Origin of the sequence: Duganella sp. CT11-25, assembly GCF_047302815.1 — a bacterium.
GTDB lineage: Bacteria > Pseudomonadota > Gammaproteobacteria > Burkholderiales > Burkholderiaceae_D > Rugamonas.
In genome coordinates this window covers 2,799,616-2,857,286 of the sequence record NZ_JBKBFD010000001.1, presented here as the reverse complement: position 1 = coordinate 2,857,286, position 57,671 = coordinate 2,799,616, and the positions used below count along the sequence as shown (strand labels likewise).

Sequence of the window (57,671 nt, the reverse complement as noted above, 5' to 3'; positions counted from 1 at the left end):
CAGACCGCGTTCGTCGCCATGTCCGGCGACATCGACAAGCATGACGAGTCGGTGAAATATCTGCTGACCACGGTGCGCAAGGAACAGACCGCCTATCTGAACGCGCTGACCGAGCTGGTCAAATATCAAAACGCCGCCATCGAAGACGCCAGCGTCGTCGCCGGGCAATCCTATTCCAGCTCGCGCAACACGATGATCCTGCTGACGGTGGTCGCGGCCGGCCTGGCCGCCTGGGTGCTGCTGTGGATTACGCGCAGCATCACGCGGCCGCTGAACCGTGCGGTCGGCATGGCGCAGGCGGTGGCCGGCGGCGACCTCACCATGCGCATGGAGTGCGACACCACCGATGAAACCGGCCTGCTGCTGCGCGCGCTGATCGACATGAACGACAGCCTGGCGCGCACGGTCGGCCAGGTGCGCTCGGGCACCGACACCATCGCCACCGCGTCCAATCAAATCGCCAGCGGCAACCTGGACCTGTCCAGCCGCACGGAGCAGCAGGCATCCAGCCTGGAAGAGACGGCATCGTCGATGGAGGAGCTGACCTCCACCGTGACGCAGAACGCCGAGAACGCGCGCCAGGCCACCAAGCTGGTGGTGTCGGCCTCCGATTTCGCCACCAAGGGCGGCCGGGTGGTCGGGCAGGTGGTGACGACGATGGGCGCGATCAAGGAAAGCTCCAGCAAGATCGTCGACATCATCAGCGTGATCGACGGCATCGCCTTCCAGACCAATATCCTGGCGCTGAACGCGGCGGTGGAGGCGGCGCGTGCGGGCGAGCAGGGCCGGGGCTTTGCGGTGGTGGCGTCCGAGGTGCGCAACCTGGCGCAGCGCTCGGCCAGCGCGGCCAAGGAAATCAAGGAATTGATCGGGCGCTCGGTGGAGACGGTCGATGCCGGCGCGGCGCTGGTCGATGAGGCGGGCGCGACTATGGATGGCATCGTCAAGGCGGTCAAGCAGGTGGCCGACATCATGACCGAGATCAGCGCCGCCAGCAGCGAACAGAGCAGCGGCATCGAGCAGGTCAACCAGGCCATCGTCTCGATCGACGATGCGACGCAGCAGAACGCCGCGTTGGTGGAGGAAGCCGCCGCCGCCGCGCAAAGCATGCGCGACCAGGCGGACTTGCTGGCGCAGGCGGTCAGCGTGTTCAAGCTGGCCGGCGCGCCGGCTTATGCGGCGCCGCCGCGCCGGCCGCAGCCCCGGCAACTGACCGCGGCCTAGGCCCTACCAGCTGTAGCCGGCCTTGGCGTAGTAGTAGCGGCCGTTGAAGCCGTTCGGTGCGAAGCCGCTGTACGGATTGATGCCGTTGTTGTTGAGGTTGCCCGCCGACGTGACCTGGTCCGGATAGCGGTCGGTGACGTTGTCGATGCCCGCGCTCAGGCGCCAGTTCTTGCTCAGCTTCACGCTGGCCGACAGGTCCAGCACCCATTGCGGATCGTAGACCTGGTCCAGCGTCGCGTTATTCTGCGGCACGGTGAAGCTGCCGTAGCGCGTGACCACGCCGCGCGCGCCCCACGCGCCCAGCGACCAGTCGGTGGCCAGGCTGAACTTGTCCTTCGGCGAACCCACGGTCAGGCGGTTGATGGTCTGGCGGTCGATCAGCGTCAGGTTGTTGTCGGTCAGGACTGCTGGATTGGCGTTCACATGCTCCAGCGAGTTCTTGTTGTGGTTGTAGGCCGCGGTAAAGTCATAACGGCCCGCGCTCGCCGTATCCCAGCGATAGGTGCTCACCACGTCGACGCCGGTGGTGCGCGTGTCGATGGCGTTGGTGAAGTAGCGGCCCGCGCCGACCAGGATGCCCTGCTTGGCCAGCGTGGCTTGCAGCGTCGGCGACAGGGTCATATTGGCCGACAGCGCCACGCGGTCGTCGATATCGATACGGTAGGCGTCGATGCTCGCGGTCCAGTTGCGGGTGGGCTGCAACTGGAGGCCGAGGCTGTAGTTGCGGGCTTTCTCGGCTTTCAGCGGCGTCGCGCCCAGCGCGGCGGCGGCGGCGCTGCCCACCGCGAAGGTGCCGGTCTCGATCGCGGTATTGGAACCGTTGACGACCGAGAAATTGGTGGTCGTGATCGTATAGAACTGCTGCGCCAGCGACGGCGCGCGGAAACCGGACGACGCCGTGCCGCGCAGCGACACCGCATCGTTGAACGCGTAGCGTGCCGACCCCTTGGCCGAGGTGGTGTTGCCGAAATCGCTGTAGCGTTCGTGACGCAGCGCCGCCGACGCGGAAAACTGCTTGGTCACTTCCGCTTCCAGGTTGGCGTAGATCGATTCGTTGTGGCGGCTGTTGCTGCCCGCATTCACCGGGCGGAAACCGGAAAAGCCCTGCGCACCGGTGCCGCTGTAAGAGGCCTCGTCGCCGGCGCCGATCTGGTACTTCTCATGCCGTGCTTCCACGCCCAGCGCCACCGTCAGCGGACCGCTGAAGGCCGCCACCGGATAGTCTTTCGCCACGTCGAAGTTCAACAGCGCCTGCGAGTTTTTCAGCTTGCCCGCGTAGAAATGGGTCGGGCTGGCGGCGTTCAGGCTTTGGTTGACGGTATGGTCCAGATCCAGCTGGAATTCGTTGCTGCCGTAATTCAGGCTGGCGTCCCAACGCCAGCCGGACGCCTCGCCGCGCAGGCCGGTCACCAGCGACAGGTCGGTCGACTCGCTGTTTTCCAGCGGCAGGAAGCCGTTCGGATAAATCGGCGTGCGCTGCACGTACTCGGTGTGGGCCGGGACGGTCGGCGTGGGCGGCACGTTGACGGCCACCAGCGCGGTGCGCCAGGTCGCCGCGGCCGACGTGTCGCGCCGGCCGTAGTTGGCGAAGGCGTACCAGTCGATATCATCGTCGATGCGGTACTGGCTGTTGACGAACAGCGTGCGCGGCTTGGTCTCCGGATCGCCGAAGCGCTGCACCACCTGGCCGTACAGCGGCTCCAGCTTGTTGCGTGAATCCGGGCCGGCGCGGTTGGTGGGATCGCGGTCGGCCGCCTCGACGGCGATGCGCACCCAGCCGTCGTCGCCGAGGTTGAAGCCGGCCGAGCCGCGCAGGGTTTTCTGCTTGCCGTCGCGCTCCTGGTACTCGCCGAAGCCGACCTCGACCTCGCCGCCGCTGGCGCCTTTCTTCAGGATGATGTTGATCACGCCGGCGATCGCATCGGAACCGTACTGGGCCGCCGCGCCATCGCGCAGCACCTCGATGTGATCGATGGCCGACAGCGGGATCGCGTTCAAGTCCACCGGCGCCGAGCCGCGTCCCTGGGTGCCGTTGACGTTGACCACGGCAGACGTATGGCGGCGCTTGCCGTTCACCAGCACCAGGGTCTGGTCCGGCGACAGGCCGCGCAGCTGGGCCGGACGCACGGCATCGCTGGCGTCGGCGCCGGAAGGGCGCGGGAAATTCATCGACGGCAGCAAGCGGCCCAGCACGGTGGCCAGCTCGGTCGAGCCGCTGGCCTGCAGCTCGCGCGCGCCGATGACGTCGACCGGCGATTCGGAATCGATGGTGCGGCGGTTCTTGGCATAGGTGCCGGTGACAACGACGGACTGCAGTTCGCCGTCGACTGGCGCTTGTTGGGCAAAGGCGGGAATGACGACGGAAGCGATCAGGCTGGCGAGCAGAAGCGGCTTGGCGGTGTGGCGTGTGGTCATATGGGCTCTTGAACGTTTAGATGAGGAAAAGCTTACCAGAGGGCAAAGTCGCTGCCCACGAATGCTTACGTCTAATGATATTCAAGTTCCGGATATCGCGTTGCCCGTTTGTAAATCCGGGGTCAGGTCCAGAACACGGACACAAGCTCTGCTGTATAAGCGCCTACAGCAGAGCCCGTGTCCGTGTTCTGGACCTGACCCCGGAGTTTCGGGGTTACTGGCCGGGGTTGGTGATGCGGGCATGGATGGCGTCCACTTGGTCGATCAGCTCCTTCGGTAGCTGGATCTCGTAGGCGTCGATGTTTTCCTTCAGCTGCGCCAGCGTGGTGGCGCCGATGATGGTCGAGGCGACGAACCAGCGCGAGTAACACCAGGCCAGCGCCAGTTGCGTCGGCGTGAGGCCGTTGTCGCGCGCCAGCTTCGTGTATTGCGCGACCGCTTCCAGTACCGCCGGACGCAGGTAGCGCGGGCTCCAGGTCGGCGGGAAGATCGTCAGCCGGCCGTGCGCCTTGGGATCGTCATGGTATTTGGCCGTCAACTGGCCGAAGGCCAGCGGACTGTACGCCAGCAGGCTGACGTTCTCGCGGTAGCAGGTCTCGTCCAGCAGGCTGGTCTCGTAGTGGCGCGCCGTCAGGTTGTACAGGTTCTGGATGGTGGCGATGCGCGGCAGGCCTTTCATCTCGGCCTGCTTGATGAATTCGTTCACGCCCCAGCACGATTCATTCGAGACGCCGATGGCGCCGATCTTGCCTTCCTTGACCAGGTCGCCCAGCGCGGCCAGCGTTTCCTCGATCGCCACGCAGTTGCGCTCGTGCTGGGGATTGAAGACGTTGTTGCCGAAGATGGGCACGTTGCGGCTGGGCCAGTGCAATTGGTATAAATCGATATGCTCGGTCTGCAGCCGCTTCAGGCTGGTGTCGACCGCGGCGCGCAGGTTGGCGGCGTCGAAATTGCGCGCCTTGCCGCCGCGCACCCAGGTGATGCTGGCGTTCGGCCCGGCCGCCTTGGTGGCGAGGACCACCTTGTCGCGCAGGCCAGTCTTCTTCAGCCAGCTGCCGATGTGGCGCTCGGTCGCACCCTGCGTCTGCGCGCGCGGCTGGACCGGATACATTTCCGCCGTGTCGATGAAGTTGATGCCGCGCTCGAACGCGTAGTCGAGCTGGCTGTGCGCTTCGGCTTCCGTGTTCTGCTCGCCGAACGTCATGGTGCCCAGGCAGATCTTGCTGACCTGCAGATCGCTGGCGCCGAGTTGTATCTTCTGCATCTGTAGTCTCCTTAGCGGCCGCGCACGGCGTCCGCGCAATCGCGCACCAGCGCCGGGCCGGCGTAGATTAAACCGCTGTACAGCTGCACCAGCTGCGCGCCGCACTCCATCTTGACCTTGGCGTCCGCGCCGCGCATGATGCCGCCGACGCCGATGATCGGCAATGCATCGCCCAGCTCGGCCTTCAATAAACGGATCACGGTGTTGGAAAACTCGAACACCGGTGCGCCCGACAGGCCGCCCGCTTCGGCGCCATGCCGCATGCCGGTGACGGCGTCGCGGCTCAAGGTGGTGTTGGTGGCGATGACGCCGTCGATCTTGTGGCGCAGCAGCGCGTCGGCGATGTTCTTGACCTGGTCGCCGTCCATGTCCGGCGCGATCTTCAGGGCCAGCGGCACGTAGCGCTGGTGCTGGTCCGCCAGGCGCAGCTGGGCTTGCTTCAAGGTGCCCAGCAGGCCGTCCAGTTCCGAGCCGCCCTGCAGCTGGCGCAGGTTCTTGGTGTTCGGCGACGAGATGTTGACCGTCACATAGCTGGCGTACGGATAAACCTTTTCCAGGCAGTGCAGGTAGTCGTCGGTGGCGCGCTCGATCGGCGTGTCGGCGTTCTTGCCGATGTTCAGGCCCAGCACGCCGGCCTTGTCCTGGTAGAAGCGCGACGACTGCACGTTGGCGACAAAGGCGTCGACGCCGCCGTTGTTGAAGCCCATGCGGTTGATGATGGCGTGCGCTTCCGGCAGGCGGAACATGCGCGGCTTCGGATTGCCCGGCTGCGCGCGCGGCGTCACCGTGCCCACTTCGATCGAGCCGAAGCCCAGGTCGGCCAGCGCGTCGATATAGGCGCCATCCTTGTCCAGACCGGCGGCCAGGCCGACCGGATTCTTGAAGGTGATGCCCATCACGGTGCGCGGATCGGCCTTGGGCTGCTTGACCAGCCTGGTCAAGCCCAGTGCGGCGGCGCGCTTGAGTGCGGGAAGGGTGAAGTGGTGGGCGGCTTCGGCGTCCATCGAGAACAGCATCGGACGGGCCAGGGAGTACAGGAATTTTTCGGACATGGGGCGCTCAGGTTGGTGGTCGCCCGTATTTTATCAGGCGTCCAGCACGCTCCACATGCCTTTGATGCGCGCTTCCAATGGTTTGAAGTTGGTCTTGTAGGACATCTTCGGACTTTCCTTGATCCAGTAGCCCAGATACACATACGGCAGCTTCAGCTCGCGGGCTTGTGCAATTTGCCATAAAACGTTGAAGGTGCCGAACGAGGCGCCCTCGACATCGGGATCGAAGAAGGTGTACACCGACGACAGCCCGTCCGACAGCACGTCGATGATGCTGACCATGCGCAGCGTGCCGTCCGGCTCGCGGAACTCCACCAGCCGCGTGTTGACGCGGCTTTGCAGCAGGAACTGCGCGTACTGGTCGCGGCTGTCCTGGTCCATGCCGCCGCCGGCGTGGCGCTTGCTCTGGTAGCGCAGGTAGAGGTCGTAGTGTTCGTCGGAGAACGAGAGCGTGGCGACGCCGGCCACCAGGTGGCCGTGCCTGGCCCAGGCGCGCCGCTGGCCGCGGCTGGGCACGAACTGGTCGGCCACCACGCGCACCGGGATGCAGGCTTGGCAACCGTCGCAATATGGCCGATATGTAAAGATGCCGCTGCGGCGGAAGCCGTTCTTGACCAGTTCCGAGTAGACGTCCGCGTTGATCAGATGCGAGGGCGTAGCGACCTGCGAGCGCGCCTGGCGCGCGTCGAGGTAGCTGCATGGGTAGGGCGCCGTGGTGTAAAACTGCAGCGTCGCGAAAGGCAGATCGTTCAGGTGCGTCATGCACGTCCTATCGAGGGCGGTTGTTTAGTACCAATGATAGCGCGTAGTCCAGGACAGCGCTTTCACCTTTAGCTTAACTGTCCGGGGCCAGCGGTGCAATGGGTTCCCACGTGGTGATCTGAGGCAATTCAATAGTGTTGCGCAGATGCGCCAGGAATTGCGCGCGCGGGATGGGCGATGCGCCCAGCGAGGCCAGGTGGCCGGTCTCCTGTTGGCAATCGATCATCTCGACGCCGTGCGCGCGCAGGAAGCGCACCAGGTAGGCCAGCGCGATCTTGGAGCCGTCGGTGACGCGCGCGAACATCGATTCGCCGTAGAACATGCGGCCGATGCTGACGCCGTAGGCGCCGCCGACCAGTTCGCCGTCCAGCCACAGCTCGGCCGAGTGGGCGTAGCCGAGCGCGTGCAGGCCGGTGTAGCCGGCGATGATGTCGTCCGAGATCCAGGTGCCGGGGCCGTCGCGGCGCGGGGCGGCGCAGGCGCGCATCACCTGCTCGAAGGCGCCGTCGAAGCGCACCTGCCAGCGGCCGCCTTGGTCCATGCTGCGTTCGATCTTGCGCAGGGTTTTCTTCAGGCTGTCGGAGATGCGGAAGCGCGCGGTCATCAGCACCATGCGCGGATCGGTGCTCCACCACAGGATGGGCTGGCCTTCCGAAAACCACGGGAAGATGCCGTGCCGGTAGGCCATCAGCAGCCGTTGCGGCGACAGGTCGGCCCCGGCCGCCAGCAGTCCCGGCGCGTCGGTGGTCAACGCTTGGGAGACGTCGGGGAAGGGGCTATGGGTGTCGAGCCATGGAATCATGTCACAGCGTCACTTTGCTGCAATGTCCGGGCGCATGTTGTGGGTGATGTCCTGGGTGTGGAAGCCATAGCTGCCGCCCTCACGCATTTTGACGCGGTCGGCGAAGAACAGTTCCAGCGTGGTGCGGATGGTGGGGAAGGCCAGGTCGTCCCAGGGGATTTCCGATTCGCTGAACATTTGCACTTCCAGGCTTTCCTCGCCGGGGGCGAAGTCGAGGTCGACCAGCGTGGCCAGGTAGAACATATGCACCTGGTGCACGCGGGCGACGTTGAGCAGCGTGAACAGCTTGCCCAGCTCGATATTGGCGCCGGCTTCTTCCTGGGTTTCGCGGATCGCCGCTTCGGCCGTGGTCTCATTGTTTTCCATGAAGCCGGCCGGCAGCGTCCAATAGCCGTAGCGCGGTTCGATGGCGCGCTTGCACAGCAGGATCTTCAGTTCGCCGTCGCGCTCCCAGACCGGGATCGAGCCCAGCACCATTTTCGGGTTCTGGTAATGGATCGCGGCGCAGTTGGCGCAGACATAACGTGGGCGGTTGTCGCCAGCCGGAATCGACAGGCTGACGGGGGAGGCGCATTCGGAACAGAATTTCATAAGGGAGTAGCTCAAGTCGGTTTTATGGCTACTTTACACCGATTGCGCGCAGCGCGGCATGGCCTATGCCTATAAGTAACTGCATTTATTCGGACTATCGCGCTCGTTTTCAGGATTAAGATTGCCTAAATTGCCGATCTGCCCTATAATGATGACATCAGACGCGGGGTGGAGCAGTCTGGCAGCTCGTCGGGCTCATAACCCGAAGGTCACAGGTTCAAATCCTGTCCCCGCAACCAAATTCAAAAGCCGTTGATACCGTCAGGTATCAGCGGCTTTGTCGTTTACGCCCGGCCAATAGTCTTCGTCGAGGATTTGCTGGACGGTGAAGGGATTTTGTTTCGGGAAGGTTGACGGCGGCAGCCGTGTTTCCCTTATCGTCTCCCTCACGGCTTTCGGATAGCTTTTGGCGACGTAGCCTTCGACGCTGCGACGCAGGCTGGGCATATCCGACAGCGCCGATTCTATTTCACTGCGCTGTTCGTTGATGGTGCTGATCCAGCTGCTGGAAATGCGCTGCGGTTGATATTTGTACTTCAACAAATGCTTTTGCAGCACGCGCAACCGGCTGTCTACTTCGCGTTTTTCTTTTCTCATGTAGCCCTCGAGTTCCTCGATGAGGTTTTCCAGGTCCAACAGGTCGAACTGTTTGGCGCGCAGCAGTTCCACCTGCTTGCTGGTCCACAGGAGCAGGTCGGCGTCGTAGTCGGTGTCGAGGTGATCGTCCATGATGCCTCCGCGATCTCAGGGGATATAGTCAGGGTCGAGCAATTGCGCTTTGCTGAATGGCATAGTCGCGGGAAAGGCCGAGCGGGACATGCCTGTGTCGTCCGCTGCGAGCGCTGCCGCGCGAGTGTAAGAACGCTCCATATACGCATCGACCAAAGGCGTTAGACTTGGCATGGCCTCCAGCAAGTCCTGGATGCGGATTCGCTGCTCGCGGATCGTTCCCCGCCAGCTTCCCGAAATGTGCTCCGGTTGCAGTTTGCATTTCAGCAGATGCATGATGAGTTGTTCGAGGCGATGCTTGAGTTCATGCTTTTCTTTGCGCGCCATACCTTCGAGCTCCTCGACAAGGTTTTCCAGATCAAGCTGATCGAAATGCTTGGCGCGCAGGAGTTCGGCCTGGGTGTTGATCCAGGCGAGAAAGTCGGCTTCGTAGAGGTTGTTGATGTGATCGTCCATGGGGCACCTTCGCAATCTTAGGGCGCTGGGTGGACTTCTACTTTACGCTTGCTCAAGCCAGTGTGGCGTACGATTTCCTGATGAAATCGAGCATGGCCGGCGTAGCCCAGGTGCCGGTCAGCAGGCGCGGTTCCTGCTCGTGCGCGCGGCGGATCTTGGCCAGCGTGGCGGGGTTGTCGCCGATGCGGGCGCGGAATAATCTCATCCATTCCCGCGCCAGCGCTTGGGATGCGGGATCGTCCGGCGCGGCACCGGTTTCGATGTGCTGGTGGACTTGCGCAAGCAGCGCGATCCACTCCTGTCCATGCTGGCCGCCATGCACGCGCATATGGCGCAATTCATCCGCATCCAGGTACTGCGCGTACAGCGCAAGACGATGCTCGCCGAAGGCTTCGATGACATATTGCTTCAACTGCGGCGTGATCCCGGTGTGCAGCTGCGCGGACGGTTCCATATCCATCATCACCGTGATACGGCGCGCGAATTCGGGATTGGCGGCCGTGTCGCGTTCGAGCATCCGCATCCAGCGCTCGGCCAGTTCGCGCGTCCGCGCGTCGCCGGCCGGCACGCCTTGCTGCATCAAGGCCTGTATCTGCCTGACCAGCGCCGACCAGCCGCTGTTGCGGCGCGCGTCCTGCTGCCAGAACGGCAGCTTGCGCAGTTCATCCTTCGTAAAATACTTGTCGTAGAGGTTCATCAACTCCAGTGCGGACAGCCAGTCCGTCAGTTCCGGTTCGGCGCCGCCGGCCATCTGCCGGTGCAGTTGCGATAGCTGCTCGCGCAGCGCTGTCGCTTGCGCGATCTGCTGGCCCAGCGCTTCGATCTGCTGCGCGACGACGTCGGCGAATGGCGCGTCCGGGCTGGCGAGGAAGGTGCCGATGTCGGCCAGCGACATGCCGAAACGCCGCAGCGCCTGGATCTGGTGCAGGCGCGCGACGTCGGCGCGGTTGTACAGCCGGTAGCCGGAATCGGCGCGCGCCGATGGCGTCAGCAGGCCGATGCTGTCATAGTGGTGCAGCGCACGCACCGTCAGGCCGGAGCGGGCGGCCAGCTCGCCGATTTTCAACACGGTGCTGTCACGATGTTCTTTCATGCGCGATAGTGTACTTCAGGCCACCGCATCCTTCGGCAATTTGAGCAGCAATGCCAGCAGCGCCGCCAGCTCGGCGCGCATCTCGCGGCGATCGACGATCATGTCGATGGCGCCGCGCTCGAGCAGGAACTCGGGCCGCTGGTAGCCCTCCGGCAGTGTCACGCCCAGCGTGCTCTTGATGACGCGCGCGCCGGTGAAGGCGATCAGCGCCTTCGGTTCGGCGATCACCAGGTCGCCGAGAAAGCAGAACGAGGCCGAGATGCCACCCGACGTGGGATCGGTCAGCACCGAAACGAAGGGCAGCTTGCGCTCGGCCAGCCTGGCCAGCATGGCGGTGGTCTTCGCCATCTGCATCAGCGACATCAACCCTTCCTGCATGCGCGCGCCGCCGCTGGCGGTGATGCAGATGAACGGCACATGCTGGTCGATCGCCGCCTGCACGCCGCGCACGAAACGCTCGCCGACCACCGATCCCATCGAACCGCCCATGAAGTCGAATTCGAAGCAGGCCACCACCACCGGCACCGACAGGATGGCGCCGCCGATGACGATCATGGCGTCGGTTTCGCCGGTGGCTTCCGTCGCGGCCTGCAGGCGCTGAGGATAGCTTTTGCTGCCTTTGAATTTGAGCGTGTCGAGCGGCAGGACCTCGTGGCCGATCTCGTGCCGGCCGCCGCTATCGAGCAGGGCGTCGAGGCGCGCGCGGGCGCGGATGCGCATGTGATGGCTGCACTTGGGGCAGACGTGCAGGTTGGCTTCCAGGTCGGCGCGGTACAGCACCGCGTCGCAGGCCGGGCATTTGATCCACAGGCCTGCCGGCATCGACAGGCGCTGTCCGGCATCGCCGCGCTTGATGCGGGGCGGTAGAAGTTTTTCGATCCAGCTCATAGGTTCCCGCATGGTGAAGACATGCAGGGATCGTAAAGCCTGACGTAGCGTCAGGCTCAAGCACAATCTACTCGGCGGGATCGCGCGGGTGCAGGCTGGCCCACAGGTGGGCGGCGGCCATGGTGCGGTGCGGGCTGTATTTGGCGAGGATTTTTTCGGTGCGCGGCATGTCCGGCTTGGTGTCTTCGCCGAGCAGCGCTTGCAGCGCGGCGCGGATCGCGACGTCGCCGTGCAGCGAGCAATCGGCGTAGCCGTAGCCGCGCAGCAGGCCGTAGTTGACGGTCCACGGGCCGATGCCTTTGACGGCCAGCAGCGCGGCCGAGATCTGCTCGATGCCGTTGGCCGCGGAGACGTCGAGATCCAGTTCGCCGTCCGCGACCAGGCGCGCCAGCCGCAGCAAGGTTTCAGCCTTGGCGCGCGAGAATTTGCGGCTGGTGAGATCGTCGATCTCCAGCCTGGCGACATCGGCGGCGGCAGGGTAGCACCACAAGCCGCTGCTGTGCTGCCGGCCCGCCTGCAGGATGAAGGTGCGGCGCAGCGAGATCGCGAACGAGAGGTTGATCTGTTGACCGATGATGGCCCAGGTCAGTGCCTCGAACACGGTGGCCGATTGCACGATGCGCAGGCCGGGCTGGGAGCGTGTCAGCGGCCCGAACATCTTGTCCCTGGCGGCGAAGGCGCTGAACGGTTCGGGATCGATGCGCAGGCCGAGGATGCTCAGCGCCGCTTCGCGCACCTGCTCCTGCGCGGCCTTGGCCAGCTTGCCGTCCGCGTGCACGGTGCAGCTGGCGCTGGCGGGCGACAGGGCGATATCCAGCACCACCGGCACGCCGTCCAGCAGGATGCCCTTGCGCAGGCGTTCGGCACTGACTTCCTCGGCGACGCTTTCGGTATCGCGGCTATGGAAGGCGAGGACGTCGTGCAGGCGGTAGTTGGCCGGCAGCGGGAGGCTGAAGGGCTTCACGCTGCCTTGGCCTTGTTCAGGAAGCCCAGGCTGGGACGGAAGCCCGTCACCAGCGCGGTGCCGGTGATGACGATGGCGGCGCCGACAAAGGTGTACCAGCCGACCGTCTCGCCGAGGAACAGCATGCCCCACAGGATGCCGAACAAGGGACTGAGGAAGGTCACCGTCAGTGCCGACGACGGGCCGACATCCTGGATCAGGCGGAAGTAGATCAGGTAGGCCACGCCGCTGCACAACACGCCCAGCGCGATGACGGCGCCCATGATGCCGATGGTCGGCTCGGCCGGCGCCGGGAAGAACGGCACCACCGGCAGCACCAGCAACGCGGAGGCCCACATCGAGCCGTGCGCGTTGGCGAACGGTTCGACCGTCTTGGCCTGCTTGGCGTAGTTGCTGGCGATGCCGTAATTGAAGGAGGCGAACAGCACGGCCGCGATCGCGATGCCGGCGCCCGGCTTGGAGCTGACATGGTCGAAGCCGACCAGCAGCGCGACGCCGCAGGTGCCCAGAGCGAGGCCGAGCATGACCTTGGCGCTGACCATGTGGCGCGACCAGACGGCGGCGATCAGCGTGCCCCACAGCGGCGTGGTGGCGTTCAGCACCGCCAGCACGGAGGCCGACAGCGTGCGCGCGGCGAAGGCGAACATCAGGAACGGAATGGCGGAGTTGAACAGGCCGAGGATCAGGTAGTGCTTCCAGTGCGCGCGCAGGTCCAGTTTCTTTTTCAGGAAGACGCCGATCGCCGCCAGGAACAGCGCGGCGAACAGCACGCGGTATTCGATCAGCACGGCCGCGCCCAGCACCGGCGCGGCGATCCGCATGAACAGGAAGGAGCCGCCCCAGATGGCGGCCAGGAAGATCAGTCGGAGTAGGTTGGCGGTGCTCATGCGGATTCCGGTTGGATGCTAAATGACGATTGTCGCCGGTCACAGGGAATAGCGAAAGCCGATTCTTGCTTTTGAATTGTCTGCGCTTGCGCTCTTTTACACCGCGCCGGTATCGACCGCGCACACGGCTTCGCCCGGCGCCGTCGGCGAGGCGGCATGTGGTATCAGCATCCCGGTTGGCACGCCGTTCTTAATCGCCGTCATTTCGGCCAGGATGGAGATCGCGATCTCGGATGGCGTCTTGCTGCCGATGTACAGGCCGATCGGCCCGTGCAAACGCGCCAGCTGCTCCGGCGTCAGGTCGAATTCCAGCAGCCGCTCGCGGCGCTTGCTGTTGTTCAGCCGCGAGCCGATCGCGCCGACGTAGAACGCGTCCGATTTCAGGGCTTCCATCAGCGCCATGTCATCCAGCTTGGGATCGTGCGTCAGTGCCACCACCGCGCTGCGGCGGTCCAGCTGCATCGCCAGCACGGTATCGTCCGGCATGTCGTGCACCAGCTGCACGCCGTCGACATGCCAGCCGCTGCGGTATTCCTCGCGCGGGTCGCAGACGATCACGTGGTAATCCATCGCCGTGGCGATCTGCGCCAAAAAGCGCGACAGCTGCCCGGCGCCGATGATCAGCAGGCGCCAGCGCGGGCCGTGCAGCGTGACCATGACCTGCTCGCTGACCTGCATCTGCGCGCCCGGCGCGGCCTTGGACAGCGCCACCTCGCCGCTGCGCAGGTCGAGCCGGCGCTGCACCAGTTCGTGCTGTTCCAGCCGCTGCAGCAGTTCGGCGATGCGGCTGCGCCCGGACAGCGGCTCGATCGACAATTCAATGGTGCCGCCGCAGGGCAGGCCGAAGCGGTGCGCCTCGTCGGCGGTGATGCCGTAGCTGACGATTTCAGGGATGGTGCGGCTGATGCCGTGGTCGCGCACGCGGGCGATCAGGTCGTCCTCGATGCAGCCGCCCGAGACCGAGCCGATCACCGTGCCGTCTTCGCAGATGGCCAGCGTGGCGCCGATCGGGCGCGGGCTGGAGCCCCAGGTCTTGATGACGGTGATGAGTTCGCAGCGGCGCCCTGCGGCGATCCAGGCGGCGCTGGTTTTTAATACTTCGAGATCGATAGAGTCCATGATTGGAATATACTACGGCTCTCTAAAGCTTGCAGGGACTGCCATGAACGACCCCAAGGAAGATGACGGCTCGCCTAAATTCGGCCGCCTGCTGATCGTGCTGATACTGGCAGTGCTGTTTTGCGCCGGGCTGACCTGGCTGATGGGAACCGTCTTCCCCCACTTTCCGAACTAAAGCTTGCAGACCGCAGCCAGCGCGTTGTCGAACGGGCTGTCCGGCACGATGTCTTCCGGGCTGAATTTCTCGTATTTGTAGTTTTCCACCGGCTCGCCCTTGCCCATGGCCTCGGGATAGAACACCTGCGACAGCAGGGTGGTGGTGCGCTCGTCGCAGGAGTACAGGTGCAGCGCCTTGAGCGAGCGGTAAGGCTTGCCTTCGGGCGTCGTTTGCGTCCTGGCATAGCTGTGCATGGACCAGACCTTGCGCGTCTTGTCCATCTTGATGACGCTGGCCTTGTCGATGTAGAAGGCGTTGCCGCTGCCGCCGCCCACGCGCGCCCATTGCGCGGCCTGGGCCCAGCCGGCCGCCAGCATCAGGATGATTGCGATCAGGCCGGGTTTTTTCATAGCGTTCTCTTAAGGGATTACGGCAGCAACGGTTTTTTGGCCGCCTGCTTGCCCTTGATCTCGGCGACGGTCTTGTCGATCACCCCCAGGCGGTAGGAAACGGCGGGATGGGTGGCAGTATAACCGTTCAGCACGGTGGCGGGATATTGGGTGGCCAGGCGCTGCCAGAAGGCGCGCGCGTTGTCGACGTTATAACCGGCGCGCGCCACCATGTACAGCGACAGGTTGTCGGCCGCCGCATCGAGATCCTGCGGCACCGGCTTGACGCCGGCGGTGCCGATCAGCATCGACAAGTCCGGCCGCACGGCGACCAGGTTGTCGATGATGCTGCCGATGGTGTAGGCCTGCTTGGTGGTGGCCGCGTGGCCCAGCACATTGTGGGCGATGTCCTTGGCCAGCACGTAGGCGATGGCTTCGTCGCTCTGGGCGAAGTTGACCATGCCGCGCGTGATCATCACGCGCTGGCCGTCGGCGTAGGAGTTGATGTTGTCCGAATTGCCGATGTCGATCTTGAAGGCGCAGGCGCGGGTGACCGGCACCTTCAGCGCCTGGTTGGCGCCGTTGCGGGACACGGTCATGTTCAAGACCTTGCTGCTGCCGGCCAGCGGGCCAAGCACGCCGGCGGCCTGGGTCTCGGCGTTGGCGCCGGTCGGCAGGGTCTTGCCCTCCGCCGCCACCAGGCCGTCGCCCTTGCGCAGGCCGACGCGCGCGGCGCCGCTGCCGGTCAGCACGCTGGCCACTTCCAGGCGGTCGCCGTAGTTCAGCACCGCTTGCGCGGCGTCGACGAATTCGCCGGTGTAGGAGTATTTGTTCTTGGCGGTGAAGCCGAGCAGGTTGCGCGCCTGCGCGCGGCACAGGTCGGCGTTGTTGATCAACAGCGGGCCGGCGATGCGATACAGGCGGTCCTGCAGCGCCACCATCTGGCTAAGCTGCGCGCGCGCGGCCGCCATCTTGGCGGTGACCACCGGCGGGCCTTCGGTGACGTTCTTGACCACCGCCGGCGGCGGCTCGGGCGTCGCCGGCTTGGATTGGAAAGCGGAGCAGGCCGTCAGCAGCGACGCTGCGGCAAGCAGGGATAAAGTGGCGTATCGATTGACTTGGTTCTGCTGGACCATCCCTGTGCTCCGTTATTTTTAGTGTTTTCCGGTGCTGCCAAAACCGCCGGCACCGCGTTCGCTGGTGTCGAATTCTTCAACGATATTGAAACCGACCTGCAGCACCGGCACGATGATCAACTGCGCCAGGCGTTCCATCGGGTTCAGCGTGAAGCTGCTGTGGCCGCGGTTCCAGGTCGAAATCATCAACTGGCCCTGATAGTCCGAGTCGATCAAGCCTACCAGATTCCCCAGCACGATGCCGTTCTTGTGGCCCATGCCGCTGCGCGGCAGGATCATCGCGGCGTAGCCCGGGTCGGCGACATGGATCGCCAGGCCGGTAGGGATCAGCACGGTCTGGCCGGCTTCGATCACCATCGGCGCGTCGATGCAGGCGCGCAGGTCGAGACCGGCCGAACCCGGGGTGGCGTAGGCCGGCAGCTGGTCTTTCATGCGCGGGTCGAGGATTTTGACGTCGATGTTTTTCATTTATTTGGCAAATAAGGAGTGCTGGGAGATCCGTTTGGAGATCTCCGAAATCAGTTGGCGCGCCAGCGTCAGCTTGTCGGCGCGCGGCAAAATGGTGTGGCCGTTTTCATCGAACAGGATGATGGTGTTGTCGTCCTGGCCGAAGGTGTGGTGGCCGATATTCCCTACTAGCAGGGGGATGCCTTTCTTTTCGCGCTTGTCGGCGCCGAACTGGATCAGGTTTTCCGATTCGGCGGCAAAGCCCACGCAGTAAGGATGGCCGGCCAGCGAGGTGCGGGCGGCGACGGTGGCCAGGATGTCCGGGTTCTGCTCGAACTTCAGGTCGGGTACCGAGCCGTCCGGGTTTTTCTTCAGCTTCTGGTCGCTGGCGTTGGCGATGCGCCAGTCGGCGACCGCCGCCACGGCGATGAAGATGTGCTGGTGGTCGACATTGGCCATCACCGCGTCGTGCATCTGCAGCGCGCTCTGGACGTTGATGCGGGTGACGCCGAACGGCGCCGGCAGCGCGGTCGGGCCGGATACCAGCACCACTTCGGCGCCGGCTTCGCGCGCGGCGCGGGCCACGGCGTATCCCATCTTGCCCGAGGACAGATTGGTGATGCCGCGCACCGGGTCGATCGGCTCGAAGGTCGGGCCGGCGGTGATCAGGATGCGCTTGCCCGCCAGGACCTTCTGCTGGAACGAGGCGATCAGCTCTTCGAGCAGCTGCGACGGTTCCAGCATGCGGCCCATGCCCACCTCGCCGCAGGCCTGGTCGCCGGCGGCGGGGCCGAAGATGACGATGCCGTCGTCGCGCAGCTGCTGCGCGTTGCGCTGGGTGGCGGGGTTCTGCCACATCTCGACGTTCATGGCCGGCGCCACCAGCAGCGGCACCAGGCGCGGACGCGCCAGGCACATGGTCGACAGCAGGTCGTCGCAGACGCCGTGCGCCAGCTTGACCATGAAGTCGGCCGAGCAGGGCGCGATGATGATGGCGTCGGCGTCGCGGGTGACGTCGATGTGGGCCATGTTGTTGTCCACGCGCGGGTCCCACTGGCTGCTGAACACCTTGTTGCCGGACAGCGCCTGCATGGTGACGGCGGTGATGAAGTGGGCCGCGGCCTCGGTCATCACGACCTGCACCGAGGCGCCGGCCTTGGTCAGCGCGCGGCACAGTTCCGCCGCCTTGTAGCAGGCCACGCCGCCGGACAGGCCGAGGACGATTTTCTTACCGGTGAGTTCCATCATGATGCAGCTCCCTATTTAACGGTTCACCCGGCGCAGTTCGTCCAGGATGAACAGGGCGGCGCCGACGCAGATCGCCGAATCGGCGAGGTTGAACGCCGGGAAGTGGCCGATGCCGCTCCAGTGGAAGTCCAGGAAGTCGATCACGTGGCCGTACAGCAGGCGGTCGACGACGTTGCCGATGGCGCCGCCCAGGATCAGCGCCAGCGCCCACGAGAACATGCGCTGGCCGCCGTGCTTCTTCAGCAGGATGATGATGTAGATCGCCGCGCCGATGCCGATCGCGGTGAAGAAGTAGCGCTGCCAGCCGCCGCTGTTGTGCAGGAAGCTGAAGGCCGCGCCCTTGTTATAGGCCAGCACCAGGTTGAAGAAGGACGTGACGAATTTTTCCTCGCCCAGCTGGAAGGTCTTGGCGATGGTGATCTTGGACAGCTGGTCGAACAGGATGACGATGGCGGCAATGCACAGCCACGGCGTGAGACTCGACGAGGATTTGGTCGGGAAGATTTTTTTAGTGGCCATGAGTTATCAATATGTACCCAGCGGTTTCGCCGTCATTCCCGCGTGGGCGGGAATCCATGCTGAGCATCCGCGTCAGGCTCGGCATGGGTTCCCGCCTGCGCGGGAACGACGGGCTGTATATTAAGCGAACTTGCGTTTTTCGCCCGCACCAAACAGATTGCTATGGCAGCGGCCGCACAGGGTAGGGTGGTCCGCATGCGCGCCGACGTCGGCGCGGTAGTGCCAGCAGCGTTCGCACTTGGCGGCGGCCGATGCGGCCACTTCCACCGTTTCGTCGGCTTCGCTACCCACTTCGACGGCCTTGGCCAGCGAGGTGATGAAGACGAACTTCAGGTCCTCTTCCAGGCTGGCCAGCAGCTGGTACTTGTCGCCGGCGGCCTTGATGGTCAGTTCCGCCTGCAGCGAGGAACCGATCGCGCCCGAGGTGCGCAGGTCTTCCAGCTGCTTGGTGACGTCGGTGCGCACTTCGCGCAGCGCCGTGTACTTGGCCAGCAGCGCCGCGCCGTCGGCCAGTTCCGGCAACTGCCACCAGGTCTGCGTGAAGATGGTCTCGTCGCTGGCGTTGAAGGCTTCCGGGCCGGCGAAGATGGCCCAGGCTTCTTCGGCCGTGAACGACAGCGCCGGCGCCATCAGGCGCAGCAGGCTTTGCGTGATATGCCACAGCGCGGTCTGCGCCGAACGGCGCGACTGCGAGCCGACGCCGGTGGTGTACAGGCGGTCCTTCAGGATGTCGAGGTAGAAGCCGCCCAGGTCCTCGGAGCAGAAGTTCTGCAGCTTGGAGTAGATCGGCTGGAACTCGTAGCGCAGGTAGTGCTGGGCGATTTCCGCCTGCAGCGCGGCCATGTTGGCGATCGCGTAGCGGTCGATTTCCAGCAGTTCGGCGACCGGCACGGCGTCCTTGGCGGCGTCGAAGTCCGACAGGTTGGCCAGCAGGAAGCGCAGTGTGTTGCGGATGCGGCGATAGGCTTCGGTCACGCGCTTGAGGATCTCGTCGGAGATCGACAGTTCGCCGGTGTAGTCGGTGGTGGCCACCCACAGGCGCAGCATGTCGGCGCCCAGCTTGTTCCACACGTCCTGCGGCGCGACCGTGTTGCCGATCGACTTGGACATCTTCTTGCCTTCGCCGTCGACCACGAAGCCGTGCGTCAGCAGCGCCTTGTACGGCGGCGCGCCGTTCAGCATCGAGGACGTCAGCAGCGAGGAATGGAACCAGCCGCGGTGCTGGTCCGAACCTTCCAGGTACAGGTCGGCGGGGAAGGCCGACTGCTGCTTGTGCGAACCGCGCAGCACGGTCTGGTGGGTGGAGCCGGAGTCGAACCAGACGTCCAGCGTGTCCTTGTTCTTGATGTACATCTCGGCTTCGGCGCCGATCAGGTCTTTCAGGTCGAGCGCCAGCCAGGCGTCGATGCCGCCTTTTTCGATCAGCTGGGCCACCTGCTCCAGCAGCTCCTGGGTGCGCGGGTGCAGCTCGCCGGTTTCCTTGTGGACCACGAAGGCCATCGGCACGCCCCATTGGCGCTGGCGCGACAGCGTCCAGTCGGGACGGTTGGCGATCATGCCGTGCAGGCGCGCCTTGCCCCAGTCGGGGAAGAATTCGGTCTGTTCGATGCCGGCCAGCGCCGACTGGCGCAGCGTGGCGCCGCCGTCCTTCGGATGCACGTCCATGCCGGCGAACCACTGCGAGGTGGCGCGGTAGATGATCGGCGACTTGTGGCGCCAGCAGTGCATATAGCTGTGGTCGAACATCTTCACTTCGAACAGTGCGCCGGCTTCCTTCAGGGCGCCGCAGATCGGCTTGGAGGCTTCCCAGATGGTCATGCCGCCGAACAGCGGCAGCGTCGACGCGTATTTGCCGTCGCCCATCACCGGGGTCAGGATCTGGTCGTCCTTCAGGCCGTGCGCCTTGCAGGATATAAAGTCGTCCAGGCCGTAGGCGGGCGCCGAGTGGACCACGCCGGTGCCGCTGTCGGCGGTCACGTAGTCGGCCAGGTACATCGGCGACAGGCGGTCGAAGAAGGCGTCCGACGCGTGCAGCGGGTGGCGGAAGCTGATGCCGCCCAGCGCGGCGCCGTCGCAGGTGGCGATGGTGACGCCGTCCAGCTTGTAGCGCGCGAGGCAGGCCTCCACCAGTTCCTGCGCCAGGATCAACAGCAAAGGCTGGCCGTCGCGCGCGGTTTCGACCAGCGCGTATTTCAGTTCGGGATGGACGTTCAGCGCCTGGTTGGACGGGATGGTCCAGGGCGTGGTGGTCCAGATGACGACGAAGCCGTTCTCGGTCGGCAGCCGGTCCAGGCCGAAGGCGGCGGCCAGCTTGCCGAATTCGGCGAACTTGAAGCCGACGTCGATGGCCGGATCGCGCTTGTCCTGGTATTCCACTTCCGCTTCCGCCAGCGCGGACTGGCAGTCGAAGCACCAGTTGACCGGCTTCAGGCCGCGGTAGACATAGCCTTTTTCCAGCATCTTGCCGAGGGCGCGCAGTTCGTCGGCCTCGTTCGAGTAGTTCATGGTCAGGTAAGGGTTCTGCCATTCGCCCAGCACGCCGAGGCGGATGAAGTCCTTGCGCTGGCGGTCGACCTGCTCCAGCGCGTAGGCGCGGGCCTTGGTCAGCACTTCGGCGGTCGGCAGGTTCTTGCCGTATTGTTTTTCGATCTGGATCTCGATCGGCATGCCGTGGCAATCCCAGCCCGGCACGTAGGGCGCGTCGTAGCCGGCCAGGGTGCGCGATTTGACGACCATGTCCTTGAGGATCTTGTTGACGGCGTGGCCGATGTGGATGTCGCCGTTGGCGTACGGCGGGCCGTCGTGCAGGATGAATTTCGGACGGCCGGCGGCGGCCTTGCGCACGCGCTCGTAGATCTTCTTGTCTTGCCATTCCTTGACCCAGTTCGGCTCGCGCTTGGCCATATCGCCGCGCATCGGGAACGGAGTTTCGGTCATGTTGACCGGGTATTTGCTTTCAGGCTTCTTTGCGGATTTGTTATCGGACATGGTCTTCTTCAGTGATTTTATTCGGGAGTTCGGTGTAGCCGGCGCGCGTAGCTAAATCGCGCGGTCAAATTCGGTCGGTCGCATTGGTCGCAAAGTACGCGCGGGCGATCCTGGCGTCCTCGTGGATGGCGGCGGTCAGCGTCGGCAGGTCGACGTATTTTTCCTCGTCGCGTATCTTGGCCAGGAACTCGACGCGCACCTGCCTGCCGTAGCAGTTCTGGGCGAAGTCGAACACATGCACTTCCAGCAGCACGCGGCCGCTGTCGTCGACGGTCGGGCGCACGCCCAGGCTGGCGACGGCCGGCAAGGGCTGGTCCGCCAGGCCGTGCACCTGGACGATGAAGATGCCCGCCAGCGCCGGGCGGTGCGGCACGCGCAGGTTCAGCGTCGGGAAGCCCAGGGTGCGGCCCAGCTTCTGGCCGTGGATCACGTGGCCGGAAATGGCGTAGGGATGGCCCAGCAGCGCCTCGGCATGCGGGAAATCGCCGGCGGCCAGCGCGGCGCGCACGGCGGAGGAGGAAATCCGGGTGCTGCCGTTCATCACGGTCGGCAGCGTCTCGACGTGGAAGCCGTACTGCCTGCCCGCCTCCAGCAGCATGGCGACGTTGCCGGCGCGGCGGGCGCCATAGCAGAAGTCGTCGCCGACCATCAGCCATTTGACGTGCAGGCCCTCGACCAGCACCTTTTCGGTGAATTCTTGCGGCGTCAGCGCCGCGAACGGGGCCGAGAAGTGCTCGACGATGACGCGGTCGATGCCGTTGTCGGACAGCGATTGCAGCTTGTCGCGCAGGTTGGCGATGCGCGGCGGCGCCTTGGACAGGTCGCCGGCCTTGTGCGCGAAGAATTCGCGCGGATGCGGTTCGAAGGTCATCACGGCCGCTTCCAGCCCCAGGCCGGTGGCGGCGGCGCGCACGCGGGCCAGCAATGCCTGGTGGCCGAGATGGACACCGTCGAAGTTGCCGATCGTGAGCGCGCAGGGCGCACGCGCCGCAGCATTGGGGAGACCTCGAAATACCTTCATGGGAATCTGGTAAGAATTATCGCGAAATAGAGGATTATACGGGGAATAGCTCAAAGCGAAAAAAAAGCGCTGCCGGCCGGGGCCGGACAGCGCTTGCGCGCAGAAAGCGGGGCTGCGGCAACCGCCGCCGGCCCCGCCGTCTGGATTACAGTGGACGGTTGATGTTCAGGGTCCAGTAGCGGGCCAGGTCGGCGGTGCCGTCCGTGCCTTTGACCGACTTCAGCGTCGACAGCGCGGCGGCTTTCTTGCCGGCCTGCGCCTGGGCGATACCCAGGTGCAGCTTGATCGCCTCGGGGTTCTTGCCGGTGCCCAGCTTCACGGCCTGGTCCAGCAGCGCCAGGCCCTTGTCGTTCTTGCCTTGGGAAACCAGGGCGTAGCCCAGGTTGGCCAGCGCGTCGGCGTCTTTGGCCTTGGTGGCTTCCGCTTCGGCGGTGGCCAGCTTGGCGTCGAAGTCGGTCTGGGTCTTGGCGGCCAGGTCTTTCAGGCGCTGGTGGCGGGCGGCGTCGGAACCGGTGCCCAGTGCGCCTTTCTTGTAGCCCTGGTCGATGATCTTGATCGCTTCGGCCGGGTTCTGCACTTGCAGCGCCAGCTGGCTCATTTCCATGTATTCGGCCGGCTTGGCCAGCAGGCCGTTGACCAGGCGCAGGCGCAGCACGTCCAGCGACAGCGACGAGGCGAAGCCAGGCTTGCCCGATACGCGGTTCAGCAGGTCGGCCCAGTAGCTCGACTTAGGATAGGAGCCGGCCAGTTTTTCCAGGGTCTGCACGTAGCCGGCCTTGTCGTTCTGCTTGAGCTGGATGTTGGCCAGCATGCCCAGCTGGTTTTCGCTCAGGTTTTTCGAGCTTTGCAGTTCCTTGGCGGCTTCGGCGTACTTGCCGGAGGTGTACAGGATTTGCACGATGTACTCGTGGGCCGAGGTGTTGCCCGGGTTGTCTTTCAGCACGCGCTGGAACCAGGTCACGGCTTTTGGATAATCCTTGGCGCGGTAGTAAATGCCGGCCAGGGCTTCCGAGAATTTGGCGGATTCGGCAGGCGACAGCTTGCCGGAGTTGATCACGGATTCGAAGGAGCGGGCGGCGGTGTCGTTGTCGCCGGCGGCGACCGCGGCCGAAGCGCGGGTGCGTTCGATCAGATAAGTTTCGTTGGCCGATTTGCCGCCAACTGCGTCAGTTTCTTTCAGTTTGGCAAGTGCTTCCTTGTTCTTGCCTGCCGCAGCCAGTTTCTGTGCTTCCTGCAATGGTTTGCCGATTTCTGCGCGCACCGTTTCTGCTGCATAGGCGACCGACGAGAAACCTGCGATGGGGGCTGCTGCAGTAAAACCAATAGCGGCCATTACCAGGCCGAGATGAGCGAGACGAAACTTGGTCATGGGTAATTTTCTTTCTTCAAAATGCGAAATAGGCAGGAATGGTCCTGCCTATCGTTGAACATAGAACTGATTATTGGAACTGTTCGTTGCCGACCAGGCCAATCTTGGTCACGCCGAGACGCTGGGCCGAAGCCATCACGCCCGCCACGACTTTGTACGACACCAGCTTGTTCGGACGCAGATGCACTTCCGGCTGGTCAGCTTGCGCTGCGACATCGGTCAGCTTGGCTTCCAGGGTGCCGCGGTCGGGAACGACCACGTTATCCCACAGAACCGTGCCGTCGAAGTCGACGTCAATCGTGATGACCACAGGTTCCTTCGTTGGCGGCGGCGGGGTGCCGACCGGCATGTTCAGGTTGACCGAGTGGTTGGCCTTAGGAATCGTAATGATCATCATGATAATCAGCACCAGCATCACGTCGATGAGGGGCGTCATATTCATTTCCATCATTGGTTCCGGGTCCGCGCCACTTGCAGCTGGGGAGCCGACATTCATACTCATGGATGTTTCCTTTTAAGAAGGGCAGGCCTGAACCGCAGGCCTGCACAATGCACTGTCGGGGATTAACCCTTATCAGGCGGTTCGGTGATGAAGCCGACCTTCTGAATACCAGCACGCTGGGTAGTGTAAATGACCTTGCCGATTGCTTCGTAGCGTGTTTCTTGGTCGCCACGTACATGGACTTCCGGCTGAGGCAACTTCACAGCTTCCACCTTCAGATTGTCGAACAACTCATTCGCGTCGCGCATCTTCCGCTGATTCCAGTAGATGTCGCCATCCTTGCTAACAACGATGTTGACATCTTCCGGCTTGGTCTGGATAACCTGGTTGGTTTCTTCCGGCAGCTGGATCTTGATCAGCTTCAGAACAACCGGGCTCGTGATCAGGAAGATAATCAGCAGAACCAACATGATGTCCACCAGGGGCGTCGTGTTGATTTCTGACATGACTTGATCTTCGTCTCCGCTATCGGAGCCTACGGACATCGACATGATTAATTATCCAATCTTTTTAGCGCCGGCTGCGCGGCCAGCTTCGCTGGTGGACATGGCGCCCGAGATCAGTACCGAGTGCACGTCGGCCGAGAACGAACGGACATCTTCCATGGCCGACTTGTTACGACGCACCAGCCAGTTGTAACCCAGCACCGCTGGCACCGCGACGAACAGACCGAAAGCGGTCATGATCAGTGCTTCACCCACCGGGCCTGCCACTTTGTCGATCGATGCGTTACCGGACATGCCGATGGCGATCAGTGCATTGTAAATACCCCAAACGGTACCGAACAGACCGATGAACGGCGAGGTCGAACCAACGGTTGCCAGGAACGACAGGCCGTCTTGCAGACGCGATTGCACTTTGTCGACAGCGCGCTGGATCGACATGGTCACCCAGGTCGACAGGTCGATTTGTTCCAGCAGGGCGCCGTCGTGGTGCACGGTGGCCTTGGTGCCGGTTTCAGCGATGAAGCGGAATGGCGAGCCTTCTTTCAGGGCAGCCGAACCAGCAGCGATCGACGATGCTTTCCAGAACTTGGCCGAGGTTTCTTTCGACTGCTTGAAGATCTTGGCCTGGTCGATCAGCTTGGTGACGATGATGTACCACGAACCCATCGACATCAGCGACAGGATGATCAGGGTGCCGCGCGATACGAAACCTGCGTCCCAGACAGCTTTGAAGCCGTATGGATTTTCCACTTCTTCTTTGGCGTGTGCTGCCGGTGCGTCTGCTGCTGGCGCTTCTGCTGCTGCAGGTGCTGCTGCCGCATCCGCTGCTGGAGCGGCTGCTGGTGCCGAAGCGGCTGCCGAGGCTGGCGCGTCAGCGAAAGCTGGTGCGCTTACCAGGGCGGTGGCTGCGGTCACGGAAAACAGCACAGCGGCCAGTACAGCGGACAAACGGGTATTCTTAAACATGCTTCCTCCAAATTGATAAAATAATCAGATCGCTGAATGACAACGAAAATTACTAAGTGAGACGGTCAAGCTGCCTCGGGTTTACTCCAGCGTCCAGACGTATTGCATCTGCTGCCAGCCTTCTTGTGGTACACCGTCAACGGTGGCCGGTTTGAAACGGCACTTACTGATACCGGCGACTGCGGCCTTGTCCAAGTCGCGGAATCCACTGGATTTCACCACTTTGGATTCGCCAACGCGGCCGTCGGCTGCAATCAAGAACGACAGCGTTACGGTGCCGGTTTCTTCATTACGCAGGGACGACTTCGGCCATTCCGGCTTGGCGCAGGTGCCAAAGTCCACCACTGCTGCGGTTCTCACGCCGGTCTTTGCCGGACCAGGTGGGGCTGCTGGCGGCGCCGGTGGCGCTTTCTGCAGTTCGTTCGTCGCAGGCTTCACGTTGGTCGCGTTAGCGATCGTGTTGTTCGGCGGCGGCGGTTGCTGCACATTCACCTCAACTGGCGGGATGAAAGGCGGCGGTGGCGCTTTCATCTCTGGCGGAGGTGGTGGCGGCGGGAGCTCTTTCGGCGGAGGAGGTTTGACTTCCTCGATAATCTTGGTCTCCACTGGTGCGATCATCTTGCTTACCAGTCGCGTTCCCAAGCCCGTCACGATCCCATAAGCGACCAGGACGTGCAACAAAACGACAATGGTAATGCCTGTAAAGTTCTTCCCGGTGCTTTTCTCGTTGTGCGTGAAATTCATGCCTGCTTTCTCCAATACCAACTCTTTTTGTTGCTACTAAACCCCAAAATGGCGACACAAAACAACAGCCGCATCCGGGACGTCGGCGAATTATACATACGAATTCTTGATTTTACATAGAATTTTCATCCCTAAAACCGGTTAAATTTCATAGGGTTTTCCTATATGATAGCGCTCCCTTTGCACTGTTCTGGATCAATATGCAAGACTCTGCGGCGCAAATTTGTGCGGGAACGCACCATGACGTTACTTAGTTTTCCCTTAAGGCCAAAAACGGAATTTTATGCGTGTAATTTTACTACGCGCAATTGATAATTTGGCCGTAAATGTTTCTTTGATGAAATTATTGCGGGGCGCGCTATACAAGTAGTTGAAGAAAAATATTGACTTCGCGCCCGCATCGTGCTGCTCTCAAAAAAACCGGGGTCAGAGCGCCGCCGCTGACCCCGGTTTAGTCCTTGCAAGAGCCGTGCCTGAAACGCGCGGCGCCTGACCAAAGCCTTATATATATGCCGCTCAGGATCCGCGCGCCCGTTTCTCGCGCTTGACCTCCATCGAGCTGACGACCTCGCCGTTCGGTCCCACCGTTTCCAGATGGACGTCGAAGCCCCATAAGCGGGCCACATGCTTGAGCACCTCGCCGGCCTGCTGGTTGAGCGGACGGCGCTGGAACTGCGTGTGGCGCAAGGTCAGCGCGCGGTCGTCCCGGGTATTGACGGACCACACCTGGATGTTGGGCTCACGGTTACCGAGGTTATATTGTTCCGCCAGTTGCTGGCGCACGTAACGGTAGCCCAGGTCGTCGTGGATGGCCGAGATCGCCAGCTTCTCGTTGTTGTCGTCGTCCAGCACGGCGAAGAAGTGGAACTCGCGTATCAGCTTGGGCGACAGGTACTGGGCGATGAAGCTCTCGTCCTTGAAGTTGCGCATGGCGAAGTCCAGCGTCTTGCGCCAGTCGCTGCCGGCGATGTCGGGGAACCACTCGCGGTCCTCGTCGGTCGGGTGCTCGCAGATGCGGCGGATGTCGGTCATCATCGCGAAGCCCAGCGCGTACGGGTTGATGCCGCTGTAGTAGGGGCTGTTGACCGGCGGCTGGTAGACCACGTTGGTATGGCTCTTCAGGAACTCCATCATGAAGCCGTCGCCCACCACGCCCTCGTCGTACAACTGGTTGAGGATGGTGTAATGCCAGAAGGTGGCCCAGCCCTCGTTCATCACCTGGGTCTGGCGCTGCGGATAGAAGTATTGCGAAATCTTGCGCACGATGCGCACCATTTCGCGCTGCCAGGGCTCCAACAATGGTGCATATTTCTCGATGAAGTACAGCAGGTTCTCCTCCGGCTCGGGCGGGAAGCGCGGCGCCGCCTTGGCCGCTTCCTCTTCCTCGCGCCGCGGCAGGGTGCGCCACAGGTCGTTGATCTGCGATTGCACGTAGGCTTCGCGCTCCTTCTGCCGCGCGCGCTCCTCCATCATCGACAGCTTGGCCGGGCGCTTGTAGCGGTCGACCCCGTAGTTTTGGATGGCGTGGCAGGAATCGAGCAGCAGCTCGACGGCGTCGATGCCGTGGCGCTGCTCGCACTCGGCGATGTAGTTCTTGGCGAACACCATATAGTCAACGATGGCCTCGGCGTCGGTCCAGGTGCGGAACAGGTAGTTGCCCTTGAAGAAGGAGTTGTGGCCGTAGGCCGCGTGCGCGATCACCAGCGCCTGCATGGTCAGGCTGTTCTCCTCCATCAGGTAGGCGATGCAGGGATCGGAGTTGATGACGATCTCGTAGGCCAGGCCCATCTGCCCGCGCTTGTAGCCCTTCTCGGTCGACAGGAAATGCTTGCCGAACGACCAGTGGTTGTACGACACCGGCATGCCGACAGAGGTGTAGGCGTCCATCATCTGCTCGGCGGTGATGATCTCCAGCTGGTTCGGATAGGTGTCCAGCCCGAAGTTCTCGGCGACGCGCCGGATCTCCTGGTGGGCCTGCTCGATCAGTTCGAACGTCCATTCGGACTGTTCGGGCAGGGCGCGCGGATGGCGTGGCTTGGCGGTCATGTCGTTCATCTTATTTCGGCTGTTTCTTGAACAGTTCGCGGAACACCGGATAGATATCGGCCGGCGTGACTATTTTTTGCATGGCGAAATGCGGATGGTGGTCCGGCACCTGCGAATACTGCTCCCACAGGTTTTGCGGCGGGCCGTCGGTGATTTCCACATAGGTGTAGTACTGCACCTTGGGCATGATGGTATTGATCAGCAGCTGGCGGCACAGCACCGAGTCGTTGTCCCAGTTGTCGCCGTCGGAGGCCTGCGCCACGTAGCTGTTCCAGCTGCCGGCGCCGAAGCGCTCGTCGATGATCTTGTCCAGCAGGTGCAGGGCCGACGACACCACGGTGCCGCCCGACTCGCGCGAGTGGAAGAATTCCTCCTCGTCCACCTCGGCCGCCGCCGTATGGTGGCGGATGAACACCACCTCGATCTTGTCGTACACGCGCTTGAGGAACAGGTACAGCAGGATGAAGAAGCGCTTGGCGGTGTCCTTGCGGGTTTCATCCATCGAGCCGGAGACGTCCATGACGCAGAACATCACCGCCTGCGTCATCGGCTTGGGCACCTTGACGCGGTTGGAATAGCGCAGGTCGAACGGATCGATGAAGGGGATGGCCAGCAGCCGCGTATGCAGGTGGTGGATCAGCTTTTTCAGCTCGACCACGCGCGGCGCGTCGAGCGGCGCGCCGTCGAGCAGCAGCTCCTCGAGCTCGCGCTCGGCCTCGATGACGCGCTTGCGCGAATTGCCGCCGACCGCGATGCGCCGCCCCAGCGCGCCGCGCAGCGAGCGCAGCACGTGGATGTTGGACGGCGTGCCCGACATATTGTAGCCGGCGCGCTGGTTCTTGAATTCGGTGGTCGAGGTCAGCTGGGTCTTGACCATGTGCGGCAGTTCCAGGTCTTCGAAGAAGTAGTTCATGAACTCTTCGCGCGACAGCTCGAAGATGAAGTCGTCCTCGGTCAGCTGGTCGCTATTGCCGGCCTTGCCGCGGCCGGCGCCGCCGCCGCCTTTCGGGCGATTGATCAGGTCGCCTTTCTGGTATTCCTGGTTGCCGGGATTGATGGTTTCCCACACGCCGCCATGGGCGTGGCCAAAAGAGGGTTCGCCCACGTCCTTGACGGGGATGGACACTTTTTCGCCGTTTTCAATATCGGTGATGGAGCGGCCCTTGATGGCACGTCCCACCGCGTCCTTGATCTGGGCCTTGTAGCGCCGCAAGAAGCGCTCGCGGTTGACCGCGGACTTGTTCTTGCCCTGCAAACGTCGGTCGATGAGGTAAGTCAAAAGATGCCTCCTGCTGCTATTGGTCGGCGCTCCGTCGTTCCCGCGACAGCGGGAACCCATACTCAGCAACCTGTCGTGCTCAGCATGGATTCCCGCCTGCGCGGGAATGACGCTGCATTAAGACGACTTCCTCACCCGCAAATACCACTCGCACAGCAACCGGACCTGCTTGGCCGTATAGCCTTTCTCCACCATGCGTGCGACGAAGTCGGCGTGCTTGTTGGCGTCTTCGGCGCTGGCCTTGGCGTTGAACGAAATCACCGGCAACAGTTCCTCGGTGTTCGAGAACATCTTCTTCTCGATCACGGTGCGGAATTTTTCATAGCTGGTCCACGCCGGATTCTTGCCGCCATTATTAGCGCGCGCCCGCAGCCCGAAGTTGACGATCTCGTTGCGGAAATCCTTGGGATTCGAGATGCCGGCCGGTTTCTCGATCTTCTCCAGCTCGTTGTTCAGCGACTCGCGGTCGAAGCTCTCGCCGGTGTCGGGATCGCGGTATTCCTGGTCCTGGATCCAGAAGTCGGCGAAGGTCACGTAGCGGTCGAAGATGTTCTGGCCGTATTCGGAATACGATTCCAGGTAGGCGGTCTGGATTTCCTTGCCGATGAACTCGACGTATTTCTGCGCCAGGTGCTCCTTGATATACGAGAAGTACTTCTGCTCGGTCTCCGGCGGGAACTGCTCGCGCTCGACCTGCTGCTCCAGCACGTACAGCAGGTGCACCGGATTGGCCGCCACTTCGGTGTTGTCGAAGTTGAAGACCTTGGACAGGATCTTGAAGGCGAAGCGCGTCGACAGCCCGTTCATGCCCTCGTCGACGCCGGCGTAGTCGACGTATTCGTGCATCGACTTGGCCTTCGGATCGGTGTCCTTGAGGTTCTCGCCGTCGTAGACCAGCATCTTGCTGAAGATGCTGGAGTTCTCGGGATCCTTGAGCCGCGACAGGATCGCGAACTGCGCCATCATCTTCAGCGTGCCGGGCGCGCATGGGGCCTGGTACAGCGAGGAGTTGGCCACCAGCTTGTCGTAGATCTTGATCTCGTCGGTGACGCGCAGGCAGTACGGCACCTTGACGATGTAGATACGGTCGAGGAATGCCTCGTTGTTGCGGTTGTTCTTGAAGGTCTTCCATTCCGACTCGTTCGAGTGGGCCAGGATGATGCCGTCGAACGGGATCGCGCCGAAGCCTTCGGTGCCCTTGTAGTTGCCTTCCTGGGTGGCGGTCAGCAGCGGATGCAGCACCTTGATCGGGGCCTTGAACATCTCGACGAATTCCATCAAGCCCTGGTTGGCCAGGCACAGGCCGCCCGAGTAGCTGTAGGCGTCCGGATCGTCCTGCGAATAATCCTCCAGCTTGCGGATATCGACCTTGCCGACCAGCGAGGAGATATCCTGGTTGTTCTCGTCGCCCGGCTCGGTCTTGGAAATCGCCACCTGCTTCAGCACCGAAGGGTAGCGCTTGACCACGCGGAACTGGTTGATGTCGCCGTTGAACTCGTGCAGGCGCTTGACCGCCCACGGGCTCGGGATGTTGCGCAGGTAGCGGCGCGGGATGCCGTAGTCCTCTTCCAGGATCACGCCGTCCTCTTCCTCGTTGAACAGGCCGAGCGGCGATTCGTTGACCGGCGAGCCCTTGAGGCAATAGAAGGGCACGTGCTCCATCAGCGATTTGAGCTTTTCCGCGATCGACGACTTGCCGCCGCCGACCGGCCCCAGCAGATACAGGATCTGCTTGCGTTCCTCCAGCCCCTGCGCCGCGTGGCGGAAATAGGAAACCACTTGCTCGATCACTTCCTCGGTACCGTAGAACTCACGGAATGCCGGATATATCTTGATGACCTTGTTCGCGAAAATGCGTGACAGCCGGGTGTCGTTGCGGGTGTCGACTAATGTCGGTTCGCCGATGGCGGCCAACATGCGCTCGGGAGCGCTGGCGTAGGTGAGTCGATCTTTTTTGCAAAGGTCGAGATATTCCTTCATGGACATCTCTTCTTCTTTGGTCCGTTCGTACCGTGCGGCGTAGTTGTCAAAAATGGTCATTTGGATGTCCTTTAATGTAAACCTGCTTGTCACGGGTCACCGGCAGTTCGCCTGCCCTGGCCCTGGTCTGTATAACCCCTTTCATTTTGTTATTTTTCTTATCGTCAGCTTCCATTTTGCGGCACGGATTGCCCGTGCCTTTGAGCTGGCTTTATCGCCGGTTGGCGGCTTTTATGTGTTGGTCGTAACGCTTCTTACGTCTATGAAATTGATTATTGCGCTATTGGTGCAGGAAGTCAAAAGATATGTCGTAATATCGTTAATACTCTTTCGTAACGCTTTGATTTTAAATATTAATATCGTGTGCCGCTGTGCATTTTCAATGGAATTTATGGCATTTTTTTCGCTCATTTATGCCACAGTATCACGCCTGTGCGCGCCGTGCTGATCGCACCTCAAACAGATAAATTTTGCCGCAACTTGCGGCGCGCTGTCGCACTCTCGCGTCATGCGATAAGATGGCTTGATCAAGCAACCAGCCAACAGGAAAAAAACAATGTTGAACGAACAATTGCGCAGCGTGCTGCGGCAGATGCCGAAAGCGGAACTGCACATCCACATCGAAGGCTCGCTGGAGCCGGAACTGATCTTCGCGCTGGCCCGGCGCAACGGCGTCGAACTGGCCTACGGCTCGGTGGAGGAGTTGCGCGCGGCCTACGCGTTCACCGACCTGCAATCCTTCCTCGACATCTACTACGCGGGCGCCAGCGTGCTGCTGCAGGAGCAGGACTTCTACGACATGACGGCGGCCTACCTGAAGCGCGCGCAGGCCGACAATGTGCGGCACACGGAAATCTTCTTCGACCCGCAGACGCACACGGCGCGCGGCGTGCCGATCAAGACCGTGATCGACGGCATCCACCGCGCCTGCTGCGACAGCCCGGTCAGCGCCACGCTGATCCTGAGCTTCCTGCGCCACCTGTCGGAAGAGGAGGCGTTCGCCACGCTGGAAGCGGCGCTGCCGTACCGCGACAAGTACATGGGCATCGGCCTGGATTCCTCCGAGGTAGGCAACCCGCCGGAGAAATTCGCCCGCGTGTTCGCGCGCTGCAGGGAGCTGGGCTTCCACCTGGTGGCCCACGCGGGCGAGGAAGGCCCGCCGGCGTATATCGAAACCGCGCTCGATCTGCTCAAGGTCGAGCGCATCGACCACGGCGTGCGCTGCCTGGAGGACGCGGCGCTGACGCAGCGCCTGGCCAGGGAGGGGATCGCGCTGACGGTGTGCCCGCTGTCCAACATCAAGCTGTGCGTGTTCGACAAGATGGAGCAGCACAACCTGCTGCAGCTGCTGGACGCGGGCATCGTGGCGACGGTCAACTCGGACGATCCGGCCTACTTCGGCGGCTACATGAACGATAACTTCATCGCCACCTTCGAGGCGCTGCCGCTCGGCCTGTCGCACGCGCACCGGCTGGCGCGCAACGGCTTCGTCGCGGCCTTCCTGCCGGAGGCGCAGAAGCAGGCCTTCCTCGCCGAAGTCGACGCCTTCTTTGCCGCGGTCTAAAAAGCCATGCTGAAACTTGCCTTGAAAATGACGGCGCGCGATTGGCGCGCCGGCCAGCTGCGCTTTCTGCTGATCGCGCTGACCGTGGCGGTGGCCGCCTTGTCCGCCACCGGCTTCTTCGTCGACCGCCTGCGCAGCGGCCTGGATCGCGATGCGCACCAGCTGCTGGGCGCCGATGTCGTGGTCAGCGCCGACCTGCCGGTCAATCCGGCCTGGCGCGCGGAAGCCGTGCGGCGCGGCCTGGTCACCACCGACACCACCAGCTTCCCCAGCATGGCGCAAGCCGGCGAGGGCGAGCAGTCGATGTCGATGCTGGCCTCGCTCAAGGCAGTCGGCCCGGGCTATCCGCTGCGCGGCCGCCTCAAGGTCACCACCGACGCCGCGCAGGCCGAGCAAAGCCTGGGCGCGCCGGCCGGCGGCGTGCCCGACCCGGGCACCGTATGGATCGAACCGGGCCTGCTGGGCAGCCTGAAAACCGGGATCGGCGGCCAGCTCACGCTGGGCGACAAGCGCTTCAAGGTGGCGCAGCTGATCGCCTCCGAGCCGGATCGCGGCGCCAACTTCCTGGCCTTCGCGCCGCGCGTGATGTTCGCGCTGCAGGACCTGGAGGCGACCAAGCTGATCCAGCCCGGCTCGCGCGTCACCTACCGCCTGCTGGCGGCCGCGCCGCCGGCTCTGAAGAACGGCGCCGCCGTCGCCGCGGCCTACGAGCAGTGGCTGGTGGCGAAGATCAAGAACGAGAATATCAAGGGCGTGCGCGTCGAGTCGCTGGAGAACGGCCGTCCCGAAATGCGCGCCACGCTGGACCGCGCCGACCGCTTCCTGTCGCTGGTCGGCCTGCTGTCGGCGATGCTGGCGGCGGTGGCCGTGGCGATGGCCGCGCGCCGCTTCATGCAGCGCCACCTGGACGCCTGCGCCATGCTGCGCTGCCTGGGCCTGACGCAGAACCAGGTCACCGTCATGTACCTGGTCGAATTCCTGCTGGTCGGCCTGGTCGGCAGCGCGCTGGGCGTGGCGGCCGGCTTCGGCGGCCACTATGTCCTGCTGGAGGTGCTGGGCACGCTGGTCTCGGCCGACCTGCCCGCGCCGACCATCTATCCCGCGCTGCAGGGGCTGGCGATCGGCATCCTGCTGCTGGCCGCCTTCGCGCTGCCGCCGATACTGCAGCTGCGCAAAGTGCCGCACAACCGCGTGATCCGCCGCGAGCAGGACCCGCCCCAGGTCGCCGCGCTGGCCACCTATGGCCTGGGCATGGCCGGCTTCACCGTGCTGCTGCTGTGGCAGGCGGGCGATGCTCAGCTGGCGCTGTACACGGCGCTGGGCTTCCTGGCCGCGTTCGCGGTGTTCGGGCTGGTGGGCTGGCTGGGCCTGTTGTCGCTGAAGTCGCTGCGCCGCGCCATCAACCACCAGAGCTGGCGCTTCGCCGTCACCTCGCTGCAGCGCCGTCCCGGCGCCACCATCGTGCAGATCGTCTCGCTGGCGCTGGGCATGATGGCGCTGCTGGTGCTGACCGTGGTGCGGGGCGACCTGATGACGGCCTGGCGCAACGCCACGCCGCCGGACGCGCCCAACCGCTTCATCATCAATATCCAGCCGGAGCAGCAGGCCGACATCGCCCAACGCCTGAGGGACGCCGGCGTGCTGTACGCGCCGCAGTACCCGATGATACGCGGCCGCCTGACCGCCGTGAACGGCGCGGCCGTCACCGCCGAGACCTATACCGAAGACCGCGCCAAGGGCCTGGCCGACCGCGAGTTCAACCTGTCGTCGATGGCGCGGATGCAGGCCGAGAACAAGATCGTCGACGGCCAGTGGTTCGCCGACAAGCCGGGCTTCGCGGAAGCGTCGGTGGAGGAGGGCATCGCCAAGACCCTGCGCTGGAAGCTGGGCGACAAGCTGCGCTTCGAGATCGCCGGCGCGCCGGTGGACGTGACCATCACCAGCCTGCGCAAGCTGGACTGGGGCTCGATGCGGGTCAACTTCTTCGTCATCATCAATCCGGCGGCGATGAAGGAAGTCTCGCAGAGCTGGATCACCGCCTTCCACCTGCCGGCCAACCAGGCGCCGGTGATGAATGCGCTGACGCGCGACTTCCCCAACCTGACCATCGTCGATGTCGGCGGCATCCTGCGCCAGGTGCAGGCGGTGCTGGACCAGGTGGTGACGGCGGTCGAGTTCCTGTTCATCTTCACGCTGGCCTCCGGCGTGCTGGTGCTGTACGCGGCGCTGATGGGATCGCAGGATGAACGGACCCGCGAATCGGGCCTGCTGCGGGCGCTGGGCGCGACCCGCAGGCAGCTGTCGCAGGCGCAGCTGATCGAGTTCTCGCTGGTGGGCGCGCTGTCCGGCCTGCTGGCCGCCAGCGGCGCGGCCGTCATGGGCTGGGCGCTGGCCACTTACCAGTTCAAGTTCGCCTGGGCCTTCAGCCCGTCCGTGTGGCTGGTGGGGCTGCTGGCCGGCGCGCTGTGCGCCATCGCCGGCGGCTGGCTGGGACTGCGCAACGTGCTGCGCCAGCCGCCGCTGCAGACGCTGCGCGAGGCTTAGGCGGCGATGTGCTGCCGCTGCAGCGCCTCATGCTGGTCCTTCAGGAACTGGCCATGGCTGTAGGGGCGCTTGGCGAAGTAGTGCGGCGGCAGGTCGAACAGCGCCCAGTAGTAAGTCTCGCGGCCCTGGCACACCTGCGGCGGCGTGCAGTAGCGGTGCCAGTTGTCGCCGACGCGGCTGGAGTACATGCCGTCGCCGTTCGGATCGGTGAAGAACGGCAGCACGCGCCGCTCCAGCAGCGCGTCCAGCAGCGACGGCGGCGCATCGCTGTCGCGCGCGATCTCGTACTGCGCATACAGTCCCTGCTCGGTCTCTATCATCATCAGGCTGGCCTTGCCGTGCTTGTCGAGGAACAGGATGCCGGTCGGGTTGGGGAAGATGTAGTGCTCGATGAACCCCATGCTGGCCTTCAGCGACATCACCAGCGACGCCAGCGCCGGGTCGCCCAGGAAGTGGTAGTTATGCAGCAGCACCAGCTCGCGCAGCGTCTCCGACTGCGCGTCGAAATAGCTGCGCTGTAGCGCGGCGATTTCTATCTCCAGCATGTCGAGCGCATGGTCGTCGCTCTTCTTGATGTAGCGGTCGATCAGGCCGCGGTTGAAGGCGCTGACCGCGATCTTCTCGTCGGCCGCGCCGGTGAACAGGATCTTCTTGCACGGCAGGTGCGCGACTGCCTCGCAGAATTCCAGCCCGTTCATCTGCGGCATCGAATAATCCACCACCAGCACCGACGGCGTGGCGAAGCGCTGGCGCTGCTCGCAGATGCGGTAGATGCGCTCCAGGTCGAGCGCCACGTTGCACTGGTCGGCCGGCAGGTTCTGCATGTCGAAGTTGACGTGCAGCGGCACGCCGCCTTCCTGCGCGCTGTGGCGCAGCCACTGCAGCGCGGTGGTGGTGTCGTGGAAGGTCTTGTTGGCCAGCATGGGATCGAGCTGGAACGACAGGCTGCGCAGGAAGGAGTCGCTGTCGTCGACCAGGACGGTCAGCGTGGGATGGGCGTAGACGGGAAGATGCATGGTTCACCTCGGGATATTCGGCGGCTGGGGGAATTCCAGGACAAAGATGGCGTAGGCGCTCTCGCGCGAGACGCAACGGATTTTGGCGCTCCACGCCTCCATGATCTCCTGGCACAGCGCGAGGCCGATGCCGGCGCCGTTGTGCGGCGGGTAGGAATAGAAACGCCGGAAAATCAAGGACATCTGCTGCGCCGGTACGCCGCAGCCGGTGTCGATGAACAGCAGCCGCGGCGGACCGTGGCCGCCGTCGACGACGATGCGCACGCGGCCCTTGCCGGCGCGGTGCACGGCCTTGAGCGCGTTGCGCAGCAGGTTCAGCAGGATCACCACCGACAGCTCGGTCTGGCCGGCGAAATGAAAATTGCGCCGCACTTCGAGCTTGACGATTTTCTGCTGGCTGGTGCTGGAGAAGGGATAGCGCCGGAGCACCGCCTCCACCACCGTCTCCATCGACACCGATTCGACCGGCCGCAGGTTCTGCCGCACCGCCGTGGCGCTGAGCAGGAACAGGTCGATCATGTGGTTCATATGGCGCACCTCGAACTGGATGCGCGCCAGCGCGTCCACCGTGCCGAGGCGGTCCTCGCCGGCCCGGGCCGGGCCGTCGGCGAAGATGCGCAACAGGCCGCGCACGTTGGCGTCGACGCTGGTGAGCGGCGTGCGCAGCTCGTGCGCCACGGTGGCCAGCCCGGCGCCCAGGCCGGCCAGCTTTTCCTGCGCCAGCACATGGCGGCTGATCTTGGCGGCCGACAGCGCGGCGATGGTGAACCAGTGGATCGGCACCTGCTGCAGCACCGGCTTGCTGAGCAGCGTCGGGCCCTCGCCCAGCAGGATCGCCACCAGGCAGGCCAGCGTGGTGCCGATCACGTAGGCGCGCAGCGCCAGTCCGGTATCGAAATGGAACAGCACCACCAGGCCGATCAGCAGCGACTCGCCCCACACGCCCGAGGCGTGGTTCATCAGGAACATGAAGGTGAAGAAGAACGGAAAGATGTAGCTGAGCGTGACCAGCAGGTACAGGTTCAGCATGTGGCGGCTGAACTGGCGCGCGAACAGGCCCAGCGCGCACAGCAGGATGCCCAGCATCCGCAGCGACAGCGTCTCGTATTCCTGCGGAAAGAAGTGCTGCCAGATCACGTAATACAGCGGCATGCCGACCGTGCCGATCGACGCCAGCAGCAAAACGCGCACGGTCGCATGGTCCTCCCGGCCGTGGTACAGCAGCAAAGATTGGACCAGTCCGCTTTGCCAGCGTTTCCAGCGTTCGGGGAGGGGATGCTTCATGGGGACATTTGATTTTAATCAAGTTGCAATGATCCGCTTATTTTGCAGCGCACTCCGCAATACCAAGCCAAAAATTGATCCGCATCAATCTCTCTTTGTTTTTTTGGCCTCATGGTTGGTCCTGGATTCATAAAAAAACAACCTTTTTCCCTCGTCCATCAGGCCCTCAAGGAGAATTCTCATGTCCTACGCGTTTGCGCAAGATCACGCCCATGCCCGCATTCTTCCCATCCCAGCTGAGCAGTTGATGCCGGATTTTGTCACCCGGCGCATGGATGAACATTACATCACGCACATCGCACAATTGCTGGGCGGCGAGCACCCGCACGCCTGGCAGCCGACGCCGGCCGGCGCGGTGTTTTTGGCGGGCAACGACTACCTGTGCCTGGCCGGCGAACCGGCGCTGGTGGCGGCCCAGGTCGCGGCGCTGCGCGGCAGCCGCAACGAGATGCTGATGTCGGCGGTGTTCCTGCAGGAGGGCAGCGCGCAGCACCGGCTGGAGCGCAAGTTCGCGCGGTTCATGGGCGCGCAGGACGGCATCCTGGCGCAATCCGGCTGGGCCGCCAACGTCGGCCTGGTGCAGGCGCTGGCCGGGCCGGGCATCCCGGTCTACCTCGACATGCAGGCCCACGCCTCGCTGTGGGAAGGCGTGCAGTCGGCCGGCGCGACGCCGGTGTCCTTCATGCACAACGACATGGAGCATTTGCGCAAGCAGCTGCAGCGCTACGGGCGCGGCCTGATCGTGGTCGATGCGCTGTACAGCACCAACGGCAGCCTGGCGCCGCTGGCGGCGCTGGTGGAGATCGCCGAGCAAAGCGGCTGCGTGCTGATCGTCGACGAATCGCATTCGCTGGGCACGCACGGCCCGCGCGGCGCCGGGCTGGTGGCGGAACTGGGCTTGAGCGAGCGGGTGCACTTCCGCACGGCGTCGCTGGCCAAGGCGTTTGCCGGGCGGGCCGGCTTCATCACCTGTTCCAGCAAATTCAAGGGCTACTTCCTGTCGGAGTCGCGCCCGGCGATTTTCAGTTCCTGCATGCTGGGCCACGAGCTGGCGTGGTTCGACGCCGCCATCGATTTCGTCGCCGCGGCCGACGACCGCCGCGCCGCCCTGCACGCGCACTCGGCAGCGTTGCGCGCGGAATTGAGCGCGCTGGGCTACAACGTCAGCGACGGCAGCGAGCAGATCATCGCGCTGGAGGCCGGCGCCGAACCCAAGACGCTGGCCTTGCGCAAGCAGCTGGAGGCGCACGGCGTCTACGGCGCCATGTTTTGCGCGCCGGCCACGCCGAAAAACCGTTCGCTGGTGCGCCTGACGCTGAACTCCGGGCTCGATCGCGGGCAACTGGCGCGCATCGTCCAGGCCTGCGGCGACATCCGCGACCAGGTCGACCTGGAGAGCTGGTCGTCGACGCGGCGCCTGCGCCGGCTGGCGCTGGTGTAGCGGTTGGCGCAAGCCCGCCACAGGTCGCCGCCCGGTACGCTATCATGGAGGCTATGACTGAATCCCGAACTCTCTATGATGTGATCGGCGGCGAATCGCGCGTGCGCGAGATGGTCGACCGTTTTTATGACCTGATGGAACTGGAGCCCGAGTTCGCGCTGCTGCGCGCCGTGCACGGGCCATCGCTGGACAACGCGCGCCAGCGCCTGTTCATGTTCCTGAGCGGCTGGATGGGCGGGCCCGACCTGTACATCGAAGCGCATGGCCACCCGCGCCTGCGCATGCGGCACATGCCGTTCGCCATCGGCACCAGGGAGCGCGACCAGTGGCTGCGCGCCATGGCGTGGGCGATGGAGGATGTCGGCGTCGACGAAGCGCTGCGGTTGCGGTTGATGGAGTCCTTCTATCAAACCGCCGACTGGATGCGCAACAAGCCGGATTGACGCCATGGGCCAGAGCGAATTTTTCATTTTGCTGGCGGCGCTGGCCGCGGTGATCGTGCTGCAGGTGCTGGCGCTGCTGCGCGCGCGCGGCGGCGGCGACAGCGCCGCCGAGGCCGGGCTGGCCGAGCGCATCGAGCGCGTCGAGCGCGAAGTGCGGGTGCAGCTGCAGACCACGGCGCAGGCCACGCATGCATCGACCGTGCAGCAGTTCGACGGCATGCGCCGCCAGCTGGAGGCGCAAGGCCTGGTCGGACGCGACGAGCAGGGCCGCAGCCTGAAGCAGTTCGCCGACAGCATGAATCTAACGCTGGCGCGGCTGACCGAATCGAACGCCGCGCGCATGCAGGAAGTGCGGGCGACGCTGGAAGCGAAGATCAAGGATCTGCAGGCCGACAACGGCGCGCGGCTGGAAGAGATGCGCAAGACCGTCGACGAGAAACTGCACGCTACGCTGGAGGCGCGCCTGAGCGCGTCGTTCCAGCAGGTGTCGGAGCGGCTGGAGCGGGTGCACCAGGGCTTGGGCGAGATGCAGCAGCTGGCGCTGGGCGTCGGCGACCTGAAACGCGTGCTGACCAACGTGAAGACGCGCGGCACCTGGGGCGAGGTGCAGCTGGAGATGCTGCTGGAGCAGGTGCTGACGCCGGAGCAGTATGCCAAGAACGTCGAGACCATCGCCGGCAGCGGCGCGCGCGTGGAGTTCGCGCTCAAGCTGCCGGGCCAGGTCGAAGGCGGCGCGCCGGTGTGGATGCCGATCGACGCCAAGTTCCCGAAGGAGCAGTACGAGCGCCTGCTGGACGCGGCGGAGCGCGCCGACGTCGAGGGCGTGGCGCTGGCCGGCCGCGAGCTGGAACGCGCGGTGCGCGGCGAGGCCAGGACCATCTCGGAAAAATACGTGTCGCCGCCGCATACCACCGATTTCGCGATCCTGTTCCTGCCGACCGAGGGCCTGTACGCGGAGGTGATGCGCAGGCCGGGGCTGGCCGACGAGCTGCAGCGGGTGAACCGCATCAGCATCGCCGGGCCGTCGACCTTGTCGGCGCTGCTCAACAGCTTGCAGATGGGCTTCCGCACGCTGGCGCTGGAGAAGCGCTCGTCGGAAGTGTGGCAGGTGCTGGGGGCCGTGAAGACGGAGTTCTCCAAGTTCGGCGACGTGCTGGCCGCGACCAAGCTGACGCTGGAGCGCGCCGCCAAGAACATCGAATCGGCCGAGACCCGCAGCCGCCAGATGGCGCGCAAGTTGAAGACGGTGGAGGCCCTGCCGAGCGAAGCGGCGCAGCTGCTGCTTGGCCCGGAGTTGGACAAGAGCGATCTCGATACGGACTAAGATGTAGCTGACATTTACGGAGCTAGCCATGCCTGCTCGCAGTCTCGATTTTTCCTCGACCGGCATGCCGGCCGTCCAGCGCAACAAGATCGTCAGCGCGGCCGATGCGGTCGGCCTGATACACGACGGCGACACCATCGCCACCGGCGGTTTCGTCGGCGTAGGGTTTGCCGAGAACATCGCGGTGGCGCTGGAAAAGCGCTTCCTCGCCGACGCCCACCCGCGCGATTTGACGCTGGTCTACGCCGCCGGGCAGGGCGACGGCAAGGAGCGCGGCCTGAATCACTTCGGCCACGAAGGCCTGTTGAAACGCATCATCGGCGGCCACTGGAGCCTCGCGCCCAAGCTGCAGCAGCTGGCCATCAGCGGCAAGGTCGAAGCCTACAACCTGCCGCAGGGCGTCATCAGCCAGCTGTTCCGCGACACCGCCGCCGGCAAGCCCGGCCTGCTCACGCATGTCGGCCTCGGTACCTTCGTCGACCCGCGCCACGGCGGCGGCAAGATCAACGAGCGCACCACCGAGGAGCTGGTCGAGCTGATCACGCTGGGCGGAAAAGAGTACCTGTTCTACAAATCCCAGCCGGTGCATGTGGGGATCATCCGCGGCACCACGGCCGACGCCAACGGCAACGTCACCATGGAGCGCGAGGCGCTGACCTTGGAGGCGCTGGCCATCGCCATGGCCGCGCACAATTCCGGCGGCATCGTCATCGTGCAGGTGGAGCGCATCGCGGAGCGCGGCACGCTCAATCCGCGCCAGGTCAAGATTCCCGGCATCCTGGTCGACTGCGTGGTGGTGGCGGAAAAGCCCGAGTATCACATGCAGACCTTCGCCGAGCCCTACAGCCCGGCCTTCGCCGGCGACCTGCGCGTGGCCCTGTCGGCGGTGGCGCCGATGCCGCTCTCGGAGCGCAAGATCATCGCCCGCCGCGCGCTGATGGAGCTGCGGCCGAACAACGTGGTCAACCTCGGCATCGGCATGCCGGAGGGCGTGGCCAACGTGGCGGCGGAAGAGAAACTGCTCGACCTGGTGACGCTGACGGCGGAACCGGGCGTGATCGGCGGCCTGCCCGCCGGCGGCTTGAACTTCGGCGCGGCCACCAATGCCGATGCCATCATCGACCAGCCGTATCAATTCGACTTCTACGACGGCGGCGGCCTGGACGTGGCGATCCTCGGCCTGGCGCAGGCGGACCGGCACGGCAACCTGAACGTCAGCAAATTCGGCAGCAGGCTGGCCGGGGCGGGCGGCTTTATCAACATCAGCCAGAATGCGCGCAAGGTGGTGTTTGTCGGCACCTTCACCGCCGACAAGGGCGCCACGCGCAAGTTCATCAACGAAGTCGAGCACCGCACCTACAGCGGCGAGTACGCGGCGCTGCGCGGGCAGGAGGCGCTGTTCGTCACCGAGCGCTGCGTGTTCCGGCTGGTGCTGGACGGCGGCATGTCCGGGCTGGAGCTGGTCGAGATCGCGCCCGGCGTGGAGGTCGAGCGCGACATCCTGGCGCACATGGATTTCAAGCCGGCGATCAGCGCGGACCTGAAGCCGATGGATGCGCGCATATTCTCGCCGCTGGCGATGAACTGGCGCGCCGACTTCCTGGCGCTGCCGTTGGAGCAGCGGCTGGTGTACGACGCGCAGCAGGAGCTGTTCTTCGTGAACTTCGAGGGCTTCGAGGTGGGCGACGCCGCGACCATCGACCGGATCTGCGCGATGGTGGCCGAGCGCCTGGCGCCGCTGGGCCGCAAGGTGCCGGCGGTGATCAACTACGATAACTTCTCCATCGTCCCCGACCTGCTGGACGACTACGTGGCGGCGGTGAACGGGCTGGCGGAGCGCTACTACAGCAAGGTCACGCGCTACGCGCACAGCACCTTCATGCGCGCCAGCCTGGGACGCGCGTTCCGCCGCATCGAGAAGGATGCGGCGCTGTTCGCCAACTCGGCCGAAGCATTGCTGAGGTTGAAGGACGGCCTGTAAGCGCATTTATGCGTATTTTGGCGTGTTTGTTTACATTCATGCCGCGTTTATGTACACTTCGCGGCATGAAACGTGAAAACCTCCTCCTGCAAGAACGACACGCCCTGATCCTGGCGCAGCTGGCGGCCGACGGCCGCGTGCTGGCCGCCCAGCTGGCGCAAGAACTGAACGTCACCGAAGATACGATACGGCGCGATCTGCGCGATCTCGCCGCCGCCGGCCTGTGCCAGAAAGTATACGGCGGCGCGGTGCGCATCCCGGCGTCGGCGGAAACCGGCACGCTGACCCAGCGCGCGACGCGGCAGATGCCGGACAAGTCGCGCCTCGCGGCGGCGGCATCGGCGCTGGTGAAGGCCGGCAGCGTGGTATTCCTCGACGCCGGCTCCAGCAACCTGGCGATCGCCGAAGCCTTGCCGCAGGTGCCGCTGACGGTCGTCACCAACGCGCCGCTGATCGCCGCGCGGCTGCTGGACCATCCGCAGCTTGAACTGATCCTGATCGGCGGCCGCATCAAGCAGGGCATCGGCGCCAGTGTCGGCGCCAGCGCCTTGCGCGAGATCGAGCTGATACGGCCGGACCTGTACTTCATCGGCGCTTGCGGCGTCGACCTGCAGGCCGGCGTGACGGCGGTCGATTTCGAAGAGGCGGAATTCAAGCGCCGCGTCGCGGCGCTCAGCAAGGCGACCGCGGTCGCCGCCACCGCCGAAAAGCTGGGCGCGGTTGCGCCTTTCCTGGTGCTGCCGATCGCGCAGCTGACCCACCTTGTCGTCCCCTCGCAGGTCGACGCCCACCTCGCCGGCGCCTACGCCGCGGCCGGCGCCAACCTGCTGCGCGCCGCCTGACATCAGAAAGCCTATCTTGAAAACTACCGGTTTAAAACAACGCATCTCCACGCGCCTGGCGTTCCTGGCCGCGGGCATGGCCATGTCGGCGTGGGCGCCGCTGGTGCCTTACGCGCAGGCGCGCACCGGCATCGAGCAGGGGCAACTGGGCTTGCTGCTGCTGTGTCTCGGCATCGGCTCGCTGCTGGCGATGCCGGTCACCGGCGCGCTGGCAGCGCGCTTCGGCTGCCGCCGCATCGTGCTGCTGTCCGGCCTTGGCTGCTGCGCGGTGTTCCCCTTCCTGGCGATCGCGCCCAGCGTGCCGTCGCTGGCGGTGGCGCTGTTCCTGTTCGGCGCCACCATCGGCACGCTGGATGTGGCGATGAATATCCAGGCCGTCATCGTCGAAAAAGACTACGGCGGCTCGCTGATGTCGGGCTTTCATGGCTTGTTCAGCGTCGGCGGCATCGCCGGCGCCGGCTGCATGACCGTGATGCTGTGGGCCGGCATGGGCATCGTGCCGGCGGCGCTGGTGATGGCGCTTGCGGTGGCGCTGGTGCTGCTGGCGGCCGGGCCGCACCTGCTGCGCGAGCCGGCCGCCGCCGAGCGCGACGCGCCCTTGCTGGTGATGCCGCATGGCTCGGTGATCTTCATCGGCGCCTTATGCGGCCTGGTGTTCCTGGCCGAGGGCGCGGTGCTGGACTGGAGCGCGGTGTTCCTGACCAGCAGCGGCGGCTTGACGGCGGGGCAGGGCGGACTCGGTTATGCGGCCTTCGCCTGCGCCATGACCGTCGGCCGCCTGAATGGCGACCGCATCGTCCAGCGTTGGGGCGGACGGCGCGTGCTGTTGCTGGGCGGCCTGGGCGCGGCGGCGGGCTTCTTTGCCGTGGTGCTGGCGCCGTCGCCGTGGATCGCGCTGCTGGGCTTTGTGCTGATCGGATCCGGCGCGTCGAACATCGTGCCGGTGCTGTTCACCGCCGCCGGCAGCCAGAAGGACATGCCGGCCAGCCTGGCGATCAGCGCGATCACCACCATCGGCTACGCCGGCATCCTGGCCGGACCGGCGCTGATCGGCCTGATCGCCCACGCATCCAGCCTGCACCTGGCCTTCTCGGGCCTGGCCTGCGGCATGCTGCTGATCGCGGCCAGCACGGCTAGCGGCGTTGCAGGCGCTCCAGCCGCAAGCGATGGCGGTCGTCGGTGATGCTGTGTGCGGCGAGGTAGACCGCCAGCGTGACCGCAATCCCGCTGCCGCCGGCCAGCAGGAACATCAGCAGGATCTGGTAGCGCACCGCGTCCATCGGATCCATGCCGGCGAGGATCTGGCCGGTCATGATGCCGGGCAGGGTGATGATGCCGGCCGCCGACATCTGGTTGATGATGGGGATCAGGCCCTTGCGCACCGATTCGCGTATCAGCGGCGCCAGCGCTTCGTTGCGGGTGGCGCCCAGCACCAGCTGCGCTTCGATGGCGTTGCGGGCGTTGACCACGCCGCCGTAGAAGGTGTCCAGGCCCAGGCTGGCGGAATTGAGCACGTTGCCCAGCACGATGCCGATCAGCGGGATCGCGTACCGCGGTTCGTACCACGGCGTCGGATGCAGCACCGTCAGCAGCGCCAGCACCACGGTGGCGATGCTGGACAGGCCGACGCTGGCGGTGCTGAGCCAGACCCCCGGCCAGCCGCGCAGTCCGTGCGCGGGCCGCATCGCCACTTCGCGCGCGGCGGCGACGATCATCAGCAGGGCCACCGCCACCGTGGCGGCCGGCGAGGCCAGCGCGAACACCCAGCGCAGCACCAGCCCGACCAGCAGCAGCTGCACCACCATGCGGATCGCGGCCCACAGCATCTGGCGCTGCATGCGCAAGCCGAGGCAGGCCGAGATGGCGGCGTTGAGCACCACCAGCGAGGACGCGACAGCCAGGTCGATGGCGCCGGGCTGGATCGGCGTCATGCCGCTCATGGCGCGGTTGCGGTCAGTTGACGGTCGCGCATGGTCATGCTGCGCTGACCCAGCGCCTGCGCCTGCGCTTCGGAGTGGGTGACGAGGACGATCGCCAGGCCGGCGGCCAGTTCCTTTTTCAGCAGCAGTTCGACGGCGGCGACGGCGGCCGGGTCCAGCGCGGCGGTCGGCTCGTCCAGCAGCAGCACTTGCGGACCGCAGGCCAGCGAACGTATCAGCGCCATGCGCTGGCGTTCGCCGGTGGACAGGCGGCCGATCTCGCTCTCCAGCAGCGACGGCGACAGGTTCAGCTGCGGCAGCAGTTCCTGCACGCGCGGCATCTGGCCGGGTTTGAAATGTTCGCCCGCGGTCGGCAGCCACCACGCCGCTTCCGCCGGTTGGTAGACCACGCCGGCGCGCCAGGCCGGCGCGCCCATGCTGGCGCGCTGCACGTCGTTCAAGAAGGCTTCGCCGGTATTCGGGTCGAGATCGCACAGCATCCGCAGCAGCAGGCTTTTGCCGGCGCCGGACGGGCCGGAGATGGTCAGGCATTCGCCGGCCGCCAGATCGAAGGAGAAGGGGCCGGCCAGCGGGGACTGCAGGTTGCGGATCCGCAGGCGGGGCATAGTCTCAGACCAGCCCGTCGAACAGCAGCACGTCGACCATCTGGCCGGCGGCGACATTGGCCTGCGCGTGGTGCAGCACGACGATGCAGTTCGCCTCCGTCATCGAGCTCAGTATGCCGGAGCCCTGCGCGCCGGTGAGCCGCACCTGCGCTTCGCCGCCGGCGCCGGCGCTGAGGATGCCGCGCTGGTACTCGGTGCGGCCGGGACGCTTGCGGATCGCTTCCGTGGCGCGCGCCTGCATGGTCTGCGGGGCGTGCTGGATTGGCGCGCCCATCATGCGCAACAGCGCCGGGCGGGCGAACATATAGAACGAGACCATCACCGCGACCGGGTTGCCGGGCAGGCCGAACAGCCATGCGCTGCCGCCGTCCGCCGCCACTTTGCCGAAGGCGAGCGGGCGGCCGGGGCGCATGGCCAGCTTCCAGAAGGCGACATCGCCGATCAGGGCCATGATGTCGCGCGTGTAGTCGGCCGCGCCTTCCGATACGCCGCCGGAGGTGATGATGGCGTCGGCGCTGTTGCAGGCTTCGCGCAGCGCCGCTTCCAGCGCGGCGGGATCGTCGCGGACGATGCCCATGTCGATCACTTCGCAGCCGAGCCGCGCCAGCATGCCGAACAGGGTATAGCGGTTGCTGTCGTAGACGCAGCCGTCGTCGAGGCATTCGCCCAGCGAGCGCAGTTCGTCGCCGGTGGAGAAGAAGGCCACGCGCAGCTTGCGCCGCACCGCCACTTCGGCGATGCCGAGCGAGGCGACCAGGCCCAGATCGGCGGGACGCATGATCTTGCCCTTGGCTAGGGCGACACCGCCGGCCTTCAGGTCCTCGCCGGCGCGGCGCAGGTTGGCGCCGCTGCGGATCGCGCCGTGGGCGATGGTGACGTTGTCGCCGTCGATGGAGGCCGCCAGCTCCTGCGGGATCACGCTGTCGCAGCCGGGCGGGATGGCGGCGCCGGTCATGATGCGGACGCATTCGCCGGCGGCCGGCGCCTGCGTGCATGGGCGGCCGGCGTAGGCGATGCCGATGGCCTTGAACACCACGGGCGCGGCGCCCTCCGCGGGCAGGTCGGCGCCGCGCAGGGCGTAGCCGTCCATCGCGGAGTTGTCGTAGGCCGGCACGTTGATCGGCGAGATGATGTCTTCGGCAAGCACGCGGTCCAATGCGCCGCGCAGCGGCAGGCGCTCGGTGGCGGAGATGGGCGTGACGCGCTCGCGGATGATGCGCTGCGCTTCGGCGACCGGCAGCGCGTCGTGGTCGCCGCCGGCGGCCGGTGAGGGCGCAGGCGCGGCGGCTGGCGGCCGTTCGCGCTCGTTGTGCTGCAGCTCTTCCAGCGTGTTGATGTTGCGAAAGCCGTGCGTGTCGTCGAACATCACCTCTGCCACGCGCAGCGTCTTGTGAAAGCCCTCCATGCGTCGCGCGCCGGTGGCGAGGTAGGCCTCCAGCTGCGGCAGGACGCCGGCTTTCATCAGGCTGAAGACCGGGTGCGGCTGCCGGTACGGCGCGGCGCCGGGATCCTGCTCATCGCGCTCCATCGTCACGGCGACGGCCAGGTCGGCGTCCTCGGATTCCAGCGCCGCATGCAGGCGCTCGGCCAGGTCGGCCGGCAGGAAAGGCGAATCGCAGGGCGCCGTCAGCAGCAGCTCGGTGGCGCAATGCCGCAAGCCGGTTTGCAGGCCGGCCAGCGGCCCCTCGTAGCCGCCCATCGCATCCGGCAGTACGGCGGCCGCATCGGCCAGCGCCTGGTACTGCGGCAGGTTGCGGTTGGCGTTGACGATCACCGTGGCCACCTGCGGCGCTAGCCGCCGCAGCACGTGCGCCGCCAGCGTCGCGCCCTGGAACGGCTGTAAGCCCTTGTCGACGCGGCCCATGCGCGTACCGCGTCCGCCCGCCAGTATCAGTCCGGTGACCTTGCTCTTCAAAGACAAACTATCCCCCGATATATGACATTTCGACTTTGTTGGCGCTGCGTTGCAGGCCGTCTGTATTGTTGGTGCGCAGTTCGGAATAGCGGTCGCCGCGCGCGCGCCACAGGTGCGCCAGCACGGTGCTGATCTCCTGGTCGCTGCGGCCCTCGCGCAGCAGCGCGCGCAGATCGTGGCCGCTGCTGGCGAACAGGCAGGTGTACAGCTTGCCCTCGGTCGACAAGCGCGCGCGCGAGCAGTCGCTGCAGAACGCTTGGGTGACGCTGGAGATCAGGCCGATCTCGCCGCTGCCGTCGGCGTAGCGCCAGCGCGCGGCGGTCTCGCCGGTGTAGTTGGCGCCGATCGCTTCCAGCGGCAGCTCGGCGTGGATACGGCGCACCACCTCGGCCGACGGCACCACCTCGTCCATCTTCCAGCCGTTGGAGGCGCCGACGTCCATGTATTCGATGAAGCGCAGGATGTAGGGCGTGTTCATGAAATGGCGCGCCATCGGCAGGATCGCGTGGTCGTTCATGCCGCCCTTGACCACCATGTTGATCTTGATCGGCCCGAGGCCGACCTGGTGCGCGGCGTCGATCCCCCTGAGCACATCGTCGACCGCGAAATCGACATCGTTCATGCGCTGGAAGGTGGCGTTGTCGAGCGCGTCGAGCGAGACCGTGACGCGCTGCAGGCCGGCGTCCTTCAGCGACTGCGCCTTGCGCGCCAGCAGCGAGGCGTTGGTGGTCAGCGTCAGGTCCAGCGGCTTGCCGGAGACGGTCTTCAGCCCGGCCAGCATGCCGACCAGCTTTTCGATATTCTTGCGCAGCAGCGGTTCGCCGCCGGTCAGGCGGATCTTCTCCACGCCGTGGGCGATGAAGATCCGGGCCAGGCGGGTGATTTCCTCGAACGACAGCAGCGAGGTATGCGGCAGGTATTGGTAGTCGCTGTCGAACACCGCTTTCGGCATGCAGTACACGCAGCGGAAATTGCAGCGGTCGGTGACCGAGATGCGCAGGTCGTGCAGCGGCCGCGCCAGCTGGTCGCTCAGCAGCCCGGTCGGCGCTTCCAGAATCGCGGGGATGGCCGGCGCAATGCGCCTCTGGTCGGCCATCATGATGATTTTCTCTGCCATGAGTGATGCAATCTTGCTATTTTTGGAATCGGCGCCGGGGAGGCCTGCGCCCTAGACAGTTACGATACCACGAGCGGGGGCTGCCCGTGGTCATCGTATCTAGAAGCCGGCCTCGCGCCAGGCCACCGCCGCCGCCGCGCGCAGGAAGCGCAGCGCCGGCGCTTCCCACCGGCCGGCGATGGCGACGCGGCCGCGCCAGGCCGGGCTGGTGGCCGAGAGGTCGCTGTCGGCGTCCAGCACCACGCGGTAGACCGCGTGTTCCGGATACAGCACGCCGTTCTTTTCGCGCACCAGGACGTCGCCGCCAAACAACGCCGCCAGTTCCGGCTCGCCCAGCGTGCGGCTGGCGTCGCGGTCGATGCTGGCCACCGTCAGGTGCAGCGCCGGACCGGCCAGGCCGTCGGCGATGAACAGGGCGCGGTCGCCGCGCGCGATGCGCCGCACCGCTTCCTCATCCACGTAGGCCACCACCTGCCAGCGTCCGGCCGCCACCAGCGACCCCAGATATTCCTGGCCCTTGAGCCATTCGCCGGGGCGCAGGTCGGGGTCGACATCGACCAGCACGCCCGCATACGGCGCGACGGGACGGAAGCGCTGCAGGTCGGCGCCCACGGTCGCGTGTTCGGCGCTGGCGTAAGCCAGCTGGTCGTTGAGCACTTGCCAGTCCTTGCGGCTGTTGCTGTCCAGCCCCGCCGCCGCCGATTGCCAGGCCAGCAGGTCCTGGCGCGCGCCGGTTTCGCCTTCGCGCAGATCGAGTTCGGGCGAGGACAGGCGCAGCAGCGGCTGGCCGGCTTCGACCCGCTGGCCGTTGCCGACCGGCAGCGCCTCCAGCGCCGCGTGGGCCGGCGCGTACAGCGCCAGCCGCGTCTGCGGCTGCAGCAGGCCGGAGATGCGCACCCGGTCCGGCCACGGCACGATGAAGGCGAAGGCCAGCAGCGCGAACAGCGCGCCGCTGCGCCAGGCGCGGCGGCTGTGGCGCAGCGTGCTCCAGCGGGTGCGCCACACCTGCAGCTCGCGCCACAGCGGCAGCGCGACAAACCAGCTGATCTCGACCATGAACAGCAGGATGCCGACCGCCTTGATGAAGAAGTGGTAGACCAGCGCGGCGATCCCGAGGAACAGCACCAGCCGGTAGATCCACACCGCCCAGGCAAACAGCACCAGGCCGGTGTTGAGGCGCGGCGGGAACGATTCCGGCGCCGGCTCCTTCAGCGCGAACAGGCGCTCGCGCAAGTCCCAGCGCGCCAGCGCGAAGGCGCGGCTGTGCAGGTTGGGCAGGCCCAGGTAGTCCGACAGCAGGAAGTAGCCGTCGAAGCGCATGAAGGGGCTGGCGTTGATGGCCACGGTGGCGATCCAGGTGGTGGTCGAGAGCAGGAAGGCGACTTGCTTGGGGCCGCCCTCGGGCAGCCACGACCAGGCCAGCGTGGCCCAGGCCGCGATCATCAGCTCGGTCATGATGCCGGCGCCGGCGACGGCCAGCCGCTGCTCGCGGCGCGCCAGCTTCCATACCTCGTTGGTGTCGGTGTAGGCCACCGGCCACATCACCAGGAAGGCCAGGCCCATGGTGGGCACCCGGCAGCCGTAGCGCTTGGCCGTCAGCGCGTGGCCCAGTTCGTGGCAGACCTTGGCGAAGGTGACGGCGCAGCCGTACAGCAGCGCGCCCTGCCAGCTCAGGGTGTCCATCAGCGTGGCGGAGAAGCGGTCCCACTCGCGGTAGGCGCCGAACACGCCGAACACGCCGGCGGCCAGGGTCATCCAGCGGAAGGCGGGCGAGAACAGGAAGGCCAGCTGCGGCGTCAGCCAGCCCAGCCAGCGGTCCGGGCGCACCAGCGGGATGCGGAAGAACAGGTAGTTGTGCAGCAGCCATTCGTGCCAGTTGCCGCGCATGTTGTCGCGCCGGGCGGCCAGCGCCGCCGCCGCGCCACGGCCCGGCTGCAGCAGCTGCTGGTCGCGCAGGAAGGCCAGCAGGCCGTCGATCGCCTCGCCGTCCAGCTGCAGCGCGGTGTCGCGGTTGATGGCGTCGATGACCACCTGCGGATCCTTCAGGTTCCAGCGGCTGAGCATTTCAAAGCTGGGCCAGTCGAGCTGGAAGAACTGGTTGCGCACCGGGTCGTGCAGCGTCCAGCTGGGCTGGCCGTCCGGTAGGCGCGGGCCGGCATCGATCGACAGCTCCTGGCGGAGCATGGGGAGGCTGGGTTGCATGCTGCCGCGTCCTTACAAGGCGATGAACTGGCGGATGCTGGCCAGCGGACGGCGCAGTATCCAGTAGATCAGCGGCACCCGTTCGCCGGCCAGCTTGGCCGTGCCCTTGAGGCCGATTCGCTGGCCGGCCACCGCGTCCAGTCTGGCGCGCACGCGGTAGGCGTAGCTGCCGTCCGGGCGCGGCGCGGCGCGGTGGCTCATGTAGCGCAAGGTGCCGGTCAGCGGCGTCAGCGGCGAGGCCGCCAGGTACAGGTGCAGTGGCGCCTGCTCGGCCAACGGGATGGCGTCGCCGATCGGCACCCAGGCTTCGATTTCCACGTCGTCGGCCGCGGCCACCTGCATGATGCGCTCGCCGGTCTGCACCGGCCGGCCTATCCATTCTGACGGGTCGTCGAACAGCGCGATGCCGGCGTGCGGCGCCAGCACCCGCGAGCGCTGGGCCTGGCCTTCGAGGAAGGTCGCCTGGGCCTGCTTCTCGGCCATCTTGCCCAGCAGCGCCGCCAGTTGCCCCTTGGCGCGCGGGTCGTTGAGCATCATCTGCGCCGCCTGCCGGTATTCGGCCTGGGCGGTGGACAAGCCTTCGCGGGCGACGTCGAGGCGGCTGCCGATCGGCGCCTGGTCGAACGAGAACAGCGGCTGGCCGGCGGCCACCAGCTGGTTCGGCCGCACCGCGAAATCGGCGATGACGCCGTCCAGCGGCGCCCGTATCGTGGCCGGGTTGGCCGGCACCAGCTCGCCCGGCGCCAGCACCGTCAGCCGCACCGGGAACAGCAGCACCGCCAGCACCGCCAGCCCGACGGCCAGCCGGCGCCGCAGGCGGCGGCGCCGCTGGTCTTCCTTGGCGCCGCCGCTCCACCAGGCGCGCAGCCGCGACGGCAGGCGCGCCAGCGACCAGCGCGCCGGCGGATGGGCGGCGCGCCAGGCGTGCTGCCAGACATCCATCCATTCGCCCAGCAGGGCCTGTTGTTCGGGGGATAGGGGGAGGTCGCCGGCCAGCAGCAGGCCGGCCGGATCGGCCGCTCCCTGCGTGCCGTCGGGCGCGCCGTGCAGCGCGTTCAGCGGCAGCCAGGTCACCGCCTTGGGCAGCCATTCGTCCCAGGCGGCGGCCACCGCCGGCGGCAGTTGCGCGGCATCGACCGCCAGCGGCGTGCCGGCCGTGTGGCCGGCCGCCAGCGCGCGGCACAGCTGGTCCAGCCATTGCGCGTACGGCGCGTTGGCTTCGACCGCCACCACGCCGGACAAGGTATGCACGCCGTCGGCGCCCAGCCACAGCGCGGCCTGGCGGTAGGGCGCCAGCGCGCGGCTGTCGTTGACCGCCAGGAAGGCCAGCTCGTTGGCGCTGGCCGCGGCGCGTGCGCGCTGGGCCAGTTCGATCAGTATCAGCAGCGGATTGACTGGTGCGCCGTCGCTCATGCGGCCGCTCGCGCCGCCGCTGCGCTACGCGACAGCATCGCCAGGCGGTCGGCGCCGGCGCCGGCCCTGCCGGCGGTCGCCGCGCGCATCTGTTCGTTCAAGCCGCTGCGGCCGGCCGGATCGATGCCATGCCGGTCCAGCGACGAGCTCTTGACCGGCGCCGCCGCGCCATCCTTGGTGACGACGATCTTGAAGACCTGCACCGCGACCTTGCCCTGGGCGTCGCGCGCCGTCACCTTGAAGCTCAGCGTGCCTTCAAAGCCGGGCGGCGGCGTGCCTTCGAAGCGGGCGGCCTTGCCGTCGAACTTGAGCCAGCCCGGCAACGCCTTGCCGTCCGCCGATTGCGCGCTCAGCTCGACCACCGGATTGCTGCCGGAGGTCGAGGCGAAGGTATCCGGCGCCAGTTGCACCGAGATGCGCTCGCCGCTGCTGAAGGTGACGTCGGCGATCGGCACATTGGCCACCAGCGCGTCGCCGGCGAACGGCTGTTCCGGCAGGCCGGATGGCGTGAACGCGGCCAGCAGCGCGCTGGACTCGGTCAGCGTGGCGATGTTGGCCGGCGCCAGCGGATTGGATGGCGCGTCCGGCGCCGGGACGCCGAGCACCACGCTGGATGGGCTGGTCGGGCTGAGGATGGGCGGCACGCCGGAGTCCGGCGGGCCGGCGCCCGGCGTGGCGCCGGCGACGGCTTCGCCCGGCGCGGCCTCGCCCGGGGCGGCTTGCCCCGGCGTGGTGGCGGCCGGGGCCGACGGCTGGACCACTACCGGCACTTGCGGGACCGGCGGCACGGGCGGCACCGGCGGCACCGGCACCACCGCGTCGACCGTCAGGACGCTGCCGGTATTGCCGGCCGTATCGCGCACCACGACCTGCATCGCGTTGTCGACCCCGCCGGCCGACGACCAGCTGGTGCCGGACACGGAAGCCGCCTGCCAGCTGTTGCCGCCGTCGCGCGACACCAGCACCGCTTCGCCGGCGGCCAGCGGCGCCGTCAGGCTGCCGCTGAGCGCGCCGGCCGGCGAGACGATGGCCGCGACCGGCGTGGCCAGCGGCGCGCTGGTGTCGAGCGTGTAGGCATGCTGGGAGGCCGGGCCGTTGCCGGCGTCGTTGCTGACGCGCGCCATGAACAGATTGCTGCCGCTGAGCGTGACATCGACCGACCAGGCGGCCGAGCCGGCGGCGGCCGACGCGACGCGCCAGGTGGTGCCGCCGTCGAGCGAGACTTCGACCCGCTGGCCGGCCGTCAGCGGCGCCGACAGCGAGCCGCTGATGGTCTGGGCGGCGACATTGGTGACGAAGTCGCTGCTGCTGGCGCCGCTGTCGGCCGACAGCGCGGCACCGGTGACCAGGGTGGTGGGGACGCCGGTGATCAGCAGTTCGCCGCTGCCGGTATCGCTGCTGAGGTTGCCTGCCTTGTCGGTGACGATGGCGGTGACGTCGTAGCGGCTGCCGGCCGCCAGCATCAGCTTGCCGGAGGCCGGCGTGGCGCTGGCCAGGTCCAGGCTCCAGTTGCCGCCGCTGACGGCGACCTGGTAGGTGGCGCCGCCCACGTTCACGGTGAGCGTTTCGCCGTCGGCCAGCGTGGCGGTGCCGGTCAGCGTCGGCGTGGTCGTGAGCGCGGTCTGGGCGCTGGCGGTCGGCACCGCCGGGGCCGTGGTGTCGAGCACATAGGTGCTGCTGTAGGTGGCGCCGTCACCGGTGGCGTTGCTGACCTTGACCAGCAGCTGGTTGCTGCCCGCCGCCAGCGTGGCGCCGGCCAACGACCAGCTGGCGCCGCTGGCGTCGGCGGTCCGCCAGCTGGCGCCGCCGTCGACCGACACCTGCACCGATTCGCCGGCCAGCAGGGACGACGACAGGCCGCCGCTGATGGTCTGGCCGGCGACGTTGGTGACCAGGTCGCTGCTGCTGGCGCCGCTGTCGGCCGACAGCGAGACGCCGGTCGCGGCGGTGGTCGGCAGCGGCACCGCCAGGGTGCCGACGGTCAGTTCGCCACTGCCGATGTCGCTGGCGGTGTTGCCGGCCAGGTCGGTGACGGTGGCCGTCACGCTGTACAGGTTGTTCAAGAGCAGGGCCAGCGTGCCGCTGCTCGGCACGGCGCTCGCCAGGTCCAGGCTCCAGGCGCCGGCCACCGGCACGACGTCGTAGGTGGCGCCGCCGACGGTGACGGTCAGGGTTTCGCCGGCCGCCAGCGTGGCGTTGCCGGTCAGCACAGGCGTCAGGCTCATGGTGGCCAGCGTGTCGACGGTCGGCACGGTGGCCGCCGTATCGTAGACGTAAGCCTGGCTGAGCACGGCGCCGTCGTTGCCGGCCGTATCGGCCACCTTGACCAGCAGCGTGTCGCTGGCGCTGAGCGTCTGGCCGGCCAGCGTCCAGGCGTTGCTGCCGACGCTGATGGCGGCGGCGCTCCAGGTGGCGCCGTTGTCGAGCGAGACCAGCACGCTTTCGCCGGCGGCCAGGTTGGCCGACAGCGTGCCGCTGACGGTTTGCGCCGCCGTCTTGGTGATGAAGTCGGTGGACGAGGCGCCGCTGTCGGCCGAGAAGGCCACCGTGGCCACGCCGGTGGTGGGGCCGGTGGTGTCGAGCACGTAGGCCTTGCTGGTGGCGGCGGCGTTGTTGCCGGCGGCGTCGGTGACGCGCAGCTGCAGCGTGTCGCTGGCGGCCAAGGTGACGCCGTTCCAGGTCAATGTCGTGCCGCTGACCTTGCTGGTGACGTCGGTCCAGGTGGCGCCGTTGTCGAGCGAGCCGTAGACGACGTCGGTGCCGGCCGGCGCGCCGCTCAAGGTGGCGCTGATGGTCTGCGCCGCCGTGTTGGTGATCAGGTCGGTGCTGCTGGCGCCGGTGTCGGCCGACAGCGCCACGCCGCTGAAGCTGATGGTCGGCGCCGTGGTGTCGAGCACATAGGCTTGCGAGTAGGCGGCGCCGGTGTTGCCGGCGTCGTCGACGACGCGCACCTTGAGCGTGCCGCTGCCGGTCAGGGTCTGGCCGGCCAGCGACCAGCTGCTGGCGCCGGTGGTGGCGGCGGCCAGGTCCCATGTGGCGCCGTTGTCGAGCGAGACGTAGACGTGCTCGCCGGCGGCCAGGTTGGAGGTCAGCGTGCCGCTGACGGTCTGCGCCGCGGTCTTGGTGATGAAGTCGCTGCCCGAGGTGCCGGTGTCGGCCGAGAAGGCCGCGCCGGCCACCGTGTTGGCCGGCGCGGTGGTGTCGATGACGAGGTCCTTGTTGGCGCCCAGCGAGCCGGCGGTGCCCGGCGTGGCCAGCGTGACCGCGGCGGGCTGGTGGGCGCCGCCGGCGTCGACGATGGTGGCGCCGTTGAGCGCCAGCGCGCCGATCGAGGCGACATCGAGGTCGGCGCTGTTCTCGCCGGCGCCGACGGTGTAGCTGAAGGTCAGCGTGGCGGTGCCCGAACCGCCGGTGTAGGTGGCGCTGCCGCCGCCGTCGAGCGCCAGGGTCGGCGTGCCGTGGGTGGGGTCGACATCGACCGCCGTGCTGAAGTCGACCGTGATGGTGATGGTCGCGCCGGCGCCGTAGGCGCCGTCGGGCGTGCTGGCGCTGACGCCGGTGACGCTGGGGTTCGAGCCGTCGACGTTGACGGCGGCCGTGCTGCCCACGCTGTTGAGGGTGGTGACGATGTCGTTGCCGGCGGCGTCCTGCATCAGGCCGCCGTGGGTCGACAGCGCGCCGACGGTGATGCCGTCGGCATCCATGTCGCCGGACGGCACGATGTAGCGGAACAGCAGCGCGCTGGTGCCCGAGCCGGACGCGTAGTCGGCGTAGCGGGTGGCGCCGCCGACGGTGAGGGCGATTTGCGGCGTGCCGCCGAAGTCGTCGACGACGACGGCCTCGCTGAAGTTGACGGTGAATTCCAGCGCGCCGCCGCTGTAGTAGGTGCCGTTGGCCGGCGCCGCGACCGAGGTGACGGTGGGGGCGGCGGTGTCGACGGTGATGGTCAGCCCGGCCGACGTGGCCGAGGTGTTGCCGGCGGTGTCGGTGGCGATGGCGGTGATGGTGTGGTCGCCCTGGGTCAGCACGCCGGTGGTGTAGGTCCAGCCGCCGGCGCCGGCGGTGACGGTGGCGAGCAGCGTGGCGCCGTCGTACAGCGCCACGCTGCTGCCGTTCTCTGCCGCGCCGCTCAGCGTCGGCGTGGTGTCGAGGGTGATGTTGTCGTTGTTGAGCGTGCCGGTGTCGCTGGCCGTGGCCAGGTCCGGCGTGCCGGGCGTGGCCGGGGCGCCGGTGTCGAGCACGTAGGCCTGGCTGTGCGGCGTGCTCTCGTTGCCGGCGGCGTCGACCACCTTCAGCTGCAGCGTGTCGCTGCCGCTGAGCGTGGCGCCGTCCCAGCTCAGCGTCGTGGTGCTGACCTTGCTGGTGATGTCGGTCCAGTGGGCGCCGTTGTCGAGCGAGCCGTACAGGATGTCGCCGCCGGCCAGCGCGCCGCTGAGCGTGGCGGTGATGGTCTGGGCCGCGGTCTTGGTGATGAAGTCGCTGTTGCTGGCGCCGGTGTCGGCCGACAGCGCCAGGGCGCTGAAGGTGATCGCCGGCGCGCTGGTGTCGTACTGGTAG

Annotated in this window: 48 protein-coding genes and 1 tRNA gene (2 of these 49 only partly in view); 12 read left to right on the top strand and 37 right to left on the bottom strand. The window is 65.7% G+C overall.

From position 1 onward, the window contains the following. Positions 1-1,224 carry the 3' portion of a methyl-accepting chemotaxis protein gene (locus tag ACEN9F_RS12135; RefSeq protein ID WP_413420271.1) on the top strand. The gene continues 393 nt to the left of window position 1, outside the view, so 1,224 of the gene's 1,617 nt are visible here — the last part of the coding sequence; its start codon lies beyond the left edge, outside the window; the stop codon is at positions 1,222-1,224. Positions 1,225-1,227: 3 nt separating this feature from the next. Here ACEN9F_RS12135 and ACEN9F_RS12130 read toward each other — a convergent pair whose 3' ends face one another. The 6 genes from ACEN9F_RS12130 to ACEN9F_RS12105 all read right to left on the bottom strand — a co-directional run bounded on the left by ACEN9F_RS12130 (position 1,228) and on the right by ACEN9F_RS12105 (position 8,110). Beyond that, the gene (locus tag ACEN9F_RS12130) at positions 1,228-3,639 is read right to left on the bottom strand and encodes a TonB-dependent receptor plug domain-containing protein (RefSeq protein ID WP_413420270.1); all 2,412 of its coding nucleotides are present in this window, start codon (positions 3,637-3,639) and stop codon (positions 1,228-1,230) included. Between the two features lie 214 nt (positions 3,640-3,853). Beyond that, complete coding sequence (locus tag ACEN9F_RS12125) at positions 3,854-4,903, bottom strand: aldo/keto reductase (RefSeq protein ID WP_413420269.1); 1,050 nt, start codon at positions 4,901-4,903, stop codon at positions 3,854-3,856. 11 nt (positions 4,904-4,914) lie between these two features. Then, the gene (locus ACEN9F_RS12120) at positions 4,915-5,955 is read right to left on the bottom strand and encodes a quinone-dependent dihydroorotate dehydrogenase (protein ID WP_413420268.1); all 1,041 of its coding nucleotides are present in this window, start codon (positions 5,953-5,955) and stop codon (positions 4,915-4,917) included. A 33-nt stretch (positions 5,956-5,988) separates the two neighbouring features. Further along, the gene (locus ACEN9F_RS12115) at positions 5,989-6,717 is read right to left on the bottom strand and encodes an arginyltransferase (RefSeq protein ID WP_413420267.1); all 729 of its coding nucleotides are present in this window, start codon (positions 6,715-6,717) and stop codon (positions 5,989-5,991) included. 73 nt (positions 6,718-6,790) lie between these two features. Further along, positions 6,791-7,519 carry a leucyl/phenylalanyl-tRNA--protein transferase gene (aat, locus tag ACEN9F_RS12110; RefSeq protein ID WP_413420266.1) on the bottom strand — a complete coding sequence of 243 codons (729 nt, stop codon included), beginning with the start codon at positions 7,517-7,519 and terminating at the stop codon, positions 6,791-6,793. Between the two features lie 9 nt (positions 7,520-7,528). After that, entirely contained in the window at positions 7,529-8,110 is a 582-nt protein-coding gene (locus ACEN9F_RS12105; protein WP_413420265.1) for an NUDIX hydrolase, read from the bottom strand. A gap of 162 nt (positions 8,111-8,272) precedes the next feature. Between ACEN9F_RS12105 and ACEN9F_RS12100 the strand changes: the two genes are divergently transcribed. Next, positions 8,273-8,349 (top strand) — tRNA-Met (locus ACEN9F_RS12100). 22 nt (positions 8,350-8,371) lie between these two features. Here ACEN9F_RS12100 and ACEN9F_RS12095 read toward each other — a convergent pair. The 7 genes from ACEN9F_RS12095 to ACEN9F_RS12065 form a co-directional block, all read right to left on the bottom strand. Next, positions 8,372-8,839 (bottom strand): DUF29 domain-containing protein, encoded by a 468-nt coding sequence (locus ACEN9F_RS12095; RefSeq protein WP_413420264.1) that lies wholly within the window; start codon positions 8,837-8,839, stop codon positions 8,372-8,374. 15 nt (positions 8,840-8,854) lie between these two features. Beyond that, complete coding sequence (locus ACEN9F_RS12090; RefSeq protein WP_413420263.1) at positions 8,855-9,295, bottom strand: DUF29 domain-containing protein; 441 nt, start codon at positions 9,293-9,295, stop codon at positions 8,855-8,857. Between the two features lie 52 nt (positions 9,296-9,347). Beyond that, positions 9,348-10,388: a MerR family transcriptional regulator gene (locus tag ACEN9F_RS12085; protein ID WP_413420262.1), complete on the bottom strand. Its 1,041-nt coding sequence runs from the start codon at positions 10,386-10,388 to the stop codon at positions 9,348-9,350. Positions 10,389-10,403: 15 nt separating this feature from the next. Further along, a complete protein-coding gene (gene accD / locus ACEN9F_RS12080) occupies positions 10,404-11,276 on the bottom strand; it encodes an acetyl-CoA carboxylase, carboxyltransferase subunit beta (protein WP_413420261.1) in 873 nt (290 codons plus the stop codon). Positions 11,277-11,343: 67 nt separating this feature from the next. Next, positions 11,344-12,240 (bottom strand): DNA-3-methyladenine glycosylase family protein, encoded by an 897-nt coding sequence (locus tag ACEN9F_RS12075; protein WP_413420260.1) that lies wholly within the window; start codon positions 12,238-12,240, stop codon positions 11,344-11,346. Further along, on the bottom strand, positions 12,237-13,127 hold the full coding sequence (locus tag ACEN9F_RS12070) for a DMT family transporter (protein WP_413420259.1): 891 nt from the start codon (positions 13,125-13,127) through the stop codon (positions 12,237-12,239). Before ACEN9F_RS12070 ends, ACEN9F_RS12075 begins: the two co-directional genes overlap by 4 nt. A gap of 96 nt (positions 13,128-13,223) precedes the next feature. Next, positions 13,224-14,246: an XdhC family protein gene (locus tag ACEN9F_RS12065; RefSeq protein ID WP_413420258.1), complete on the bottom strand. Its 1,023-nt coding sequence runs from the start codon at positions 14,244-14,246 to the stop codon at positions 13,224-13,226. A gap of 43 nt (positions 14,247-14,289) precedes the next feature. Between ACEN9F_RS12065 and ACEN9F_RS12060 the strand changes: the two genes are divergently transcribed. Next, positions 14,290-14,421 carry a hypothetical protein gene (locus tag ACEN9F_RS12060; protein ID WP_413420257.1) on the top strand — a complete coding sequence of 44 codons (132 nt, stop codon included), beginning with the start codon at positions 14,290-14,292 and terminating at the stop codon, positions 14,419-14,421. Here ACEN9F_RS12060 and ACEN9F_RS12055 read toward each other — a convergent pair. From ACEN9F_RS12055 to ACEN9F_RS11985, 15 genes are all read right to left on the bottom strand, one after another. Then, complete coding sequence (locus ACEN9F_RS12055; protein WP_413420256.1) at positions 14,418-14,813, bottom strand: surface-adhesin E family protein; 396 nt, start codon at positions 14,811-14,813, stop codon at positions 14,418-14,420. The two genes, ACEN9F_RS12060 and ACEN9F_RS12055, sit on opposite strands and share 4 nt — an antisense overlap. A gap of 17 nt (positions 14,814-14,830) precedes the next feature. Then, entirely contained in the window at positions 14,831-15,928 is a 1,098-nt protein-coding gene (locus tag ACEN9F_RS12050) for a M48 family metalloprotease (RefSeq protein WP_413420255.1), read from the bottom strand. 18 nt (positions 15,929-15,946) lie between these two features. Further along, on the bottom strand, positions 15,947-16,396 hold the full coding sequence (gene dut / locus ACEN9F_RS12045; RefSeq protein ID WP_413420254.1) for a dUTP diphosphatase: 450 nt from the start codon (positions 16,394-16,396) through the stop codon (positions 15,947-15,949). Continuing rightward, positions 16,397-17,620, bottom strand: coding sequence for a bifunctional phosphopantothenoylcysteine decarboxylase/phosphopantothenate--cysteine ligase CoaBC (gene coaBC, locus ACEN9F_RS12040; RefSeq protein WP_413427044.1), 1,224 nt, complete (start codon positions 17,618-17,620; stop codon positions 16,397-16,399). An 18-nt stretch (positions 17,621-17,638) separates the two neighbouring features. Further along, positions 17,639-18,142 carry a signal peptidase II gene (gene lspA / locus ACEN9F_RS12035; protein WP_413420253.1) on the bottom strand — a complete coding sequence of 168 codons (504 nt, stop codon included), beginning with the start codon at positions 18,140-18,142 and terminating at the stop codon, positions 17,639-17,641. Between the two features lie 120 nt (positions 18,143-18,262). Then, complete coding sequence (gene ileS / locus ACEN9F_RS12030; RefSeq protein ID WP_413420252.1) at positions 18,263-21,130, bottom strand: isoleucine--tRNA ligase; 2,868 nt, start codon at positions 21,128-21,130, stop codon at positions 18,263-18,265. 64 nt (positions 21,131-21,194) lie between these two features. Continuing rightward, entirely contained in the window at positions 21,195-22,151 is a 957-nt protein-coding gene (locus ACEN9F_RS12025) for a bifunctional riboflavin kinase/FAD synthetase (RefSeq protein WP_413420251.1), read from the bottom strand. A gap of 145 nt (positions 22,152-22,296) precedes the next feature. After that, on the bottom strand, positions 22,297-23,484 hold the full coding sequence (locus ACEN9F_RS12020; RefSeq protein WP_413427042.1) for a tetratricopeptide repeat protein: 1,188 nt from the start codon (positions 23,482-23,484) through the stop codon (positions 22,297-22,299). A 106-nt stretch (positions 23,485-23,590) separates the two neighbouring features. Further along, positions 23,591-24,022, bottom strand: coding sequence for an ExbD/TolR family protein (locus ACEN9F_RS12015; RefSeq protein WP_413420250.1), 432 nt, complete (start codon positions 24,020-24,022; stop codon positions 23,591-23,593). Between the two features lie 62 nt (positions 24,023-24,084). Beyond that, a complete protein-coding gene (locus ACEN9F_RS12010; protein WP_161007509.1) occupies positions 24,085-24,513 on the bottom strand; it encodes an ExbD/TolR family protein in 429 nt (142 codons plus the stop codon). 6 nt (positions 24,514-24,519) lie between these two features. Continuing rightward, positions 24,520-25,434 (bottom strand): MotA/TolQ/ExbB proton channel family protein, encoded by a 915-nt coding sequence (locus ACEN9F_RS12005; RefSeq protein WP_413420249.1) that lies wholly within the window; start codon positions 25,432-25,434, stop codon positions 24,520-24,522. 81 nt (positions 25,435-25,515) lie between these two features. Next, the gene (locus tag ACEN9F_RS12000) at positions 25,516-26,178 is read right to left on the bottom strand and encodes an energy transducer TonB (protein ID WP_413420248.1); all 663 of its coding nucleotides are present in this window, start codon (positions 26,176-26,178) and stop codon (positions 25,516-25,518) included. A gap of 516 nt (positions 26,179-26,694) precedes the next feature. Next, the gene (locus ACEN9F_RS11995) at positions 26,695-28,233 is read right to left on the bottom strand and encodes a SpoVR family protein (protein ID WP_413420247.1); all 1,539 of its coding nucleotides are present in this window, start codon (positions 28,231-28,233) and stop codon (positions 26,695-26,697) included. 1 nt (position 28,234) lies between these two features. Continuing rightward, positions 28,235-29,503, bottom strand: a complete 1,269-nt coding sequence (locus tag ACEN9F_RS11990) for a YeaH/YhbH family protein (protein WP_413420246.1) — start codon at positions 29,501-29,503, stop codon at positions 28,235-28,237. A gap of 117 nt (positions 29,504-29,620) precedes the next feature. After that, positions 29,621-31,543, bottom strand: a complete 1,923-nt coding sequence (locus ACEN9F_RS11985; protein WP_020701570.1) for a PrkA family serine protein kinase — start codon at positions 31,541-31,543, stop codon at positions 29,621-29,623. 4 nt (positions 31,544-31,547) lie between these two features. Between ACEN9F_RS11985 and ACEN9F_RS11980 the strand changes: the two genes are divergently transcribed. From ACEN9F_RS11980 to ACEN9F_RS11970, 3 genes are all read left to right on the top strand, one after another. After that, entirely contained in the window at positions 31,548-31,931 is a 384-nt protein-coding gene (locus ACEN9F_RS11980; protein ID WP_413420245.1) for a hypothetical protein, read from the top strand. Between the two features lie 108 nt (positions 31,932-32,039). Further along, positions 32,040-33,047, top strand: coding sequence for an adenosine deaminase (locus ACEN9F_RS11975; protein WP_413420244.1), 1,008 nt, complete (start codon positions 32,040-32,042; stop codon positions 33,045-33,047). Positions 33,048-33,053: 6 nt separating this feature from the next. Beyond that, a complete protein-coding gene (locus ACEN9F_RS11970; protein WP_413420243.1) occupies positions 33,054-35,591 on the top strand; it encodes an ABC transporter permease in 2,538 nt (845 codons plus the stop codon). Here the strand turns inward: ACEN9F_RS11970 and ACEN9F_RS11965 are convergent. Further along, positions 35,588-36,607 carry a response regulator gene (locus ACEN9F_RS11965; RefSeq protein WP_413420242.1) on the bottom strand — a complete coding sequence of 340 codons (1,020 nt, stop codon included), beginning with the start codon at positions 36,605-36,607 and terminating at the stop codon, positions 35,588-35,590. The two genes, ACEN9F_RS11970 and ACEN9F_RS11965, sit on opposite strands and share 4 nt — an antisense overlap. Positions 36,608-36,610: 3 nt before the next feature. After that, entirely contained in the window at positions 36,611-37,891 is a 1,281-nt protein-coding gene (locus tag ACEN9F_RS11960; protein WP_413420241.1) for a sensor histidine kinase, read from the bottom strand. 181 nt (positions 37,892-38,072) lie between these two features. Between ACEN9F_RS11960 and cqsA the strand changes: the two genes are divergently transcribed. The 6 genes from cqsA (at position 38,073) to ACEN9F_RS11930 (ending at position 45,105) form a co-directional block, all read left to right on the top strand. Beyond that, on the top strand, positions 38,073-39,332 hold the full coding sequence (gene cqsA, locus ACEN9F_RS11955) for an alpha-hydroxyketone-type quorum-sensing autoinducer synthase (protein ID WP_413420240.1): 1,260 nt from the start codon (positions 38,073-38,075) through the stop codon (positions 39,330-39,332). Positions 39,333-39,376: 44 nt separating this feature from the next. After that, positions 39,377-39,775, top strand: coding sequence for a group II truncated hemoglobin (locus tag ACEN9F_RS11950; RefSeq protein WP_413420239.1), 399 nt, complete (start codon positions 39,377-39,379; stop codon positions 39,773-39,775). A 4-nt stretch (positions 39,776-39,779) separates the two neighbouring features. Further along, a complete protein-coding gene (gene rmuC, locus ACEN9F_RS11945; RefSeq protein WP_413420238.1) occupies positions 39,780-41,099 on the top strand; it encodes a DNA recombination protein RmuC in 1,320 nt (439 codons plus the stop codon). 28 nt (positions 41,100-41,127) lie between these two features. Next, entirely contained in the window at positions 41,128-43,080 is a 1,953-nt protein-coding gene (locus ACEN9F_RS11940; protein WP_413420237.1) for an acyl CoA:acetate/3-ketoacid CoA transferase, read from the top strand. 65 nt (positions 43,081-43,145) lie between these two features. After that, entirely contained in the window at positions 43,146-43,922 is a 777-nt protein-coding gene (locus ACEN9F_RS11935; RefSeq protein ID WP_413420236.1) for a DeoR/GlpR family DNA-binding transcription regulator, read from the top strand. 16 nt (positions 43,923-43,938) lie between these two features. Further along, entirely contained in the window at positions 43,939-45,105 is a 1,167-nt protein-coding gene (locus tag ACEN9F_RS11930; RefSeq protein WP_413420235.1) for an MFS transporter, read from the top strand. Here ACEN9F_RS11930 and ACEN9F_RS11925 read toward each other — a convergent pair. The 7 genes from ACEN9F_RS11925 to ACEN9F_RS11895 form a co-directional block, all read right to left on the bottom strand. Then, a complete protein-coding gene (locus ACEN9F_RS11925; RefSeq protein ID WP_413427040.1) occupies positions 45,056-45,853 on the bottom strand; it encodes an ABC transporter permease in 798 nt (265 codons plus the stop codon). The genes ACEN9F_RS11930 and ACEN9F_RS11925 overlap by 50 nt on opposite strands. Positions 45,854-45,858: 5 nt before the next feature. Further along, the gene (locus ACEN9F_RS11920) at positions 45,859-46,467 is read right to left on the bottom strand and encodes an ATP-binding cassette domain-containing protein (protein ID WP_413420234.1); all 609 of its coding nucleotides are present in this window, start codon (positions 46,465-46,467) and stop codon (positions 45,859-45,861) included. A gap of 4 nt (positions 46,468-46,471) precedes the next feature. Then, positions 46,472-48,388 carry a gephyrin-like molybdotransferase Glp gene (glp, locus tag ACEN9F_RS11915; protein WP_413420233.1) on the bottom strand — a complete coding sequence of 639 codons (1,917 nt, stop codon included), beginning with the start codon at positions 48,386-48,388 and terminating at the stop codon, positions 46,472-46,474. Between the two features lies 1 nt (position 48,389). Continuing rightward, a complete protein-coding gene (gene moaA / locus ACEN9F_RS11910) occupies positions 48,390-49,499 on the bottom strand; it encodes a GTP 3',8-cyclase MoaA (RefSeq protein WP_413420232.1) in 1,110 nt (369 codons plus the stop codon). 99 nt (positions 49,500-49,598) lie between these two features. Continuing rightward, positions 49,599-51,701 carry an HlyD family efflux transporter periplasmic adaptor subunit gene (locus ACEN9F_RS11905; RefSeq protein ID WP_413420231.1) on the bottom strand — a complete coding sequence of 701 codons (2,103 nt, stop codon included), beginning with the start codon at positions 51,699-51,701 and terminating at the stop codon, positions 49,599-49,601. Between the two features lie 12 nt (positions 51,702-51,713). Beyond that, entirely contained in the window at positions 51,714-53,114 is a 1,401-nt protein-coding gene (locus ACEN9F_RS11900) for an efflux RND transporter periplasmic adaptor subunit (protein WP_413420230.1), read from the bottom strand. Further along, positions 53,111-57,671 carry the 3' portion of an Ig-like domain-containing protein gene (locus tag ACEN9F_RS11895; RefSeq protein ID WP_413420229.1) on the bottom strand. Its footprint extends 3,308 nt past the window's final position, so 4,561 of the gene's 7,869 nt are visible here — the last part of the coding sequence; its start codon lies beyond the right edge, outside the window; its stop codon occupies positions 53,111-53,113. The genes ACEN9F_RS11900 and ACEN9F_RS11895 overlap by 4 nt, the downstream gene beginning before the upstream one ends.

Coding starts and splice junctions, on each gene's coding strand:
- ACEN9F_RS12125 (WP_413420269.1), bottom strand. CDS start 4,903: ATGCAGAAGATACAACTCGGCGCCAGCGATCTGCAGGTCAGCAAGATC.
- ACEN9F_RS12020 (WP_413427042.1), bottom strand. CDS start 23,484: ATGGCCGCTATTGGTTTTACTGCAGCAGCCCCCATCGCAGGTTTCTCG.
- ACEN9F_RS11995 (WP_413420247.1), bottom strand. CDS start 28,233: ATGAACGACATGACCGCCAAGCCACGCCATCCGCGCGCCCTGCCCGAA.
- ACEN9F_RS12055 (WP_413420256.1), bottom strand. CDS start 14,813: ATGAAAAAACCCGGCCTGATCGCAATCATCCTGATGCTGGCGGCCGGC.
- ACEN9F_RS11920 (WP_413420234.1), bottom strand. CDS start 46,467: ATGCCCCGCCTGCGGATCCGCAACCTGCAGTCCCCGCTGGCCGGCCCC.
- ACEN9F_RS11900 (WP_413420230.1), bottom strand. CDS start 53,114: ATGAGCGACGGCGCACCAGTCAATCCGCTGCTGATACTGATCGAACTG.
- ACEN9F_RS11950 (WP_413420239.1), top strand. CDS start 39,377: ATGGAGGCTATGACTGAATCCCGAACTCTCTATGATGTGATCGGCGGC.
- ACEN9F_RS12115 (WP_413420267.1), bottom strand. CDS start 6,717: ATGACGCACCTGAACGATCTGCCTTTCGCGACGCTGCAGTTTTACACC.
- ACEN9F_RS12090 (WP_413420263.1), bottom strand. CDS start 9,295: ATGGACGATCACATCAACAACCTCTACGAAGCCGACTTTCTCGCCTGG.
- ACEN9F_RS11925 (WP_413427040.1), bottom strand. CDS start 45,853: ATGACGCCGATCCAGCCCGGCGCCATCGACCTGGCTGTCGCGTCCTCG.
- dut (WP_413420254.1), bottom strand. CDS start 16,396: ATGAAAAACATCGACGTCAAAATCCTCGACCCGCGCATGAAAGACCAG.
- ACEN9F_RS12130 (WP_413420270.1), bottom strand. CDS start 3,639: ATGACCACACGCCACACCGCCAAGCCGCTTCTGCTCGCCAGCCTGATC.
- ACEN9F_RS12065 (WP_413420258.1), bottom strand. CDS start 14,246: ATGGACTCTATCGATCTCGAAGTATTAAAAACCAGCGCCGCCTGGATC.
- ACEN9F_RS12060 (WP_413420257.1), top strand. CDS start 14,290: ATGAACGACCCCAAGGAAGATGACGGCTCGCCTAAATTCGGCCGCCTG.
- cqsA (WP_413420240.1), top strand. CDS start 38,073: ATGTCCTACGCGTTTGCGCAAGATCACGCCCATGCCCGCATTCTTCCC.
- ACEN9F_RS12025 (WP_413420251.1), bottom strand. CDS start 22,151: ATGAAGGTATTTCGAGGTCTCCCCAATGCTGCGGCGCGTGCGCCCTGC.
- ACEN9F_RS12105 (WP_413420265.1), bottom strand. CDS start 8,110: ATGAAATTCTGTTCCGAATGCGCCTCCCCCGTCAGCCTGTCGATTCCG.
- ACEN9F_RS12120 (WP_413420268.1), bottom strand. CDS start 5,955: ATGTCCGAAAAATTCCTGTACTCCCTGGCCCGTCCGATGCTGTTCTCG.
- ACEN9F_RS11905 (WP_413420231.1), bottom strand. CDS start 51,701: ATGCAACCCAGCCTCCCCATGCTCCGCCAGGAGCTGTCGATCGATGCC.
- ACEN9F_RS12070 (WP_413420259.1), bottom strand. CDS start 13,127: ATGAGCACCGCCAACCTACTCCGACTGATCTTCCTGGCCGCCATCTGG.
- moaA (WP_413420232.1), bottom strand. CDS start 49,499: ATGGCAGAGAAAATCATCATGATGGCCGACCAGAGGCGCATTGCGCCG.
- ACEN9F_RS12010 (WP_161007509.1), bottom strand. CDS start 24,513: ATGTCGATGTCCGTAGGCTCCGATAGCGGAGACGAAGATCAAGTCATG.
- ACEN9F_RS12000 (WP_413420248.1), bottom strand. CDS start 26,178: ATGAATTTCACGCACAACGAGAAAAGCACCGGGAAGAACTTTACAGGC.
- rmuC (WP_413420238.1), top strand. CDS start 39,780: ATGGGCCAGAGCGAATTTTTCATTTTGCTGGCGGCGCTGGCCGCGGTG.
- ACEN9F_RS12015 (WP_413420250.1), bottom strand. CDS start 24,022: ATGAGTATGAATGTCGGCTCCCCAGCTGCAAGTGGCGCGGACCCGGAA.
- ACEN9F_RS11960 (WP_413420241.1), bottom strand. CDS start 37,891: ATGAAGCATCCCCTCCCCGAACGCTGGAAACGCTGGCAAAGCGGACTG.
- ileS (WP_413420252.1), bottom strand. CDS start 21,130: ATGTCCGATAACAAATCCGCAAAGAAGCCTGAAAGCAAATACCCGGTC.
- ACEN9F_RS12050 (WP_413420255.1), bottom strand. CDS start 15,928: ATGGTCCAGCAGAACCAAGTCAATCGATACGCCACTTTATCCCTGCTT.
- ACEN9F_RS11970 (WP_413420243.1), top strand. CDS start 33,054: ATGCTGAAACTTGCCTTGAAAATGACGGCGCGCGATTGGCGCGCCGGC.
- coaBC (WP_413427044.1), bottom strand. CDS start 17,620: ATGGAACTCACCGGTAAGAAAATCGTCCTCGGCCTGTCCGGCGGCGTG.
- ACEN9F_RS11935 (WP_413420236.1), top strand. CDS start 43,146: ATGAAACGTGAAAACCTCCTCCTGCAAGAACGACACGCCCTGATCCTG.
- ACEN9F_RS12085 (WP_413420262.1), bottom strand. CDS start 10,388: ATGAAAGAACATCGTGACAGCACCGTGTTGAAAATCGGCGAGCTGGCC.
- ACEN9F_RS12095 (WP_413420264.1), bottom strand. CDS start 8,839: ATGGACGATCACCTCGACACCGACTACGACGCCGACCTGCTCCTGTGG.
- ACEN9F_RS11985 (WP_020701570.1), bottom strand. CDS start 31,543: ATGACCATTTTTGACAACTACGCCGCACGGTACGAACGGACCAAAGAA.
- ACEN9F_RS11975 (WP_413420244.1), top strand. CDS start 32,040: ATGTTGAACGAACAATTGCGCAGCGTGCTGCGGCAGATGCCGAAAGCG.
- accD (WP_413420261.1), bottom strand. CDS start 11,276: ATGAGCTGGATCGAAAAACTTCTACCGCCCCGCATCAAGCGCGGCGAT.
- ACEN9F_RS11940 (WP_413420237.1), top strand. CDS start 41,128: ATGCCTGCTCGCAGTCTCGATTTTTCCTCGACCGGCATGCCGGCCGTC.
- ACEN9F_RS12005 (WP_413420249.1), bottom strand. CDS start 25,434: ATGTTTAAGAATACCCGTTTGTCCGCTGTACTGGCCGCTGTGCTGTTT.
- ACEN9F_RS11965 (WP_413420242.1), bottom strand. CDS start 36,607: ATGCATCTTCCCGTCTACGCCCATCCCACGCTGACCGTCCTGGTCGAC.
- ACEN9F_RS11980 (WP_413420245.1), top strand. CDS start 31,548: ATGTCCTTTAATGTAAACCTGCTTGTCACGGGTCACCGGCAGTTCGCC.
- lspA (WP_413420253.1), bottom strand. CDS start 18,142: ATGGCCACTAAAAAAATCTTCCCGACCAAATCCTCGTCGAGTCTCACG.
- aat (WP_413420266.1), bottom strand. CDS start 7,519: ATGATTCCATGGCTCGACACCCATAGCCCCTTCCCCGACGTCTCCCAA.